The 56,207-nt window shown below is 73.7% G+C and carries 53 protein-coding genes and 3 pseudogenes (1 of these 56 only partly in view); 19 read left to right on the forward strand and 37 right to left on the reverse strand.

Annotated elements, in window-relative coordinates:
- Nucleotides 1–110: 110 nt before the first annotated feature.
- From ACFYPD_RS14525 to truB, 4 genes are all read right to left on the reverse strand, one after another.
- Complete coding sequence (locus ACFYPD_RS14525; protein ID WP_387112957.1) at nt 111–2,498, reverse strand: polyribonucleotide nucleotidyltransferase; 2,388 nt, start codon at nt 2,496–2,498, stop codon at nt 111–113.
- A 223-nt stretch (nt 2,499–2,721) separates the two neighbouring features.
- Nucleotides 2,722–2,991 carry a 30S ribosomal protein S15 gene (rpsO, locus tag ACFYPD_RS14530; RefSeq protein WP_067302624.1) on the reverse strand — a complete coding sequence of 90 codons (270 nt, stop codon included), beginning with the start codon at nt 2,989–2,991 and terminating at the stop codon, nt 2,722–2,724.
- Between the two features lie 203 nt (nt 2,992–3,194).
- Entirely contained in the window at nt 3,195–4,121 is a 927-nt protein-coding gene (locus ACFYPD_RS14535; RefSeq protein ID WP_387112959.1) for a bifunctional riboflavin kinase/FAD synthetase, read from the reverse strand.
- 30 nt (nt 4,122–4,151) lie between these two features.
- Nucleotides 4,152–5,036, reverse strand: a complete 885-nt coding sequence (truB, locus tag ACFYPD_RS14540) for a tRNA pseudouridine(55) synthase TruB (RefSeq protein ID WP_387112961.1) — start codon at nt 5,034–5,036, stop codon at nt 4,152–4,154.
- Nucleotides 5,037–5,147: 111 nt separating this feature from the next.
- On the opposite strand from truB, the gene ACFYPD_RS14545 reads away from it, so the two are divergent.
- A complete protein-coding gene (locus tag ACFYPD_RS14545) occupies nt 5,148–6,152 on the forward strand; it encodes a hypothetical protein (RefSeq protein ID WP_387112963.1) in 1,005 nt (334 codons plus the stop codon).
- A 183-nt stretch (nt 6,153–6,335) separates the two neighbouring features.
- Nucleotides 6,336–7,364: a hypothetical protein gene (locus ACFYPD_RS14550; protein WP_387112965.1), complete on the forward strand. Its 1,029-nt coding sequence runs from the start codon at nt 6,336–6,338 to the stop codon at nt 7,362–7,364.
- Between the two features lie 58 nt (nt 7,365–7,422).
- Here ACFYPD_RS14550 and ACFYPD_RS14555 read toward each other — a convergent pair whose 3' ends face one another.
- The 12 genes from ACFYPD_RS14555 to rimP form a co-directional block, all read right to left on the reverse strand.
- Complete coding sequence (locus ACFYPD_RS14555; protein WP_387112967.1) at nt 7,423–8,748, reverse strand: MATE family efflux transporter; 1,326 nt, start codon at nt 8,746–8,748, stop codon at nt 7,423–7,425.
- Between the two features lie 125 nt (nt 8,749–8,873).
- Nucleotides 8,874–9,398, reverse strand: coding sequence for an AAA family ATPase (locus tag ACFYPD_RS14560; protein WP_387112969.1), 525 nt, complete (start codon nt 9,396–9,398; stop codon nt 8,874–8,876).
- Nucleotides 9,399–9,911: 513 nt separating this feature from the next.
- Nucleotides 9,912–10,121: a DUF6186 family protein gene (locus ACFYPD_RS14565; RefSeq protein ID WP_262287322.1), complete on the reverse strand. Its 210-nt coding sequence runs from the start codon at nt 10,119–10,121 to the stop codon at nt 9,912–9,914.
- The gene (locus ACFYPD_RS14570; RefSeq protein WP_387112971.1) at nt 10,121–10,531 is read right to left on the reverse strand and encodes a hypothetical protein; all 411 of its coding nucleotides are present in this window, start codon (nt 10,529–10,531) and stop codon (nt 10,121–10,123) included. Before ACFYPD_RS14570 ends, ACFYPD_RS14565 begins: the two co-directional genes overlap by 1 nt.
- An 82-nt stretch (nt 10,532–10,613) precedes the next feature.
- Nucleotides 10,614–11,660 (reverse strand): bifunctional oligoribonuclease/PAP phosphatase NrnA, encoded by a 1,047-nt coding sequence (locus ACFYPD_RS14575; protein WP_387112973.1) that lies wholly within the window; start codon nt 11,658–11,660, stop codon nt 10,614–10,616.
- Nucleotides 11,657–12,148 carry a 30S ribosome-binding factor RbfA gene (gene rbfA / locus ACFYPD_RS14580; protein WP_387112975.1) on the reverse strand — a complete coding sequence of 164 codons (492 nt, stop codon included), beginning with the start codon at nt 12,146–12,148 and terminating at the stop codon, nt 11,657–11,659. Before rbfA ends, ACFYPD_RS14575 begins: the two co-directional genes overlap by 4 nt.
- Before the next feature lie 196 nt (nt 12,149–12,344).
- Nucleotides 12,345–12,638 (reverse strand): DUF503 domain-containing protein, encoded by a 294-nt coding sequence (locus ACFYPD_RS14585; protein WP_387112977.1) that lies wholly within the window; start codon nt 12,636–12,638, stop codon nt 12,345–12,347.
- A gap of 34 nt (nt 12,639–12,672) precedes the next feature.
- Nucleotides 12,673–13,779: a TRM11 family SAM-dependent methyltransferase gene (locus ACFYPD_RS14590; RefSeq protein ID WP_387112978.1), complete on the reverse strand. Its 1,107-nt coding sequence runs from the start codon at nt 13,777–13,779 to the stop codon at nt 12,673–12,675.
- A 78-nt stretch (nt 13,780–13,857) separates the two neighbouring features.
- Nucleotides 13,858–16,866: a translation initiation factor IF-2 gene (infB, locus tag ACFYPD_RS14595; RefSeq protein WP_387112980.1), complete on the reverse strand. Its 3,009-nt coding sequence runs from the start codon at nt 16,864–16,866 to the stop codon at nt 13,858–13,860.
- 93 nt (nt 16,867–16,959) lie between these two features.
- Nucleotides 16,960–17,295 (reverse strand): YlxR family protein, encoded by a 336-nt coding sequence (locus ACFYPD_RS14600; protein ID WP_387112982.1) that lies wholly within the window; start codon nt 17,293–17,295, stop codon nt 16,960–16,962.
- Between the two features lie 16 nt (nt 17,296–17,311).
- The gene (gene nusA / locus ACFYPD_RS14605) at nt 17,312–18,355 is read right to left on the reverse strand and encodes a transcription termination factor NusA (RefSeq protein WP_387112984.1); all 1,044 of its coding nucleotides are present in this window, start codon (nt 18,353–18,355) and stop codon (nt 17,312–17,314) included.
- The gene (gene rimP / locus ACFYPD_RS14610) at nt 18,352–19,008 is read right to left on the reverse strand and encodes a ribosome maturation factor RimP (RefSeq protein ID WP_387112986.1); all 657 of its coding nucleotides are present in this window, start codon (nt 19,006–19,008) and stop codon (nt 18,352–18,354) included. The genes nusA and rimP overlap by 4 nt, the downstream gene beginning before the upstream one ends.
- Before the next feature lie 264 nt (nt 19,009–19,272).
- On the opposite strand from rimP, the gene ACFYPD_RS14615 reads away from it, so the two are divergent.
- From ACFYPD_RS14615 to ACFYPD_RS14645, 7 genes are all read left to right on the forward strand, one after another.
- Nucleotides 19,273–19,722 (forward strand): hypothetical protein, encoded by a 450-nt coding sequence (locus ACFYPD_RS14615; RefSeq protein WP_387113399.1) that lies wholly within the window; start codon nt 19,273–19,275, stop codon nt 19,720–19,722.
- Nucleotides 19,719–20,159, forward strand: a complete 441-nt coding sequence (locus tag ACFYPD_RS14620; RefSeq protein WP_387112988.1) for a ferritin-like domain-containing protein — start codon at nt 19,719–19,721, stop codon at nt 20,157–20,159. The genes ACFYPD_RS14615 and ACFYPD_RS14620 overlap by 4 nt, the downstream gene beginning before the upstream one ends.
- A gap of 70 nt (nt 20,160–20,229) precedes the next feature.
- Nucleotides 20,230–20,811 carry a PadR family transcriptional regulator gene (locus ACFYPD_RS14625; RefSeq protein WP_189193840.1) on the forward strand — a complete coding sequence of 194 codons (582 nt, stop codon included), beginning with the start codon at nt 20,230–20,232 and terminating at the stop codon, nt 20,809–20,811.
- A gap of 17 nt (nt 20,812–20,828) precedes the next feature.
- Nucleotides 20,829–21,551: an ABC transporter ATP-binding protein gene (locus ACFYPD_RS14630; RefSeq protein ID WP_387112990.1), complete on the forward strand. Its 723-nt coding sequence runs from the start codon at nt 20,829–20,831 to the stop codon at nt 21,549–21,551.
- Nucleotides 21,548–24,235: an FtsX-like permease family protein gene (locus tag ACFYPD_RS14635; RefSeq protein WP_387112991.1), complete on the forward strand. Its 2,688-nt coding sequence runs from the start codon at nt 21,548–21,550 to the stop codon at nt 24,233–24,235. The genes ACFYPD_RS14630 and ACFYPD_RS14635 overlap by 4 nt, the downstream gene beginning before the upstream one ends.
- Before the next feature lie 67 nt (nt 24,236–24,302).
- On the forward strand, nt 24,303–24,782 hold the full coding sequence (locus tag ACFYPD_RS14640; protein ID WP_387112993.1) for a nitroreductase family deazaflavin-dependent oxidoreductase: 480 nt from the start codon (nt 24,303–24,305) through the stop codon (nt 24,780–24,782).
- A 109-nt stretch (nt 24,783–24,891) separates the two neighbouring features.
- Nucleotides 24,892–25,629, forward strand: a complete 738-nt coding sequence (locus ACFYPD_RS14645) for a nucleotidyltransferase domain-containing protein (protein WP_387112995.1) — start codon at nt 24,892–24,894, stop codon at nt 25,627–25,629.
- Nucleotides 25,630–25,645: 16 nt separating this feature from the next.
- Here the strand turns inward: ACFYPD_RS14645 and ACFYPD_RS14650 are convergent, their stop codons facing one another.
- Nucleotides 25,646–26,362, reverse strand: a complete 717-nt coding sequence (locus ACFYPD_RS14650; protein ID WP_387112997.1) for a VIT1/CCC1 transporter family protein — start codon at nt 26,360–26,362, stop codon at nt 25,646–25,648.
- Nucleotides 26,359–27,216 carry a type I methionyl aminopeptidase gene (map, locus tag ACFYPD_RS14655; protein WP_387112999.1) on the reverse strand — a complete coding sequence of 286 codons (858 nt, stop codon included), beginning with the start codon at nt 27,214–27,216 and terminating at the stop codon, nt 26,359–26,361. The genes ACFYPD_RS14650 and map overlap by 4 nt, the downstream gene beginning before the upstream one ends.
- A gap of 94 nt (nt 27,217–27,310) precedes the next feature.
- On the opposite strand from map, the gene ACFYPD_RS14660 reads away from it, so the two are divergent.
- Entirely contained in the window at nt 27,311–27,625 is a 315-nt protein-coding gene (locus ACFYPD_RS14660; RefSeq protein WP_387113001.1) for an STAS domain-containing protein, read from the forward strand.
- Nucleotides 27,626–27,644: 19 nt separating this feature from the next.
- Here ACFYPD_RS14660 and ACFYPD_RS14665 read toward each other — a convergent pair whose 3' ends face one another.
- The 6 genes from ACFYPD_RS14665 to ACFYPD_RS14690 all read right to left on the reverse strand — a co-directional run bounded on the left by ACFYPD_RS14665 (nt 27,645) and on the right by ACFYPD_RS14690 (nt 36,498).
- Complete coding sequence (locus tag ACFYPD_RS14665; RefSeq protein ID WP_387113003.1) at nt 27,645–31,304, reverse strand: SpoIIE family protein phosphatase; 3,660 nt, start codon at nt 31,302–31,304, stop codon at nt 27,645–27,647.
- Nucleotides 31,305–31,427: 123 nt separating this feature from the next.
- A complete protein-coding gene (locus tag ACFYPD_RS14670; protein ID WP_387113005.1) occupies nt 31,428–32,198 on the reverse strand; it encodes a gamma-glutamyl-gamma-aminobutyrate hydrolase family protein in 771 nt (256 codons plus the stop codon).
- Nucleotides 32,195–32,962: a 3-oxoacyl-ACP reductase gene (locus ACFYPD_RS14675; RefSeq protein WP_387113007.1), complete on the reverse strand. Its 768-nt coding sequence runs from the start codon at nt 32,960–32,962 to the stop codon at nt 32,195–32,197. Before ACFYPD_RS14675 ends, ACFYPD_RS14670 begins: the two co-directional genes overlap by 4 nt.
- Nucleotide 32,963: 1 nt before the next feature.
- The gene (locus tag ACFYPD_RS14680; RefSeq protein ID WP_387113009.1) at nt 32,964–34,319 is read right to left on the reverse strand and encodes an aldehyde dehydrogenase family protein; all 1,356 of its coding nucleotides are present in this window, start codon (nt 34,317–34,319) and stop codon (nt 32,964–32,966) included.
- 39 nt (nt 34,320–34,358) lie between these two features.
- Nucleotides 34,359–35,723 carry a glutamine synthetase family protein gene (locus ACFYPD_RS14685; RefSeq protein WP_387113011.1) on the reverse strand — a complete coding sequence of 455 codons (1,365 nt, stop codon included), beginning with the start codon at nt 35,721–35,723 and terminating at the stop codon, nt 34,359–34,361.
- A 139-nt stretch (nt 35,724–35,862) separates the two neighbouring features.
- Complete coding sequence (locus ACFYPD_RS14690; protein ID WP_387113013.1) at nt 35,863–36,498, reverse strand: GyrI-like domain-containing protein; 636 nt, start codon at nt 36,496–36,498, stop codon at nt 35,863–35,865.
- A 148-nt stretch (nt 36,499–36,646) separates the two neighbouring features.
- Between ACFYPD_RS14690 and ACFYPD_RS14695 the strand changes: the two genes are divergently transcribed.
- Entirely contained in the window at nt 36,647–37,324 is a 678-nt protein-coding gene (locus tag ACFYPD_RS14695; RefSeq protein ID WP_387113014.1) for a hypothetical protein, read from the forward strand.
- 128 nt (nt 37,325–37,452) lie between these two features.
- Here ACFYPD_RS14695 and ACFYPD_RS14700 read toward each other — a convergent pair whose 3' ends face one another.
- Nucleotides 37,453–37,728 (reverse strand): hypothetical protein, encoded by a 276-nt coding sequence (locus tag ACFYPD_RS14700; RefSeq protein WP_387113016.1) that lies wholly within the window; start codon nt 37,726–37,728, stop codon nt 37,453–37,455.
- A gap of 288 nt (nt 37,729–38,016) precedes the next feature.
- Here ACFYPD_RS14700 and ACFYPD_RS14705 point away from each other — a divergent pair.
- Nucleotides 38,017–38,202, forward strand: a pseudogene (locus tag ACFYPD_RS14705) (XRE family transcriptional regulator); the annotation flags it as partial.
- A 16-nt stretch (nt 38,203–38,218) separates the two neighbouring features.
- On the opposite strand, the gene ACFYPD_RS14710 reads toward ACFYPD_RS14705, so the two are convergent.
- A complete protein-coding gene (locus ACFYPD_RS14710) occupies nt 38,219–38,479 on the reverse strand; it encodes a transposase (RefSeq protein WP_387113401.1) in 261 nt (86 codons plus the stop codon).
- Nucleotides 38,389–39,306, reverse strand: coding sequence for a transposase (locus ACFYPD_RS14715; RefSeq protein WP_387113017.1), 918 nt, complete (start codon nt 39,304–39,306; stop codon nt 38,389–38,391). Before ACFYPD_RS14715 ends, ACFYPD_RS14710 begins: the two co-directional genes overlap by 91 nt.
- A gap of 226 nt (nt 39,307–39,532) precedes the next feature.
- Between ACFYPD_RS14715 and ACFYPD_RS14720 the strand changes: the two are divergent.
- The 3 genes and pseudogenes from ACFYPD_RS14720 to tnpB all read left to right on the forward strand — a co-directional run.
- Nucleotides 39,533–39,808 (forward strand): annotated as a pseudogene (locus tag ACFYPD_RS14720) (Scr1 family TA system antitoxin-like transcriptional regulator); the annotation flags it as partial.
- A gap of 31 nt (nt 39,809–39,839) precedes the next feature.
- The gene (locus ACFYPD_RS14725; RefSeq protein WP_387113019.1) at nt 39,840–40,418 is read left to right on the forward strand and encodes an IS607 family transposase; all 579 of its coding nucleotides are present in this window, start codon (nt 39,840–39,842) and stop codon (nt 40,416–40,418) included.
- Nucleotides 40,415–41,794, forward strand: coding sequence for an IS607 family element RNA-guided endonuclease TnpB (gene tnpB, locus ACFYPD_RS14730; protein WP_387113021.1), 1,380 nt, complete (start codon nt 40,415–40,417; stop codon nt 41,792–41,794). Before ACFYPD_RS14725 ends, tnpB begins: the two co-directional genes overlap by 4 nt.
- Before the next feature lie 225 nt (nt 41,795–42,019).
- Here tnpB and ACFYPD_RS14735 read toward each other — a convergent pair whose 3' ends face one another.
- The 3 genes from ACFYPD_RS14735 to ACFYPD_RS14745 are packed head-to-tail and all read right to left on the reverse strand — an operon-like array spanning nt 42,020 to nt 44,969.
- A complete protein-coding gene (locus tag ACFYPD_RS14735) occupies nt 42,020–42,676 on the reverse strand; it encodes a response regulator (protein ID WP_387113023.1) in 657 nt (218 codons plus the stop codon).
- Nucleotides 42,673–43,857: a sensor histidine kinase gene (locus ACFYPD_RS14740; protein WP_387113025.1), complete on the reverse strand. Its 1,185-nt coding sequence runs from the start codon at nt 43,855–43,857 to the stop codon at nt 42,673–42,675. The genes ACFYPD_RS14735 and ACFYPD_RS14740 overlap by 4 nt, the downstream gene beginning before the upstream one ends.
- A 23-nt stretch (nt 43,858–43,880) precedes the next feature.
- Nucleotides 43,881–44,969, reverse strand: a complete 1,089-nt coding sequence (locus ACFYPD_RS14745; RefSeq protein ID WP_387113027.1) for a DUF418 domain-containing protein — start codon at nt 44,967–44,969, stop codon at nt 43,881–43,883.
- A gap of 130 nt (nt 44,970–45,099) precedes the next feature.
- On the opposite strand from ACFYPD_RS14745, the gene ACFYPD_RS14750 reads away from it, so the two are divergent.
- Entirely contained in the window at nt 45,100–45,852 is a 753-nt protein-coding gene (locus tag ACFYPD_RS14750; protein WP_387113029.1) for a class I SAM-dependent methyltransferase, read from the forward strand.
- A 100-nt stretch (nt 45,853–45,952) separates the two neighbouring features.
- Complete coding sequence (locus ACFYPD_RS14755; protein WP_387113031.1) at nt 45,953–46,387, forward strand: PQQ-dependent sugar dehydrogenase; 435 nt, start codon at nt 45,953–45,955, stop codon at nt 46,385–46,387.
- A 24-nt stretch (nt 46,388–46,411) separates the two neighbouring features.
- Here ACFYPD_RS14755 and ACFYPD_RS14760 read toward each other — a convergent pair whose 3' ends face one another.
- The 5 genes and pseudogenes from ACFYPD_RS14760 to pcaF form a co-directional block, all read right to left on the reverse strand.
- Nucleotides 46,412–48,001 (reverse strand): amino acid permease, encoded by a 1,590-nt coding sequence (locus ACFYPD_RS14760; protein WP_387113033.1) that lies wholly within the window; start codon nt 47,999–48,001, stop codon nt 46,412–46,414.
- Between the two features lie 305 nt (nt 48,002–48,306).
- The gene (locus ACFYPD_RS14765) at nt 48,307–48,807 is read right to left on the reverse strand and encodes a DUF456 domain-containing protein (protein WP_387113035.1); all 501 of its coding nucleotides are present in this window, start codon (nt 48,805–48,807) and stop codon (nt 48,307–48,309) included.
- Nucleotides 48,808–48,920: 113 nt separating this feature from the next.
- A pseudogene (locus tag ACFYPD_RS14770) lies at nt 48,921–51,062 on the reverse strand (putative bifunctional diguanylate cyclase/phosphodiesterase); the annotation flags it as partial.
- A gap of 6 nt (nt 51,063–51,068) precedes the next feature.
- Complete coding sequence (locus tag ACFYPD_RS14775) at nt 51,069–51,887, reverse strand: SAM-dependent methyltransferase (protein WP_387113037.1); 819 nt, start codon at nt 51,885–51,887, stop codon at nt 51,069–51,071.
- Between the two features lie 136 nt (nt 51,888–52,023).
- Entirely contained in the window at nt 52,024–53,229 is a 1,206-nt protein-coding gene (gene pcaF / locus ACFYPD_RS14780) for a 3-oxoadipyl-CoA thiolase (protein WP_387113039.1), read from the reverse strand.
- 110 nt (nt 53,230–53,339) lie between these two features.
- On the opposite strand from pcaF, the gene ACFYPD_RS14785 reads away from it, so the two are divergent.
- Nucleotides 53,340–54,305 carry a glutathione S-transferase family protein gene (locus ACFYPD_RS14785; RefSeq protein ID WP_387113041.1) on the forward strand — a complete coding sequence of 322 codons (966 nt, stop codon included), beginning with the start codon at nt 53,340–53,342 and terminating at the stop codon, nt 54,303–54,305.
- The gene (locus tag ACFYPD_RS14790) at nt 54,298–54,957 is read left to right on the forward strand and encodes a DUF998 domain-containing protein (RefSeq protein ID WP_387113043.1); all 660 of its coding nucleotides are present in this window, start codon (nt 54,298–54,300) and stop codon (nt 54,955–54,957) included. Before ACFYPD_RS14785 ends, ACFYPD_RS14790 begins: the two co-directional genes overlap by 8 nt.
- Here ACFYPD_RS14790 and ACFYPD_RS14795 read toward each other — a convergent pair.
- Together ACFYPD_RS14795 and ACFYPD_RS14800 are read right to left on the reverse strand one after the other, a co-directional pair.
- A complete protein-coding gene (locus ACFYPD_RS14795; protein WP_387113045.1) occupies nt 54,947–55,336 on the reverse strand; it encodes a universal stress protein in 390 nt (129 codons plus the stop codon). The genes ACFYPD_RS14790 and ACFYPD_RS14795 overlap by 11 nt on opposite strands.
- Nucleotides 55,333–56,207, reverse strand: the 3' portion of a protein-coding gene (locus ACFYPD_RS14800; RefSeq protein ID WP_387113047.1) for a tripartite tricarboxylate transporter permease. The gene runs 655 nt beyond the window's last position; the window shows 875 of its 1,530 coding nt (coding positions 656–1,530); its start codon lies beyond the right edge, outside the window — the gene reads right to left on this strand; it ends in the stop codon at nt 55,333–55,335. Before ACFYPD_RS14800 ends, ACFYPD_RS14795 begins: the two co-directional genes overlap by 4 nt.

A 56,207-nucleotide genomic window follows, 5' to 3' on the forward strand; every position in this document is an offset into this window, starting at 1 on the left:
GTGGGGGGTGGGGGGGCCCAGCCGTCCGGTGGGGGGGCGGGGGGGGGGGGGGGGGGGGGCCCCGCCCGGGGGGGGGGCGGGGGGGGGGCGCCCCCCGGCCGGTGGGTGGATCAGCTGTGCCGGGTGCGGCGCCGCGGGCGGCCGTCGCCGCCGCCCTCGCCGCCCTCGCCGCCCTCGCCGCGCTCCGGACCCCGGCCGCCGCGGTCGCGGTCGCCGCGCTCACGGTCGCCACGGTCGCGCGGGCCACGGTCGCCGCCGCGGTCCCGGCCGCCCGGCCGCTCGCCGCCGCTGGCGGCCTCGCCGGCGGCCGGCGCCTCGGCGCCCTCCGGACGGATCTTGTCCAGGTAGATCTTCCCGCGGGCGTCGATGTCCGCGATCTCCACCTCGACCCGGTCGCCGACGTTGAGGAAGTCCTCGACCTTCTCGACCCGCTTGCCGTCGCCCACCTTGGAGATGTGCAGCAGGCCGTCGCGGCCCGGCAGGAGCGAGATGAAGGCACCGAACGCGGCGGTCTTCACCACCGTGCCGAGGAACCGCTCCCCCACCTTCGGCAGGGTCGGGTTGGCGATGCCGTTGATCCGGTCCACCGCCGCCTGGGCGGACGGGCCGTTGGTGGCGCCGACGTAGATGGTGCCGTCGTCCTCGATGGAGATCTCGGCGCCGGTCTCGTCCTGGATGGCGTTGATGGTCTGGCCCTTGGGGCCGATCACCATGCCGATCTTGTCGACCGGGATCTTCACCGTGGTGACCCGCGGCGCGTACTCCGACATCTCGGCCGGGGCCTCGATGGCCCGCTGCATCACGTCGAGGATGGTCTGCCGGGCCTCGTTCGCCTGCTGCAGCGCGGCGGCCAGCACGTCCGACGGGATGCCGTCGAGCTTGGTGTCGAGCTGCAGCGCGGTGACGAACTCCCGGGTGCCGGCGACCTTGAAGTCCATGTCGCCGAACGCGTCCTCGGCACCGAGGATGTCGGTCAGCGTCACGTACTGGGTCTTGCCGTCCACCTCGTCGGAGATGAGGCCCATGGCGATGCCGGCGACCGGCGCCTTCAGCGGCACACCGGCCGAGAGCAGGCCCAGCGTCGAGGCGCAGACCGAGCCCATCGAGGTGGAGCCGTTGGAGCCGAGCGCCTCGGAGACCTGCCGGATCGCGTACGGGAACTCCTCGCGCGACGGCAGCACCGGGATCAGCGCCCGCTCGGCGAGAGCACCGTGACCGATCTCGCGCCGCTTCGGCGAACCGACCCGGCCGGTCTCACCGGTCGAGTACGGCGGGAAGTTGTAGTTGTGCATGTAGCGCTTGCGGTTCTCCGGGGACAGCGTGTCCACCATCTGCTCCATGCGCAGCATGTTCAGCGTGGTGACGCCCAGGATCTGGGTCTCGCCCCGCTCGAACAGCGCCGAGCCGTGCACCCGCGGCAGCACGCCGACCTCGGCGGTCAGCGGGCGGATGTCGCGCGGGCCGCGGCCGTCGATGCGGACCTGCTCGCGCAGCACCCGGTTGCGGACCTCGGACTTGGTCAGCGACCGGAAGGCGGCGGAGAGCTCCTTCTCGCGGCCCTCGAACCGACCGCCGAGCTGCTCGGCGACCTTGGCCTTGATCCGGTCCAGAGCCTCCTCGCGATCCGCCTTGCCGGCGATCTTGAGGGCCTCGGCGACCTCGGCGCGGACCAGATCGGCCACCGCCTGGTAGACGTCGTCCTGGTAGTCCAGGAAGACCGGGAACTCGGCGACCGGCTTGGCGGCCACCTCGGCCAGCTCGCTCTGCGCGCGGCACAGCTCGCGGATCGCCGGCTTGGCGGCCTCCAGGCCGCTGGCCACGATCTCCTCGGTCGGGGCGGTCGCGCCGCCCGAGATCAGGGCCACGGCGTTCGGCGTCGCCTCGGCCTCGACCATCATGATCGCGACGTCGCCGTCGGCCAGCGCCCGGCCGGCCACGACCATGTCGAAGGTGGCCCGGGCCAGCTCCTCCAGGGTCGGGAAGGCGACCCACTGGCCGTCGACGTGCGCGACCCGGGTCGCGCCGATCGGGCCGGAGAACGGCAGGCCGGAGAGCTTGGTCGACATGGAGGCGGCGTTGATGGCCACCACGTCGTACGGGTGCTGCGGGTCGAGCGCCAGCACGGTCTCGACGACCTGGACCTCGTTGCGCAGGCCCTTGACGAACGACGGGCGCAGCGGCCGGTCGATCAGCCGGCAGGTGAGGATGGCGTCCTCGCTGGGCCGGCCCTCGCGGCGGAAGAACGAGCCGGGGATCCGGCCCGCGGCGTACATCCGCTCCTCGACGTCGACGGTCAGCGGGAAGAAGTCGAACTGCTCCCGGGGCTGCTTGCCGGCGGTGGTGGCGGAGAGGACGACCGTCTCGCCGAGCTGGGCGATGACGGAGCCGGCGGCCTGGCGAGCCAGCCGGCCGGTGGAGAAGGTGATCTCGCGGGTGCCGAAGGACCCGTTGTCGATCACGGCGGTGCGGGATTCGGTGCCGAGGTTGGTCTCGGTCATGTGCTGTGGTGCTCCTTCGCGTCGTCGGCCCACGACACGGGGAACTGCTCAGGCGGCCGGTCTTCGATCGAAGCGCCCGGGTGGCCGGCTTGATGCCGGGGTTCCCGGGGGCCACTACCGGAGACCGGTGCGCTGACCGGTTCCCTCTCGGTCGGTCGCGTGGCCGGGTTCTTCTGGTGGTACCGGAACGGGGGAGCGGCCGAGTGGCCACTCCCCCGTCACGTCATCGGCGCAGGCCGAGCCGCTCGATGAGCGACCGGTAGCGGTTGATGTCCTTCTTCTGGACGTAGTTGAGCAGCCGGCGGCGACGGCCGACCAGCAGCAGCAGCCCGCGGCGGCTGTGGTGGTCGTGCTTGTGCACCTTCAGGTGCTCGGTGAGCTCAGCGATCCGCTTGGTGAGGACCGCGACCTGGACCTCCGGCGAACCGGTGTCGCCCTCGGCGGTCGCGTACTCCGAGCGGATCTTGGCCTTGGCTTCCTGGTCGAGCGCCATGTTCTCCCTGTTTCGTGGAACGGTAGATGAGGTCCGGATCGGTCGGAGTGACCGGGAAACGGACCGGTTCCTCGCACCCGCGGCGTCGTGCAGGCACGCGAGGCCCCACGTCGGTCAGCCGACGTCCCTGCCAGACTACCAGCCCCGCCGGGAACCGCCCGGTGAAGGGCCACGAAGCGGCTCGCCGGCCGGCGCCGACACGCTCAGCCGACCGCCCGCCGGGTCCGCTCGACGTCCTCGGCGATCTGGGCCACCAGCGGCTCGATCGCGTCGTACGTCCGTTGTTCCCGCAGGTGCGCCACGAAGTCCAGGGCCAGCCGCTCGCCGTAGAGGTCGCCGGTGAAGTCCAGCGCGTACGCCTCCACCCGGCGCTCCCGGCCGGAGAAGGTCGGGTTGGTGCCGATGGAGACCGCGGCCGTGAGGGGCTCCCCGCCCCGGCGCACCAGCCGGGCCGCGTACACCCCGTCGGCGGGGACCGCCGCGTACCGGTGGGTCAGCAGGTTGGCGGTCGGGTAGCCCAGCTCGCGCCCGCGCTGGTCACCGCGGACCACCACGCCCTCGACCCGGTGCGGGCGGCCCAGCGCGGCGGCCGCCGCGACCACGTCGCCCGCGTCGACGCAGGAGCGGATGTACGTGGAGGAGAAGACCGTGCCCGCCTCGGCAACCAGCGGGGCGCCCTCCACCCCGAAGCCGAAGGTGCGGCCCAGCCGCTCCAGCAGCGCCACGTCGCCGGCCGCCTTGTGCCCGAACCGGAAGTTGTCGCCGACCACCACCAGCGCGGCGTGCAGGTGCTCGACCAGGATGTCGTGCACGAACGCCTCGGCCGGCAGCCGGGAGAACTCTTGGGTGAACGGCACGACGCAGAGCACGTCGACGCCGAGCGCCTCGATCAGTTCGGCCTTGCGGGCCGGCTCGGTGAGCACGGCCGGGTGCGAGCCGGGGCGCACCACCTCGGCCGGGTGCGGGTCGAAGGTCACCACCACCGACTTGACGCCCAGCTCGCGGGCGCGCGCCACGGCGTGGCCGATGGTGGCCTGATGGCCCTTGTGCACGCCGTCGAAGACGCCGATGGTGACCACCGACCGTCCCCAGCCGCCGGGCGCCGCCTCGTACCCCCGCCACCGCTGCATGCCGCTCCTCCCCTGTCCGCCCACGCGCCGTCAGGCGGGGGCCAGCACGATCTCCGCGCGGGCACGCCCGTCCCGCTCGCTGACGATAGCGATCAGCCCGCCGTCCGGGCCGAAGACCGCGTACGGCCCGGCGATGCCGGCCGGGTCCAGCGGCCCACCGTGGGAGAGCACCTTGGACTCCTCGGGCGTGGCGTCCCGACGCGGGAAGAACCGGTCGGCGGCCGCGTCCAGCGGCAGGTTCACCACGTCCGGCGCGCGCTGCTCCAGCACGTCGAGGGTGGCCGCCTCGGCCAGGGCGAACCCGCCGACCGCGGTGCGGCGCAGCGCGGTGAGGTGGCCGCCGACCCCGAGCGCGAGGCCCGCGTCCCGGGCGATGGCCCGGATGTACGTCCCGGACGAGCAGGTGACGTCCACGTCCACGTCCACCACGTCCGGGGTGTCCCGGCGGATCGCCAGCACGTCCAGCCGGGAGATGGTCACCCGGCGGGCCGGCAGCTCGACGCTCTCCCCCTCGCGCACCCGCTTGTACGCCCGCTGCCCGTCGATCTTGATGGCGCTGACCGCGCTGGGCACCTGGTCGACCTCGCCGGTGAGCGCGGCGAGCGCGCCGCGGACCGCCTCGTCGGTCACCGTGCCGGCCGGGGTGCTGGCGATCACGTCGCCCTCCGCGTCGTCGGTGACCGTCGCCTGGCCCAGCCGAATCGTCGCGGTGTAGCTCTTGCCGGCGCCGATCACGTAGGTGAGCAGCCGGGTGGCCCGGCCCACACCGATCACCAGCACGCCGGTGGCCATCGGGTCCAGCGTGCCGCCGTGCCCCACGCGTCGGGTCCGGGCCAGCCGCCGGATCCGGGCCACCACGTCGTGCGACGTCATGCCGCCGGGCTTGTCGACCACGATCAGACCGTCTGCGCTCACGACCGCCAAGCCTGCCAGACGACGGTGATCGGCCCTGCGGGGGATACCGCCCTGATCGACCCGGGCGTCAAGATCATGCGCCCCTCGCCCCACTCCTGCCCGGGAAGCACGATGAGCAGCGACGACTTCACCCCGGAGCCACCACGGCTCGACCGCCCCTCGGGGGGCGGCCCCGAGGAGATCCCGGACTGGGTACGCCAACTGGAGCGGGAGATCCGCGTCGGCCCGGCCGCCCGGCTGCGCATCTGGCTCGGCCGGCACGCCCACGGACTGCGCCTCGGTGTCGGCGCGGTGCTGGTGCTCGCGCTGCTGGCGTACCTCGGCGCGGCCGGATACCGGTACGTCCGGCGCCCGGCCGACCCGCCCCGGGCGTACCCGACGGTAAGCCCGCCCGCCGGCATTCAGGCGACCACCGCGGCGTCACCGCCCCCGACCGCCGGCCCGTTCGACGGCACCCCTGCGGGCGCCTTCCCGGAGGGCGCGGCCGGGATCACGCTGCCCCCGGCGAAGGCGACCGGCGGCTTCACCGCGAAACAGGTGTCCGCCACGCTCACGAAGATCCGGACCGCCCTGGTGACCGCCCGGCTCGACCGCGCCTTCATGACGGCGAAGGACCGGGAGCGTCTGGTGCGGCAGTTCGCCCCCGACGCCCGCCCCCACCTCCGCGAGGACCTCAGCGACGCGAGCGTCGTCAGCCTGGCGACCCGGCTCGCGCCCGGCGCCCGGCTGCTGCCCGACCAGCCCCGGGTGAAGGGCCGGGTCACCTACCGGGCGACCCGCGACGACCAGGGAATCCGAGTGCTCCGGGTGACCACCAACTTCGTCTGGGCGTACGCCTTCCACGGCCCCCGGGCCGTGCCCGGCGACGGGGTGGTGGTCGTGCACGACACCCTGGTCTGGGAGGTGCCCCACCCGGACGACGTCCGGTCCCGGGACAACGGTCTCTGGCTCACGGACATGCGCTCGTACGCCTCGAACGTCGATTGCGCGGCCTTCCACAAGGGGCTCCTCGACGTCGGCAAGGGGGGCGACGGGAAGCCGGTCGCCACCCCGACGCCGGACCGCGATTCCCTGTACGACCCCGACCGCTCGCTGGACATCCCCGACACCTGTTGACCCGGCACGTCCGGCTCCCGGCCGGCGGCGCCAGCGCGCCGCCGGTCCCCGCCCCCGTGACACCAGGGAACCGAGATGACCGATCACCCGCCGCACCGGTTGCGGTCCGGCTGGGGGGTACCGCGCTGAGCGACAAGGTGGGACACTCACTGACAACTCGCCCACTCCTGACCGGGGGCCGCGATGACCGACGATCGGCCGGACTCCGCACCGCCGCGCCACTCCGCCCCGACGCCCGGCCAACGGCCCGGACCGCCGACGGCGCCGGAGTGGCCGCGCCAGCCGCCGCCCGGCGCGGCCGATCCGAGCCGCGGCGACGGGCTGCGGGGCTGGCTGAGCCGGCACTCCGGCTCGCTGCTGACCGGCGCGACGGCGCTGCTGCTGCTCGCCTTCGTCGGGGTGGTCGGCGGGGCCGTCCTGGTGTCGATGCCGTCCGCGGGCGGGCGGCCGGTGGTGTACCCGACGTTCGGCCCGCCGACCGGCGCGCCGGCCGCCACGTCCGCCGCACCGGTCGCCACGTCCGCCGCACCACCCCGGGCGTCCAGCCCCTTCGACGGCACCCCGGCCGCCGGGTTCCCGCAGGGGCAGGCGGGGATCGCCCTGCCGACCGCGAAGCGGACCGGCCCGTTCACCGAGAAGCAGGTGGCGGCCGCGCTGGCGAAGGTCCGGACGGTCCTGGTGACCGCGCGGCTGGACCGCCGGTTCATGACCACGGACGACCCGGAGCCGCTGATCCGGCAGTTCGCCCGGGACGCCCGCGCCGACCTGCGCAAGAGCTTCGCATCCGACACCTTCGCCGCTTACGCCACCCGGCTGGCGCCCGGCGCCCGGCTCACCGCCGACCAGCCCAGGGTGAAGGGTCGGATCAGCTACCGGGCCACCAAGGACGCCGACGGCGTCCGAATCCTGGCGGTGACCACCAACTTCGTCTGGTCGTACGCCTTCCAGACCAGCAGCACCGCGACGGGCGACGGGCTGGTCGTCGTGCACGACACGGTGGTCTGGAGCATGCCGCATCCCGACGACGTCAAGCGCGGCTCGAACGGGCTGTGGATCGAGGACGCGAACTCGTACGCCGCCAACGTCGACTGCGCGGCCTTCGACAAGGGCCTGCTCGGCCTGGGCACGCGCGGCTTCGGCGGCCCGGACGGCCCGGACCCGGACACGGTCTTCGACCCGGCCGCGACGCTGGACCTCCCGGACACCTGCTGAACCGTCCCAAAAACGGGGCGGCGGGGCGGCGCGACGGCTCGAAGGCTGGTGGCGGCGGTCAGCGGACGGCGCCGACCACCGCCCAGCCGCCGGAGCGCAGCCGCAGCAGCAGGGCGACCAGCCGCAGCGCCACGAACAGGGTCAGCCCGGCCCAGATCCCGCCCAGCCCGAGGTTGAGCCCGTAGGCCAGCCAGATGGCCGGCAGGAAACCACCCAGCGCCGCCACGATGGTCAGGTTGCGCAGGTAACGGACGTCCCCCGCGCCGATCAGCACCCCGTCCAGGGCGAACACCACGCCGCCGATCGGCTGGAGCGCGACGAACCAGGGCCAGGCGACCATGGCCTGGTCGCGTACCTGCGGATCGGAGCTGAACCACGACGGCACCAGGCCGGCGCCGGCGGCGATGAGCACCGCGAACGCCACGCCGCAGAGGCCGCCGAGCAGGGCTATCCGCCGGGCGAGGGCGCGCGCCGCGGCGGCGTCGCCGGCGCCGAGCGCCGCGCCGATCAGGGACTGCGCGGCGATCGCGAGGGCGTCCAGCACCAGGGCGGTGAAGAACCAGAGCTGTACGGCGATCTGGTGCGCGCCGACCGCGGCGGCACCGAAGCGGGCGGCCACGGCGGTCGCGGACAGGAAGCTGGCCTGGAAGGCGACGCCCCGGATGAGCAGGTCCCGGCTGAGCGTCAACTGCTGGCCGATCAGCCGGGGCCGGGGGCGCAGCGGGACCCGCTCGCGGACCAGGGCCGCCGCGAAGAGGCCGCCGGAGATGGTCTGCGCCACCACGTTCGCCACGGCCGAGCCGGCCAGTCCGAGCCCGGCCGGGTAGACCAGCAGCGGGCAGAGCAGCGCGGACAGCAGGTTGGGGCCGAGCACGAAGAGCAGCGGCCGGCGGGTGTCCTGGATGCCGCGCAGCCAGCCGTTGCCGGCCGCCGCCAGCAGCAGGCCGGGCGCGCCGAGCGCCGCGATCCGCAGCCAGGTCGCGGCGGCGTCGGCCACGTCGCCGGTGCCGCCGGCGAGGGTACGCGCCAACCACCCGCCACCGACCTGCATGGCGAGCGCCACCAGCACGCCGACGCCGAGGGCGAGCCAGGACGCCTGGACGCCCTCGGCCACCGCCGAGCCCCGGTCCCCCGAGCCGAACCGCCGGGCCGCGCGCCCCGTGGTCCCGTACGCCACGACGGTGCCGAGCCAGGCCGTCAGTGTCAGCACGGTGCCGCCGATGGCGAGCGCGGCGAGCGGGACCCGCCCCAGGTGCCCGACGACCGCCGTGTCAACGAGGACGTAGAGCGGCTCTGCCGCGAGGACCACCAGCGCCGGCAGGGCGAGCGCGGCGATCCGCCCAGCCGTGGCGGACGGGGCGGCGGAGGCGACGGTCTGACTCATCGCCGCCGATCCTGGCACGCCCCCAGTAAGGAACGCAACCCCGACCATCACTTACCAGTCCCACCGCACTCCGGCGTTGATCATGAAGTTGCCGGCGGTTTCGGAGATCCAGACCGCCGTCAACCTCACGATCGATGAGGCGGGGCGGGGAGAGTGGCCAGCCAGTGGCGGATCTGGCGGCGGGTGCGGAGGTGGACCACCGGGAGGGTCGGGGCGGTCGCGCGGAGGGCGGCGAAGACCCGGGGGCGCGAGCGACGGGGGTAGTCCCAGATGTAGCGGAGGAACGGGAGGTCGATCTGCTCGGGGCAGCCCTCCGGCAGGTCGGGCCGGGGCGTGGCCCGGTGGGCCCAGCGACGGCGCAGCACCCGGACGAGGCAGCGCAGCCGGGGCGGGTCGCAGAGCACCAGGAGGTCGGCGCGGGGCAGGCGGAGATCGAGAGTGCCGCCGTAGTTGCCGTCCATCACCCAGGCCGGCCCGGCGGCGAACGCGGCGACCTCGGCCCGGAAGTCGGCCTCCCCGGCGGGCACCCAGCCGGGCCGCCAGTAGTGCCGGTCGAGGTGGATCAGCGGCAGGTCGAGCCGGCGGGCGACCTCCCGGGCGAGCGTGCTCTTGCCGGCGCCCGCGCTGCCGACGATCAGGATCCGGCGCACCCGGTGACGGTAGCGCCGTGCGGGGCGGAGAAGCGACCGGAGCGGCGGTGACGTCGTGGATGCGGCGTCACCGCCGGGCGGCCACCGTCACTGACGGGTGTCCATCGAGGTCTGCAGAGCGCGGCGCATCTGCTCGCGCGCCTCGTCGGTCGTGTTCTCGGTCTGCGGCTTGCGCTTGGTCGCCATGGGAGTTCCCTTCCAGGGTGCGGACCACCGACGCGGCGGCCCTACGGGGCGCCCGACGTTCCCGCTCGGCGCGACGTCCGCCGCGCCGCGGCGTGGAGCCGTCGGCCTGCTGAGCGCCGGCAGCGCGGTCCGGGATCACCGGAGCGGCTCGCTGGCAGCGTGTGCCCGGGTCGGTCTGACCCTGGAGGGAGGCGGCACCGGGTGTGGCACCACCGCCCCGTGACCAGCGCCGAAGCACCGGCCCTCACCCAAATTAACGTTCACTTTCCACATGCTGCCCACTGTTCCCGCGATGCGGACAGAAGGAAACGGGGCCGGCGGCGGGCCTCAGCGGGCCAGGAAGTGCCAGCCCAGCCACCACCAGAAGCCGAACAGGCCGATCCGCCCGACCGGCACGGGCCCGACCTCGTAGCGCATCACGAAGGCGCAGACGTCGGCCAGGGACGGGATGCGCGAGCCCTCCCGCCGGGCGGCCCACTCGACGGCCGCGAAGAGCAGCAGCGCGGCCAGGAAGCCGCCGATCGCCACGGTGCGCATCATCGGCGGACCAGCCCCCAGAACGCGGTCAGCCAGGCGAACCAGGCCGCCGAGCGGGCCACCTGGTCCTCCAGCATCGGGTCGGCCAGCCGGGAGAACGTGGGGAACTCGTCCCCCACCGACAGCACGAAGGTCGCGCCCTCCAGGACGCCGAAAACGGTGACCGGCAGCAGCCACCAGAGCGCGCCGGCCGGCAGCCGTCGCGGCGCCGGCCGCCGGGGCGGCACCCGGTTGCTCAGGCCGACCCAGATCAACGCCCCGCCGGTGCCCAGGGTGTAGAGGTTGGCCGCGGCGGAGAAGGACGGCAACTGCCCGCCGACCAGGGAGAGGCAGATCAGCACCGGCACGGAGACGACCGGACGGTCCCAGGCCCGGGGCGCCTCGACGGTGAGCTCACGGGGGTGATCCATCACCCGATTGTCCCCAGCGTCACGGAACGCCGGAAGACCGGCGCGCCCCGGAGTCACCCCCGGTTCCCGTCGTCGGGGTGGGTCAGCCCCGCAGCAGGGCGCCGGGCAATTCGGTGCGGATGCGCTCGACCACCTCGTCGACCGTGCCCCGCCCCGTGAACCCGGCGGCGAACCGGTGCCCGCCGCCCCCGAGCGCCATCGCCACCCGGCTCACGTCCACCGCGCCCTTGCTGCGCAGCGAGACGGCCCACTCGGCGTCGCCGGCCTGCTTGACCACGCAGCTCACGTCCGCCTCGGCGGTGCAGCGCACCGAGTCGATCAGGGCCTCCAGCACGTACGCCGGCTGGTCGTGGCGGGCCAGGTCCTCGCGGGTGGCGTAGGTCCAGACCAGCCCGTGCCCGGCGGCGGCCGCCGGCTCCAGCCGGGCCCGGCCCACCACCTCGCCGAAGAGGCGGACCGCGCCGAACGGCCGGGTGTCGAAGATCTTGCGGGAGATCTCCCCCGGCCGGATCCCGGTGGCCAGCAGCCGGGCCGCCATCTCGTGCACGGCCGGTGTGGTGGCCTCGAAGCGGAACGAGCCGGTGTCGGTGCTCAGCGCCACGTATAGGCCGGCCGCGATCTCCGCGTCCAGCGTCACCCCGAGCCGGTCCAGCAGCCCCAGCGCGACCACGGAAGTGGCCGCCGCGTGCGGGTCCACCAGGTGGATGCCGCCGAACCCGGTGTTCGAGGCGTGGTGGTCCAGCACCAGCGCCGTGCCCGCCTTGTCCAGGCGGTCGACCAGGTCGCCCAGGCGCGACTCGCTCGCCACGTCGAAGCAGATGACCAGGTCCGGATCCGGGTACGCGTCGTCCTGCGCCACCAGCAGGTCGGACCCGGGCAGCCAGCGGAACGGCTCGGGCACCTCCGGCGGCCCGGGGAAGGTCGCCTGGAGCTGCCGTACGCCGAGCCGGCGCAGGCCCAGCCCGAAGCCGAGCATGCTGCCCAGCGCGTCCCCGTCCGGGTTGACGTGGCAGATGAGCAGCACCCGCGCCGTGGCGGGGAGCCCGCGTACCGCCGCGACCGCGGCCGCCCAGTCGGTGTCGGTCGGGCCGGCGCCGGCCGGCGGGCCACCCTCGGCGGAACCGGTCACCGGAGGTCGCCGCCGCGCGGCTCCTCGTCCTGGGTCTCCTCGACCTCGGCGTTCTCGTCGTCCTCGTCCTCGTCCTCGACCCGGTACGGCTGGGCCTCGCCCGCGTACTCGGCCCTGGCGGCCAGGCGCTGCACCTCGGCGTCCGCGTTGCGGGCCGCCGCGAGCAGGTCGTCGATGTGCTTGACCTGGTCCTGCACGTCGTCGAGGACGAAGGTCAGGGTCGGCGAGTGACGCAGCCCGAGCGCCTTGCCCACGGTGCTGCGCAGCAAGCCCTTGGCGCTCTCCAGGGCGGCGGCCGTGCTGGCCTGGGCCGCCGCGTCGCCGAGCACCGTGTAGAAGACGGTGGCGTCGCGCAGGTCGGCGGTGATCCGGGCGTCGGTGATGGTGATCATGCCGAGCCGGGGGTCCTTGATCTGGCTCCGCACCACCGACGCGACCAGTTCACGGATGCGCTCCGCGTGCCGGCGAACCTTGGCCGGATCCGTCATGTCCCCCACCTCCAGGGCTTCCTGCTTCCTACGACGACTCCAGCTCGGCGCGTCTGACGCCGCGCCACGACCTGAAGCCGTCGGCCGGAGACGACGGCGCGGGCGCCGCCGGGTCCGACCGCTGAACATCCCGAACACTACCCGCGCGATCGCCGCCCCCGCGCAGGGCCGCCGGTGCGGGCGACGAGCAGCGCGGTCAGTCCTCCTCGCCGTGCAGGCTGCGGTGGACCGACAGCAGCTCGACCTCCGGCCGGGCGGCCACCAGCCGCTCGCAGGAGTCGAGCACCTCGCGGACGTGCGCCGGCTCGGCGGCCACCACGGCCACCCCGATCTGCGTACGCCCGTGCAGGTCGAGCGCCCCCACCTCGGCGGCGGACACCTCGAACCGGCGCAGCGCCGCGACGATCGGCCGGACGTACGACCGCTTGGCCTTCAGGGACCGGGAATCCCCGGGGAGCAACAGGTCGAATTGCGCGGTTCCGGTGTACACGGCGAGCAACGGTACGGCAGGAGCACCGCTGCGGTCACCCGTTTTCGGCCGACGGCTCCAGGTCGCCGCACGGCGTCAGACGCGCCGAGCCGGAGTCGTCGTTCGCCACCGCCACCAGCACGTCCCGCTCGATCGCCTGGTCGACCCGGTGCGCCAGGTCCCGCCAGCCGGGCCCGTCCACCACCCGCAGGCCGGCGTCGGCCAGCGCCGCCTCGGCGGCGGCCCGCGGGGCCACGCGGGTGTTCCAGGACAGCCCCAGCGCCCCGCCCGGGCGCAGCAGCTCCCGCCAGACCGGCACGGCGGCGGTGAGCAGGTCCAGCGGGCTGCGGGACAGGCCCGTGTCGGTACGGCTGCCGTGCGCCACCCCGTACGGGGCGTCGGTGACGATCACGTCGGCACACCGGGGCCGGAGCACCTCGCGGGCCCGGGTGGTGTCGGTGTGCAGCACGGTGACCCGCTGGGTCGCCCCGGTCCGGTGCTCGTCCCGGGACGGCGCGACGACCGCCTCGAAGCGCCGGGCCACGAGCCGGCGGTCCCGCCGCACCGGCACCGTCTCGGCGGTGTGCTTGAGCCGCTTGCGGCGCAGCCAGGTACGCAGGAACGCCGCGTACGCGTCCACGTCCTTGCCGTCGTGTTCCACGCCGATGCCGTCGTAGCCGTACATGAGGGCCTGGTTGAGGGTGGTCCCCCGGCCGCACAGCGGGTCGAGCACCACGACCGGCCCGTCCAGCATCCGGGGCGCCGAGGCCGACGCCAGCAGGGTGACGTTGAGCAGCAGCCGGGTGAACTGCTCGTTGGTCTTGCCGGCGTACTTGGGGATGGTGACGAGGTCGGAGTCGTACCGGGCCAGGGGGTGCAGCGGCACCGGCCGGAGCAGGTCGTCGCCCACCCGCTCGAAGAGCGCGTACGCCGCCGACAGGTTGGCCAGGTGAGCCAGGTCCCGGACGCCGGGGCCGGGCGCCGGGATTGAGAAGGTCAGGTACTCCACCCCGCCGATCCGCTCCACCGCGGCGTCGAACGGCGCCACGTCGAGCACCCCGGACCCGGCGAACACGGTCAGCTCGGCGCGGGCCAGCCGGCCGGCGGCGTCGGCGTAGACGCGGTTGGCGGAGGGGGCGAGGAGCAGTGCGTACCTGAGCACGCCGGAGATTGTCGCAGCCTGCGGATACGGCGACGGCCGGGACCCGCAGGCCCCGGCCGTCTCCGTCGTTCACACCGCTCAGGCGCGCGGCTTCTCCCGCATCTCGAAGGTCTCGATGATGTCGCCGACCTGGACGTTGTTGAAACCGCCCAGCGTCAGACCACACTCGAAGCCTTCGCGGACCTCGGTCGCGTCGTCCTTGAACCGCTTGAGGGAGCTGATCGTGAGGTTGTCCGCCACGACCGCCCCGTCCCGCAGCAGCCGCGCCTTGGCATTGCGGCGGATGAGGCCGGACCGGACGATACAGCCGGAGATGTTGCCGATCTTGGACGAGCGGAAGACGTCGCGGATCTCCGCGGTGCCCAGCTCGACCTCCTCGTACTCCGGCTTGAGCAGACCCTTGAGCGCGGCGTCGATCTCCTCGATGGCCTGGTAGATGACCGTGTAGTAACGGATCTCCACGCCCTCGCGGTCGGCGATCTCGCGGACCTTGTTGGCGGCCCGCACGTTGAAGCCGATGATCGTGACCGCCTCGGACGAGGCGCTCGCGAGCATGACGTCGCTCTCGGTGATCGCACCCACGCCCCGGTGGATGATCCGAAGCTGGACCTCCTCCGGGATGTCGAGGTTGAACAGCGCATCCTCGAGGGCCTCCACGGAACCGGAGACGTCGCCCTTGAGCACCAGGTTGAGCGAGGTCTTCTCGCCCTCCTTGAGCTGCTCCATGAGCGTCTCGAGAGTGGCCCGGCCACGGGAGTTGGCGAAGGACGCCGCCCGCCGCCGTGCCTGCCGCTGCTCGGCGATCTGCCGCACGGTCCGGTCGTCCTCGGCGGCCAGGAAGGTGTCACCCGCACCCGGCACCGTGGTCAGACCCAGCACCATGACCGGACGCGCCGGCCCGGCCTCGTCGACCGGCTTGCCGTTCTCGTCCAGCATGGCCCGGACCCGGCCGTGCGCCCCACCGGCGACGATCGAGTCGCCGGCCCGCAGGGTGCCCTTCTGCACCAGCACGGTGGCCACCGCACCACGGCCCTTGTCCAGGTGCGCCTCGATGGCGACACCCTGCGCCGGCCCGTCGATCGGAGCGGTCAGCTCCAGCGACGCGTCGGCGGTCAGCAGCACGGCCTCGAGAAGCTCCTCGATGCCGATGCCGGGCTTGGCCGCCACGTTGACGAACATGGTGTCGCCGCCGTACTCCTCGGCGACCAGGCCGTACTCGGTCAGCTGCTGGCGGACCTTGTCCGGGTTCGCCTCCGGCTTGTCGACCTTGTTGACCGCGACCACGATCGGCACGTCCGCCGCCTTGGCGTGGTTGAGCGCCTCGATGGTCTGCGGCATGACGCCGTCGTCAGCCGCCACCACCAGGATCACGATGTCCGTCACCTGGGCACCACGGGCACGCATGGCGGTGAACGCCTCGTGACCCGGGGTGTCGATGAAGGTCACCGCGCGGTCCTCGCCCTCGTGCGGGACGTGGACCTGGTAGGCACCGATGTGCTGGGTGATGCCACCCGCCTCGCCGGCCACGACGTTCGCCTTGCGGATCGCGTCGAGCAGCTTGGTCTTACCGTGGTCGACGTGACCCATGACGGTCACCACCGGTGCACGGCTGACCAGGCGCTCCGCCGCGACCTCGGCGTCGAGGTCGATGTTGAACTGCGCGAGCAGCTCGCGGTCCTCGTCCTCCGGGCTGACGATCTGCACGTCGAAGCCGAGGTGCTCACCCAGCAGCAGCAGGGTTTCGTCGGAGCAGGACTGGGTCGCGGTCACCATCTCGCCCAGGTTGAACATCTCCTGGACCAGCGAACCCGGGTTGGCGTTGATCTTGTCGGCGAAGTCCGACAGCGAGGCGCCACGGGACAACCGGACGACCTGACCCTGACCCCGGGGGGCACCCGAGGACATGGTCGGGGCCGACAGGTTGTCGAACTCCTGTCTGCGCTGCTTCTTCGACTTGCGACCACGGGTCGGCCGGCCACCCGGACGCCCGAAGGCACCCGCGGCGCCACCGCCACGGCCACGACCGCCACCACCCGGACGACCACCGCCGCCGGCCGGGGCACCCGGGCGGAAACCGCCACCGGGAGCGCCACCGCCGCCACCGGGACCGCCGCGGTAACCACCGCCGCCGGCACCGCCGCCACCGGGACCGCCGCGGTAACCACCGCCGCCGGCACCGCCGCCACCGGGACCGCCGCGGAAGCCACCGCCGCCGCCACCGGGACGACCCGCGCCGCCACCGCCGGGTCCGCCACGACCGCCACCGGGACCGCCGGGGCGACCCGTGGTCGGCCGCTGGCTCGGCATGGAGGCCGGGCTGGGCCGGGGCGGCATGGAGGCCGGGCTGGGCCGCGGCGGCATGCCCGCCGGGCTCGGCCGGGGACCGCCACCGGCGGCCGGGGGCCGCTGCTGGCCACCCTGGATACCGAACGGGTTGTTGCCGGCGCCGCGCGCCGGCGGACGACCGCCCGGCCGGGCACCCGGGCCCGGGGTCGGACCACCGGGACGACCGGCGGCCGGGGCACCCGGACGCGGCGGCGCCGCGTTCGGACCCGGACGCGGACCCGGACGGGGACCACCCTCGGTCGGGGGCTCGCGGCGGACGTTCTCCCGCTGCTGCTGGCGGGCGGCCTGCGCGGCCTTGACCGCAGCCTCCTGCTCAGCCTTGAGGGCGGCGGCGCGCGCCTCGGCGGCCGCCACCTCGATGTCGTGCGCGCTCGCCGGCTTGGCGACCGGAGTCGCCGGCTGCGGCGGGCCGGGGACCGGGCCCTTGGGCTTCGGTCCAGGGGTCGGCGCGGCCGGCCGCCGCGGCGGCATCGGCCTGGCCGAGACCCGGGGGGCGCCCGGGGTCGGGGACGGCGTCGGGGTCGTTGCCGGGCTCGGGGCGGCCGCCGACGGGGCGGCCGGCGCCGAGGAACCACCGGCGGACGCGACGAATGCGCCACGCAGCCGTCGGGCGACGGGCGCCTCGACGGTGCTGGACGCGGACTTGACGAACTCGCCCATCTCCTTGAGCTTGGCGAGAACGGTCTTACTCTCGACCCCGAGCTCCTTGGCAAGCTCGTGTACGCGGGCCTTTCCTGCCACTGCACTCCTCACTCCGAGGTCGTGCGGGCAGCACCCGCAGCGACCTCACTCCTGCACTTGAAGCCTGGTCATTTCAGGGACTTCATCGTGTGCTCATGTCGGTCGTCCTACCTTGCTAGCGACCCTCGGCCGGTCGGGCTGACCGGTCGTCGGGGTTTGCGCGTCAACGTGCTCCGCGAGCGCACCGTGGTCGAGGACCCCGGTGATGCGCAGTGCCCGCCCGAAGGCGCGGCGCCGCACCGCCTGCGCGAAGCAGGCCGGATCCGGGTGCATGTTCGCTCCCCGACCCGGCAGTCTGCGAGCCGGATCAGGCCGGAGGCTGTAATGACCAGCCTCGTCACCGATCGCGACGATTCGCAGCAACTCGCTGGCCGGCGCTCGCTTCCGGCAGCCCACACAGGTGCGCTCCGGCAGCGCGCGTCGTGCCACTGGAGGAAGTCTACCCCTAGCTGCTCGAGATCGCGCCGCCCGCCTCGGGAACGTGATCAGCTCCGCCCCGGCCGGCCGTGCCGCTCTGCTCCGCGTCGGAGCGGATGTCGATCCGCCAACCGGTCAACCGGGCAGCGAGCCGGGCATTCTGCCCTTCCCGCCCGATCGCCAGCGAGAGCTGGAAGTCCGGGACGGTCACCCGGGCGGTCCGGCTGGCCAGATCGACCACCTCCACCCGCAGCGCCTTGGCCGGCGAGAGCGCGTTGCCGACGAAGGTGGCCGGGTCGTCCGACCAGTCGATGATGTCGATCTTCTCGCCGTGCAGCTCGCTCATCACCGCGCGGACCCGCTGGCCCATCGGGCCGATGCAGGCCCCCTTGGCGTTGACCCCCTGGGCCGTCGAGCGCACCGCGATCTTCGTGCGGTGACCTGCCTCACGCGCGATGGCGCCGATCTCCACGGTGCCGTCGGCGATCTCCGGCACCTCCAGGGCGAAGAGCTTCTTCACCAGGGCCGGGTGCGACCGGGACAGGGTGATCTGCGGGCCGCGCATGCCCTTGGCGACGTGCACCACGACGCAGCGGATCCGCTCGCCGTGCGCGTACCGCTCGCCGGGGACCTGCTCAGACTGGGGCAGGACGCCCTCCAGCTTGCCCAGGTCGACGCTGACGATGCCCTTCTCGGCCCGCGCCTCGTGCGCCTGCACCACGCCGGTGACCAGGTCGCCGTCGCGGCCGACGTACTCGCCGAAGTGCACCTCGTCGGTGGCCTCCCGCAGCCGCTGGAGGATCACCTGCTTGGCGGTCATGGCCGCGATCCGGCCGAAGTCGTGCGGGGTGTCGTCCCACTCCCGGACCACGCTGCCGTCGGCGTCCACCTCCTGGGCGTACACCGAGGCGGCCCCGGTCTTGCGGTCGATCTCCACCCGGGCGTGCGGCTCGGCGCCGTCGGTGTGCCGGTAGGCGGTCAGCAGCGCGGTCTCGATCGCCGCGAGGATCGTGTCGAACGGGATTTCCCGCTCGCGCTCGAGTGCGCGCAGCGCCGCGAGGTCGATGTTCACCTCTCCTCGTCCTCCAGATCTTCGTCGTCGTCGATGTCGGTGTCGTCACCGAAGTCCTCGTCGGTCACCTCGTCCAGGCGGGTGAACTCCACCTGGACCCGGCCGGGTCCGAGCTCGGCGTACGGGTGCTCCGCACGGCCGGCGTCGGTCTCCAGCGCCACGCGCTCGTCGTCGGCCGCGGCGATCCGGCCGGTGACCTGCCGGTCCCCCTCCGGGCCGTGGACGGTCACCTTGACCAGCCGGCCGGCGTTGCGCCGCCAGTGCCGGGGCAGGGTGAGCGGGCGGTCCACGCCGGGCGAGCTGACCTCAAGCTGGTATTCGCCGGCCACGATGTCCCCGCCGGCCTCCTCGGCGGCGTCCAGCGCCGCCGAGACCGCCCGCGAGACGTCCGCGACGGCGTCCAGGTTGATCCCGCCGTCGGCGTCCACGATCACCCGGACCACGTGCCGGCGGCCGGCGCGGGACACGGAGAGGTCCTCCAGGTCGTAGCCGGCGGCGGTGATCACCGGCTCGATCACCTCGCGGAGCCGGGCCCGGCGCGCGTTCAGGTCGCCGCGGGGTGCGCCGCCCCGGTCCCCGCCACGGGGGCCGTCGGACCGGCGGGGGCGCCCGGAGGGCCCCGTCGGCCGGGTGGCACGGCCACGCTGCGTCATTCGGCGCACCTCTCTGCTGTTGCCACGGGCCCGGGGGCCCGTCGTGTCACTGCTCGGGCGGACCGGTCGGCCCGCCATGCCGGCACGCCACCGGGGCGTCCGCGCCCGGTGGCTGCGCAGAGCGTAACGCGCGGGCCGGGCGACGGCCCCGGCGGCGCACCGACGCCACTGGCCCACAGGACCACGGAGATGGTGTTGACTTGTCCGGTGGCGACGGGCAGAACGACACCAGATCAGGGCGCACCGGGGCATTCCCGGCGGGCGCTGCTGCGCGCCGGGGCGCTGGTGGCGCTCGGCGGCGCGGCCGTACCGCTGACCGGCTGTGATCTTTTCGACCGCGACGACGAATCCCGGCCCCCCGATCCGCTGGAGCCGCTCGCGGCCGAGGCCAGCGCGCTGGAGGCCCGCTACCGGGCCGCCGCCACCGCCGTCCCGGCGCTGGCCGAGCGGCTCACCCCCATCGCCGACGCCCACCGGGCGCACGCCGAGGAGTTACGCAAGGTCATCGGGCGGCCGGCGCCGTCCGGCAGCCCCGCCGCCAGCCCGTCCGGGGACGCGGCCGACCCGGACACCGTCCGGACCGAGCTGCGGCAGGCCGAGCAGGAGGGGCGGGACAACGCCGCGAAGGCGTGCGCCGCCGCGCCCGCCGAGCGGGCCGCGCTGCTCGGGTCGATCGCGGCGGCCCGGGCGACCCACCTGGAGGCGTTGAAGTGAACCCGACCAGCGGCCCGGCCCAGGCCCTCGGCGACGCGCTCGCCGCCGAGTACGCGGCGATCTGGGCGTACGGGGTGATCGGCGTGCACCTGACCGAGGCGGCCCGCTCCGCCGCCCGCGCCGCCGAGGCGGCCCACCGGTCCCGCCGGGACGCCCTCATCCTCCAGCTCAGCTCCGGCGGCGGTCAGGTCCCCGCCGACCGGGCCGGTTACGCGCTGCCCTACCCGGTGACCGACCGGGCGAGCGCGCTCAAGCTGGCCGTCGAGATCGAGGAGCGGACCGCCGGCCACTGGCGGGCGGCGCTGCCCCACACGACCGGGGCGGACCGGAACAAGGCCCTCGCGGCGCTCACCGACTGCGCGCTGCGGGCCACCCGCTGGCGGCGCACCGCCGGGGTGACCCCGGTCACCGTTCCGTTCCCCGGCCGCCAGACCTGAGCGGAGGCCCTGGTCACCCGGCGGAACCCTGCGGTTGCGGACCGCATACCAGGTATGCATACTCCACGCCATGTCCATCCGCCACGGCCTGCTCGCCCTCCTCGAGCGCGGCCAGATGTACGGCTACCAGCTCCGCTCCGCGTTCGAGGAGTCGACCGGGTCGACCTGGCCGCTGAACATCGGGCAGGTGTACACCACCCTGGCCCGGCTGGAGCGCGACGGCCTGGTCCGCTCGTTGCCGGAGAGCGAGGCCGGGCAGCGGCCGTACGAGATCACCGACGCCGGGCGGGCGGACCTGGCGCTCTGGTTCGCCACCCCGATCAGCCGGGCCGACCGGCCCCGGGACGAGCTGTCGATCAAGCTGGCCCTGGCCCTCACCACCCCCGGCGTGGACGTCCGCGCGGTGGTGCAGACCCAGCGCAGCGCCACCATGCGAGCCTTGCAGGAGTTCACCCGGTTGAAGTACGCCAGTGACAAGCCGGAGGATCTGCCCTGGCGCCTGGTGCTGGACGCGATGATCTTCCAGGCCGAGGCCGAGGTCCGCTGGCTCGACCACTGCGAGACCAGCCTGGTCCGCCACCGCCCGGCGCCGAGCCGGCCGGTCACCCACCCGGAGGCGGTGGACCGGGCCGACGAGGAGGCCCGGCGGTGACGCCAGGAGGTGAACGCATGAGCGGTGTGCTGGAACTGCGGGCGGTGCACCGGACCCACGGCGCCGGCGAGGCGGCCGTGCACGCGCTGCGCGGGGTGAGCCTCAGCGTGGCGGCCGGCGAGCTGGTGGCGGTGATGGGCCCCTCCGGCTCCGGCAAGTCCACCCTGCTCGCACTGGCCGGCGGGCTGGACCGCCCGACCGGCGGGGAGGTGGTGGTCGAGGGCGAGTCCCTCGGCGGCCTGCGGGCCCGCGACCTGGCCCGGCTGCGCCGCCGCCGGATCGGCTACGTCTTCCAGGATCTGAACCTGCTCGGCAGCCTCACCGCCGCGGAGAACGTGGCGCTCCCCCTCGAACTGGACGGCGCCGGCGTCCGGGCGGCCCGCCGGCAGGCCCTGGCCGCGCTCGCCGAGGTGGACGTGGCCGGGCTGGCCGACCGGTTCCCCGACCAGATGTCCGGCGGCCAGCAGCAGCGGGTGGCGATCGCCCGCGCCCTCGTCGGCGAGCGCCGCCTGGTCCTCGCCGACGAGCCCACGGGCGCGCTCGACTCGCAGGCCGGCGAGGCGGTGCTGCACCTGCTGCGCCGCCGGGTGGACGCCGGCGCGGCCGGGGTGCTGGTCACCCACGAGGCGCGGCACGCCGGCTGGGCGGACCGGGTGGTGTTCCTCCGCGACGGGGTGCTGGTGGACTCGACGGCCCCGCTGGTCGGCGTGGAGCACCTGCTCAGCGGCAGCGGTCGGTGAACCGGGGCCGGCTCGCCGCCACGCTCGGGTCGTGGCGTACCGCGCTGCGGATCGCCCGGCGGGAGGCGCGCCGGGCGCGCCGGCGTACCGCGCTGGTGCTGGTGATGATCGCGCTGCCGGTGCTCGGGCTGAGCTTCGCCGCGGTGAGCTACGACATGGCCGAGCTGACCCGGGCGGAGCGGATGGACCGGGAACTCGGCGCCGCCGACGCGGAGCTGCGCTGGATCGACGTGAACCCGATCACCCAGGACGCCTGGGGGGAGGGTTCCTGGCCGGTCGAGGGGGACCCGGTGGCCCGGGCCCACCCGGTGACGGCCGACGAACTGCGGGCGCTGCTGCCCGCCGGCACCCGGCTCACCCGGCTGCGCCGCTGGGTGCCGTTCGACGTACGGGTCGACGGGAAGACCGTGTCGTTCGACGCCCGCGCCGTCGACCTGACCGACCCGCTCGCCCGCCCGCTGGCCACCCTGCGCGAGGGCCGGCGGCCGACCCGGCCCGACGAGATCGCGATGAGCCCGAAGGCGCTGCGCCGGCTGGGCGCCCGGCTCGACGAGCCGGTGCGGACCGTCGACGGCACGACCTACCGGGTGGTCGGGGTGGTGGAGTTCCCGGACAGCCTGCGGGAGGTGGTCGCGCTCCGGCCGGAGATCCCGCCCGGTCCGCCCGGCGTGATGGACGAGAACTGGCTGGTGGACCTGCCCGGGCCGGTGGACGGGACGCTGGCCGACCGGCTGAACGCCCGGGGGATCCTGGTGACCGCCCGAACCCCGCTGCCCGGACGGGACGAGATGGCCACCGGTCCGAACCTGCCCGACGCCGAGGAGGCCGGCAACACGGTGCTGGTCGGCGGGCTCGGCCTGCTGGAGGTGGTGCTGCTGGTCGGCCCGGCCTTCGCGGTCGGCGTACGCCGCCGGCGGCGGGACCTCGCCCTGGTCGCGGTGGCCGGCGGGGACGCCACGCACCTGCGCCGGATCGTGCTCGCCGACGGGGTGGTGCTCGGCGCCGGCGGGGCGGCCGTCGGGCTGCTGCTCGGCGTCGGCGCCGCGTTCGCCGGCCGCCCGCTGGTCGAGCAGTACGTGCTGCAGGCGCGCTTCGGGGCGTACCGGGTCTTCCCCGCGGCGCTGGTGGCGATCGTGGCGGTGGCGGTGCTGGCGGGCGTGCTGGCCGCGCTCGCCCCGGCCTGGGCGGCGGCCCGGCAGGACGTGGTGGCCGGGCTGGCCGGCCGGCGGGAGCCGCCGCCGCCGGGTCGCCGCTGGCTGGTGCTCGGGGTGCTGCTCACCGTGGCCGGCACCGCCCTGGCCGCGTACGGCGCCACCCGGACCACCCCGACCGGGGTGCTGGCCGGGGTGGTCCTGGGCGAGCTGGGGCTGGTCTTCTGCACCCCGACGCTGATCGGGCTGCTGGCCCGGACCGGCCGGCTGCTGCCGCTGACGCCCCGGCTGGCGCTGCGCGACGCGAGCCGCAACCGCTCGTCGGCGGCGCCGGCCATCTCCGCGGTGATGGCGGCGGTGGCCGGCAGCGTGGCGCTCGGCGTCTACGTGGCCAGCGACGACGCCCGGCAGCGGGCCGCCTGGCAGCCCGGCCTGCCCCCGGGGCACGTGCTGCTGCAGCGCACCGACGGGCCGGCCACCGGCGCGCTGCCATCGGCCGGCGAGGTGGCGGAGCCGGTCCGGGCGGTGCTGCCGGGTGCCACGGTCGTTCCGCTCGCCGCCCCGCAGTGCGCCCGGCCGGCGGATCCGGAGGACTACTGCGTCGCCAGCGCGGTGCGCCCGCCCGAGCAGCGCTGCCCCTACGACCCCATCGACCTCGGGCCCGCCTCGGCGCGGACCGACCCGCGCTGCGTCCGGCCGTTCCGCGAACCGAGCGACCTCTACCTGCCGGCCCTCGTGGACGACGGGACCGCGCTGCCCGCGCTCACCGGTGCCCCGGCCCAGGAGGTGGCGGCGGCCCGCCGGACCCTGCGCGCGGGTGGGGTGGTGGTCACCGATCCCGGGCAGGTGGTGGACGGCCGCGTGCGGGTGGAGGTCAGCCACGGCTCCGGCGCCCCGACGGCCGCGGGCACGCTGCCCGGGTACGCGCTGCGCGGTGGCCTCCCGGTGGACCGGCTGGTGGTCTCCCCGGCGGCGGCCGCCACGCTCGGCCTGGTGGCCGCTCCGCTGGGCTATCTGGTCGACACCGCCGACGCGCCCACGACCCGCCAGCGGGACCGGTTGGCCGCCGAGCTGACCGGGGTCGCCCCGCTGGCGGTCCAGGTGGCTACGGCCGGGCCGCCGTCCGACCAGCGCCCGCTGCTGCTCCTGCTGGCCGGCGCCTCCGGCGTGATCACCCTGGGCGCGGCCGCGGTGGCCACCGGCCTCGCCGCCGCCGAGGGCCGCCGGGACCTGTCCACCCTCGCCGCGGTCGGCGCCGATCCCCGGGTACGCCGGGTGCTGTCGCTCTGCCAGGCCGGGGTGATCGCGGTGCTGGGGTCGGTGCTCGGCATCGTCGCCGGCCTCGGCTCGGCGGCCATCGTCCTGGTCTCGCTCAACCGCCGGTACGCGCAGTCCTGGCCGGTGGAGCCGCCGTACCCGCTGGTGGTGCCCTTCTCGACGCTGACCGTGCTGGTGGTGGTGCCGCTGGTGGCCATGGTCGGGGCGGCCCTGCTCACCCGGTCCCGCCTGCCGGTCGAGCGCCGGCTGGACTGACGGCGCTCGATCCGGTCCGGCCGGTCGGGGGGTGTCGCGGGCGGAACGCGGGCGGCACACTGAGCGGGTGTCCGCCGTGCAGTCCCTCACCCGCCGTCTCGGTCACCAGAAGTGGTTCGCCGCCACCATGCGCCTGTTCGTCCCCGCCGACCGGCTGGTCGGCCGGCTCACGAAGGGGCGGGTGGTCGCCTTCGGGCTGGTGCCCTCGCTGGTCCTCACCACCACCGGCCGCCGCTCTGGCAAGCCGCGCAGCAACCCCCTGCTCTACGTGCCGGACGGCGACGCCTTCGTGGTGATCGGTTCGAACTGGGGGCAGCAGCACCAGCCCGCCTGGTCGCTGAACCTGCTCGCCCAGCCGGCCGCCGAGGTCGACGTCAAGGGCCGCCGGATCCCGGTGCGCGCCGAGCCGGTCAGCGGCGCGGAGCGGGAGCGGCTGTTCACCCGGCTGGTCGACGAGTGGCCCGCCTACCGCACGTACGTGGAGCGCGCCGGCGGCCGGGAGATCCGGGTGTTCCGGCTGGTCCCGGCGGGCGAGCCGGCCGCCTGACCGTCGGGCGCGGCGAGCCGGCGGGGCCGGTCCGGCTGGCTAGGGTGGTGGTCGGTCGACGCGCGCCGGACCGCCGCCGGGCGGGCCGCGCGCGGAACGGAGGTGGACCGTGGACGCCGGCGGCGCCGATCTGGACACCGACCGCTACCTGGACGATCCCCGGTGGCGGGTCGCCGAGCGGGTGAGTGACGCGGTGCTGCGCCGGTTCCCGGCGGACGTCCTCGCCGTGGCGGTGCACGGCCCGCTCGCGCACGGGGACGACGACGGCGGCGGCAACGGCGAGGTGGGGCTGCTGGTGGCCACCTACCGGCCGGGCGGCGGGCCGTCGCCGGCCACCCGCCGGGTGGACGGCGTGCTGGTCGACCTCACGGTGGCCGGGGCCGACGACTACCTGCGGCAGGCCACGGCGATCACCGCGCTCTGGCCGCTCACCGCCGACCGGTACGTCACCACCCGCGCCCTGCACGACCCGACCGGCTGGCTGCGTACCCTCCGCGACGAGCACCTGGCCCGGCTGGCCCGGGCCCGGCCGGCCGAGTTCACCGCCGCGGCCCGCCAGGCCTGGTACCGGGGCAGCGCGGCGCACACCCGGGCGCTGCGGCTGGCCGAGTGGTACGAGACGGACCCGGCGCTGCTCATGCTCGGGGAGGCCCGGCTGGCCGCGGCCACCGTGCAGGGGCTGCTGAGCCGCACCTACTTCCGGGACCCGGGCGACGCGGTGCGGCGCACCGGCCTGGCCGGGGCGGACATGACCGAGGTGGGCACGGTGCTGGCCCGCCAGGCCGAGGAACTGGCCGCCCGGGGCCGCCCGGTCGACGGCACGGTCAGCGACCTGCTCGGCGGCTAGGCCGGAGCCGGGCCGGTCAGCCGATCCCGCCCTGGATGCCGATCAGGGCGCCGACCAGGTAGGTGGCGCCGGCCGCGAGGCCGCCGAGCAGCAGCTGCCGCAGCCCGCTGGACCACCAGTTGCGGTTGGTGAACCGGGCCACGACGGCCCCGGCCACGAAGAGCCCCACCCCGCCGACGGCGAGCGCCAGCGCGAGGCTCGTGAAGCCGAGCAGGTAGGTGACCAGCGGCACCAGCGCGCCGACCGAAAAGCAGAGGAACGAGGAAACCGCGGCCGCCCACGGGCTGGGCTGCTCGTCGGGGTCGACGCCCAGCTCCTCCCGGACGTGCACCCGCAGCGCCTCCTCCGGGTTGCGCCGCACCGCCTCGGCGACCTGGGTGGCCAGGTCCCGCGGCAGCCCCCGGGCCACCCACGCGTCGGCCAGCTCGCGGGCCTCCGCCTCGGGATGCCGTTCCAGCTCGCGCCGCTCCTTGGCCACCTCGGCGGCCACCTGCTCGTTGGCCGAGCGGACGCTCGTGTACTCGCCCAGCCCCATCGAGATGGCGCCGGCCACCAGCCCGGCCGCGCCGGTGAGGACGACGCTGCGCGGGGAGACCCCGCCGCCGCCGACCCCGGCGATCAGCGCGATGTTGGTGACCAGCCCGTCCATCGCCCCGAACACGGCCGGCCGGAGCCAGCCGCCGGACACGTCCGCGTGGTGCGCCTCGCGCAGCGCCGCCGGGGTGTCGGTCACGGCAGGGTGAGGATCTCGTGGCCGTCGTCGGTCACGACGATGGTGTGCTCGAACTGCGCCGTCCACCGGCGGTCCTTGGTGACCACGGTCCAGCCGTCGTCCCACATGTCGTACTGGTAGGTGCCGAGGGTGATCATCGGCTCGATCGTGAAGGTCATCCCGGGCTCCATCACGTCGGTGGGGCGCGGGCTGTCGTAGTGCGGCACGTAGAGGCCGCTGTGGAAGGACTCGCCGATCCCGTGGCCGGTGAAGTCGCGCACCACGCCGTAGCCGAACCGCTTGGCGTACGACTCGATGACCCGGCCGATCACGTTGATCTGCCGGCCCGGTGCGACCGCCTTGATGCCGCGCATCATCGCCTGGTGGGTCCGCTCGACCAGCAGGCGGGCCTCCTCGCTCACCTCGCCCACGCAGAAGGTGGCGTCGGTGTCGCCGTGCACCCCGCCGACGTACGCGGTCACGTCGACGTTGATGATGTCGCCGTCCTCGAGCACCGTCGAGTCCGGGATGCCGTGGCAGATGACCTCGTTGAGGCTGGTGCAGCAGGACTTCGGGAAGCCCTTGTAGCCCAACGTCGACGGGTAGGCGCCGTGGTCGCAGAGGAACTCGTGGACCACCTTGTCGATCTCGTCGGTGGTCACCCCCGGCTTGCAGTGCTCCCCGGCGAGCTGGGTGGCCTGGGCGGCGAGCCGGCAGGCGAGACGCATCTTCTCGATGGTCTCCGGCGTCTGCACGTGCGAGCCGCGCCACTCCTGCGGACGCTTCTTGCCGACGTACTCGGGACGCGGGATGTGAGTGGGAACCGCTCGCCACGGGGAGAGCGTGCCGGGGATCAGCGGCGCACGGACGGTCATGATTACAGCCTATCGCCGCACCCCTGGTGACCCCCGCCACGGCCCGCTCGCCCGGGTTGTTGCCGCACCGCAGGCGCTGTGCCATTGTTGCTCCGTGGATCAAGGGGGCGCGCCGCCCGTCTTCTCCGCGACAGCGGAGATCGACGGTGATCAACTGCATGTCCAGGTGGTAGGCGAGGTCGACATGGCGACCGCCGACACCATGTACCAGACGGTCCTCCGGGACTCCGCCCGCCACGTCACGCTCGACCTGCGGGCGGTGACCTTCTTCGACTCCGCGGCGATCCACGCCGTGGTCCGGCTGGCCCAGCAGCTCCCCGGCGCGCTCACCGTGCTGCCGTCCCGTCAGGTGCGGCGGGTGCTGGAGATCTCCGGCCTGGGCGAGCAGGACTGGCTGGCGCAGGCCTGAGCCCCCGCCCGCCGCGGCCTCAGCCCGCCAGCCGGCGGCGCAGGACCAGCTCGGTGCCGTCGTCCGTGCGGGTCACGGTCATCTCGCCAAGCGCCTGGATCAGCGCCAGCCCCCGGCCCCGGAAACTCGACCCGGTGGACTCCCGCCACCGGCCGCTGTCCCGGACCGTGGCGGTCACCGTCCGGTCCTCGATGGTCACCTCGACGCCGATCATCGGCTCGGCCGGGGCGACCGGGTGCTCGATGGCGTTGGCGGCGGCCTCGGAGATGGCCACCGTGAGGTCGAACAGGTCGGTCTCGCCGACGTGGTGGGCGACCAGGAAGTCCTCCAGCCGCTTGCGCAGCACGCTGAGCCGGGTCGGGTCGGCCGGCAGCCGCAGCGCGAAGCGGTTCAGCTCGGTCGCCTCCAGCGCGAGCACCGCCACGTCGTCGTGCCGGGTCCGCTCGGCGACCCGCTCGACCACCGCGTCGACCAGGTCGGCCACGTGCTCACCCGGCGTGGTCGCGTCGGCCCGGAGCTGGCCGAGCCCGGCGTCGATGCCGGCCTGCCGGTCCTCGATGAGCCCGTCGGTGTAGAGCAGCAGCCGGCCGCCGGGGGCCAGCTCGGCGTCGACGGTCCGGTACGCCGTGCCGGGAATCGCCCCGACCGGCGGCCCGAGCGCCCGATCGTGCAGGAACACCGCCTCATCTCCTCGGATCAGCAGCGGCGGCGGGTGGCCGGCGCTGGCGTATCGGAGCCGGCCGGTGCGCGGGGAGAAGTGGAGGCAGACCACGGTGGCGAACGAGCCGCCCTCGGTGGAGCCGACCAGCCGGTTGAGCCGGGTCAGCGCCTCCCCGGGGTCGTAGCCCTCCAGCACGTACGCCCGCAACGCGTTGCGGAGCTGGCCCATCGCCGCGGCGGCCCGCACCCCCTTGCCGACCACGTCGCCGATCACCAGCACCAGCTCGTCGTCGGGAGTGCCGATCACGTCGTACCAGTCGCCGCCGACCTCGATGTCGGCGCCGCCCGGCAGGTAGCGGCTGGCCACCACGGCGCCGGGAAGCTGCGGCAGCGTACGCGGCAGCAGGCTGTGTTGGAGGGTGGTGGCGATCCGGTGCTCGGCCTCGTAGAGCCGGGCGTTCTCCAGCCGTACGCCGACCAGCCGCGCCAGCTCGGTGAGCGCCGCCTGCTCGGCGCCGCCACCCTCCCGGCGCCAGACCCGCAGCTCGCCGAGCTGCTCGTCGGTGGTGCCGGTCAGCGGGAGCACCACCGACGGCTCGGCGGACACGTCCCCGCCGCTGTCCGCCTCGTAGCGCGCCCCGTTGGCCGTGACCAGCACGCGGGCGGCCTCGGCCAGGCTGAGCGCGTGCCGCGCGGCGACCTGCACCACCTCGGCGGTGGACCGGGCGGTGTTGATCGCCACGGCGGCGTCGGCGAGCGCCCGCAGCCGGCGGATGATCTGGCCGCGGAGCTGGCCCAGCTCGACGTTGGCCCGGACCCGGGCGATCAGTTCCTGGCTGGAGAAGGGCTTGGTGAGGTAGTCGTCCGCGCCGACCGAGAGCCCGGCGACCTCCTCCGCCGCGCCGGCCCGGGCGGAGAGGAGCACGATCGGCACGTGCCGGGTGACCGGGTTGGCGCGCAGTGCGGTGACCAGCCCGAAGCCGTCCAGCCGGGGCATCATCACGTCGGTCAGCACCAGGTCGAACGGGGAGTCGACGGCCAGCCGCAGCGCCTCCACGCCGTCCGGCACGGCGACCACCTCGTACGCCGGGGAGAGCAGCCGGCTGACGTGCTCGCGCAGGTCGGCGTTGTCGTCGGCGACCAGGATCCGGCCCGCTCCACCCGGCACCCCGACCGGCTCCGGCAGCCCCCCGGGCCGGGCCACCTCATCGGTCCAGAGCGCCGTCTCGGCGACGTAGAGCCGGGCCTGCTCCGGCTCGGCCAGCGCCGCCGGGGCGAGGGCCGAGACCCGGTCGGCGGGCAGGTGCGCGTAGCCGAACGGCACGGTGACCCTGAAGGTGGTGCCGTGGTCGACGACGCTGTGCGCCTCGACCGCGCCGCCGTGCATCTCGACCAGCTCGCGGACCAGGGCGAGGCCGATGCCGGTGCCCTCGTGGGTGCGGGCCCGGGCCCCGGGCACCCGGTGGAACCGCTCGAACACCTGCGGCAGTTCCTCCGGCGCGATACCGACCCCGGTGTCGGCGACCTCCAGCACGGCGACGTCGGCGCCGGCGCTGACCCGGACCCGGATCTCGCCGTCGAAGGTGAACTTGACCGCGTTCGACACCAGGTTGAGGACGATCTTCTCCCACATGTCCCGGTCGACGTAGACCGGTGAGGGCAGCGGCGGGCAGTCCACCACCAGGCGCAGGCCGGCCCGTTCGGTGACCGAGCGGAAGGTGCTGGCCAGCCGGGAGGTGTAGTCGGACAGGTCGGTGGGCTGGTAGCGGGCGGTCAGCCGGCCGGACTCCAGCCGGGAGAAGTCGAGCACGGTGTTGACCAGCTTGAGCAGCCGCAGCGCGTTGCGGTGCATCATGGCCAGCCGGTCGAGGTACGCCTCGGGCACGTCGCGGTCGGCGAGCAGGTCCTCCAGCGGCCCGAGCACCAGCGTGAGCGGGGTGCGGAACTCGTGGCTCACGTTGGCGAAGAAGTTGGTCTTGGCGCGGTCCAGCGCGGCGAGGGCGGCGGCCCGGGCCCGCTCCTGCTCGTACGCCCGCTGCTTGCCGACCTCCCGGGAGATCTGGGCGGCCACCAGGTCGGCGAAGTGGCGGTAGTCGTCGGTGAAGGGCAGCCGGCGAGCCACCCCGAGCAGCAGGACGCCGGCCGGCTCGTGGACGGCGGTGAGCGGCAGCAGCAACGCCCGGTCGGCGGCGTCCGGCGGCACCGCGCCGAGCAGGTCGGCGGTGGAGACCCAGCGGGCCTCGTCCGGGGTCTCGCCGGGGCCGGGGGCCGGCGGCCCGCCGGTGACCGTGGCCGGGTCCAGCCCGGCGCAGCCGGCCAGCACCGGTGCGCCGTCCTCGTCGTGCAGCCAGACGGCGCTGAACGGCACGTCCTCCCGGTGCGCGTCGAGCACCCGCGCGGCCGTCCGGCCCAGCTCCACGGTGCTGCGCACGTCGGCCAGCTCGGTGCCCAGCTCGGCCAGGGTCCGCAGCCGACGCTCACCGACCACCCGCCCGGTGGTCTCGTTGACGAAGCAGAACACCCCGCTGACGCTGCCGTCGGCGTCCCGGATCGGGTCGTACGAGATATCGAAGTAGACGTCCTCCAGGAAGCCGTGCCGGTTGAGCACGAAGGGGTGGTTCTCGCCGCGGTAGGGCGTGCCGGTGCGGTGCACCCCGTCGAGCAGGGGCCCGAGCACGTCCCAGGTCTCCGCCCAGTGCCGGCGGGCGGACTGGCCGAGGACCGCCGGGTGCTTGTCGCCGATGGTGGGCCGGTAGGCGTCGTTGTAGAAGGCCAGGTGGTCCGGGCCCCAGAACAGCACGATCTGGGCCCGCGAGGAGAGCATCGTGCTGACCGCGTGGTGGAGCGCGGGGGGCCAGCCGTGCGGGGCGCCGAGCGGGGTGCGGGACCAGTCGAAGCCGCGTAGCCGCTCGCCCATCTCGCCCCCCGCGTCGAACGCCGCGCTCAGCAGTGGTGGAAGCGCCTCCCCGGTTTCCGAGGACGAACGACCAACGCCCCCGCCCCCCTGGGCCGAGCCCATGCAGCCTCCCGCTCCGGCCGAATCCACGACGACCGGCGCAGCCACGCCGGTCGTCCCCGCCTACTACCCAGGCGGAGGAGCAACGTAACGCATCCCCGCCCTGAGACGCTGGTTACGTACGCCTCATCCTGACGTAACCGGCGGCCGGCGGCGAGTCGAGCGCTCCCGCGGGTCGGCCCGGCCGGTGTCGTGGGGCGTGGCGGCACCGGCCGCCGCGCGGACCAGAGCGGCGACGGGCCGGGGATCGGCGTCGTTCTCCGGGTGCCACTGCACGCCGAGCAGGAAGCGCCGCGCCGGATCCTCCACCGCCTCCACCACCCCGTCGTCGGCCCAGCCGGTCACGGCCAGGCCGCCCGGGTCGGCCACCCCCTGATGGTGGTACGAGTTGACCCGGTCCACCCCGGCCATCACCGCCCCGGCCAGGCTGCCGGCGGCGAACCGGACCGGATGCGACCCGTACACCCCCGGGGCCGGGCGGTGGCCGTCGTGCCCCACCACGTCCGGCAGGTGCTGGTGCAGCGCGCCGCCGTAGGCCACCGCGAGCAGCTGCATGCCCCGGCACACACCCAGCACCGGCAGGTCGGCGGCGAGCGCGGCGGTCAGCAACGTCAACTCCCCCGCGTCCCGGTCCGGCCGGCTCTCGGTACGCGGGTCGGGCGGCTCGCCGTACCGCTCCGGGCCGACGTCGGCGCCCCCGGCCAGCAGCAGCCCGTCCAGCACCCGCAGCACGTCCGCGTCGGCGTCGTCCGGGGGCAGCACCACGGCCCGGCCGCCCGCCGCCGTCACGGCCCGGACGTACGCCTGCGGCACCAGCGTCGCCGGCACGTCCCGCCACACCGCCCAGCCGGCCGGCTCGACGTAGGCGGTCACGCCGATGAGCGGCCGCCGACTCATAGGGGCGTCACGTACGCGCCGGTGATCCCGCCGTCCACCACGAACTGCGCGGCGGTCATGAACGAGGCGTCGTCGCTGGCCAGGAAGGCCACCGCGGCGGCGATCTCCTCGGGGTTGCCGAACCGGCCCATCGGCACGTGGACGAGGCGCCGGGCGGCCCGCTCCGGGTCCTTGGCGAACAGCTCCAGCAGCAGCGGCGTGGCGACCGGGCCGGGGCAGAGCGCGTTGACCCGGATGCCCTCCCGGGCGAACTGCACGCCCAGCTCCCGGGTCATCGCCAGCACCCCGCCCTTGCTCGCCGTGTACGCGATCTGCGACGTCGCCGCCCCCATCAGCGCCACGAACGAGGCGGTGTTGATGATCGAGCCCTTGCCCTGCCGACGCATGTGGGGGATGGCGTACTTGCAGCAGAGGTAGACGCTGGTGGTGTTGACCCGCAGCACCCGCTCCCAGGCGTCCAGCCCGGTCTCCAGGATCGAGTCGTCGTCGGGCGGCGAGATTCCGGCGTTGTTGAAGGCGACATCCACCCGGCCGTGTCGCTGCGCCACCCCGTCAAAGAGTTCCCGGACGGCCGTCTCGTCGGCCACGTCGGCGGCGACGAACTCGCCGGCCACCTCGTCGGCGGCCCGCTTGCCCGCCTCGGCGTCGATGTCCACGCAGACCACCCGCGCCCCCTCGGCGGCGAACCGCCGCACGGTGGCCAGGCCGATGCCGCTGCCCGCCCCGGTCACCACGGCGACCCGGTCCTGAAGCCGTCCCTGCATCTCACTCCTCCGTGCTGATGAACACGTTCTTGACGTCGGTGAAGGCGTGCAGCGCGTCCGGACCCAGCTCCCGGCCGAGGCCGGAGCGCTTCATCCCGCCGAACGGGGTCCAGTAGCGCACCGAGGAGTGCGAGTTGACGCTGAGGTTGCCGGACTCGACCGCCCGGGCCACCCGGACCGCGCGGCCCACGTCCCGGGTCCAGATCGAGCCGGAGAGCCCGTACTCGGTGTCGTTGGCCAGGCGGATCGCGTCCGCCTCGTCGTCGAACGGGAGCACCGAGACCACCGGGCCGAAGATCTCCTCCCGCCAGTGCCGGTCGGTCGGGGAGTCGGCGAGCAGCACGGTCGGGGCGTGCCAGAAGCCGGCGCCGTCGGGGCGGGCGCCGGTGAAGGCGACCTTCGCCCCGTCGACGTACCCGGAGACCCGGTCCCGGTGCCCGGCGGAGATCAGCGGGCCCATCTCGGCGCTCTCGGCGGCCGGGTCCTCGACCCGGAACGCCCGCACGGCCGGTTCGAGCAGTTCCAGGAAGCGGTCGTACACGGAGCGCTGGACCAGGATCCGGGAGCGGGCGCAGCAGTCCTGGCCCGCGTTGTCGAAGACCGCGGCCGGCGCGGTGGCCGCCGCCCTCGCCAGGTCGGCGTCGGCGAAGACCAGGTTGGCGGACTTCCCGCCCAGCTCCAGCGTCACCCGCTTCACCTGGGCGGCGCAGCCCGCCATGATCCGGGTGCCGACCTCGGTGGAGCCGGTGAAGCAGACCTTGCGGACGGCCGGGTGGGTGACGAACCGCTCGCCCACCACGCCGCCCTGACCGGGCAGCACGGTGAACACGCCCTCCGGCAGGCCGGCGTCGAGGGCCAGCTCGGCCAGGCGCAACGCGGTCAGCGGGGTCAGCTCGGCCGGTTTGAGCACCACCGTGTTGCCGGCGGCGAGCGCCGGGGCGAAGCCCCAGCCGGCGATGGGCATCGGGAAGTTCCACGGCACGATCACCCCGACCACGCCGAGCGGTTCGTGGAAGGTGACGTCGAGCCCGCCGGGCACCGGGATCTGGTGCCCGGTCAGCCGCTCCGGCGCGCCCGCGTAGTAGTCGAGCACATCCCGGACGTTGCCGGCCTCCCAGCGCGCGTTGCCGATGGTGTGGCCGGCGTTACGCACCTCCAGCAGCGCCAACTCCTCCCGGTGCGCGTCGACCACGGCGGCGAACCGCCGCAGCAGCCGCGCCCGGTCCCCCGGCGCCACCGCGCGCCACGTCTCGAAGGCCGCCGCCGCCCGCTCGATGGCCGCGTCCGTCTCCGCGAGCGAGGTGGCCGGCACCTCACGCAGCGGCTCACCGGTCGCCGGGTTGATCACCTGGGTCACGCGCCCCACCCTTCTCCTGGCGGCATCCCGAGCGCAAGGTCAGAGGCGTTCGAAGCCACGCGTCAGCTCCCAGTCGGTGACGGCGGCGTCGAAGGCGGCCAGTTCCACCCGCGCGTTGTTGGCGTAGTGGTCGACCACCTCGGCGCCGAACGCCTCCCCGGCGGTCTCCGAGGACTCCCAGAGGGCCAGGGCGTCCCGGAGCGTGCCGGGCACCCGCTCGGCCTCGGCGTCGTCGTACGCGTTGCCGGCACACTCCTCACCCAGCTCCAGCTCCCGCTCGATGCCGTGCACCGCCCCGGCCACCAGCGCGGCGATCGCCAGGTACGGGTTGACGTCGGCGCCCGGCACCCGGTTCTCCACCCGCATCCCCTGGCCGTGCCCGACCAGCCGCAGCGCGCACGTGCGGTTGTCGGTGCCCCAGCGCAGGGCGGTCGGGGCGAACGAGCCGGGCTGGTAGCGCTTGTAGGAGTTGATGTTGGGGGCGAACAGGAGGCTGAACTCGCGCATGGTGGCGAGCAGCCCGGCCAGCACCCGCTGCCCGGTGGTCGACAGGTGCGCCGGCCCGTCGCCGAGCATCGCCGAACGGCCGTCGGCGTCGCGCAGCGAGAAGTGGATGTGGCAGGAGTTGCCCTCCCGCGCGTTCGGCTTGGCCATGAAAGTGATCGACATGCCCTCCTGGGCGGCGATCTCCTTCGCCCCGTTCTTGTAGATGACGTGATGGTCGGCGCAGGCCACCGCCTCGTCGTAGCGGAAGGCGATCTCGTGCTGGCCGAGGTTGCACTCCCCCTTGGCGCTCTCCGGGGTCAGCCCGGCGCCGGCCATCTGGTTGCGGATCCGGCGCAGCAGCGGCTCCACCCGGGCCGTGCCGAGCAGCGAGTAGTCCACGTTGTACTGGTTGGCCGGGGTCAGCTCCCGGTAGCCGCGCCGCCACGCCTCCTCGTACGAGTCGCGGAACAGCACGAACTCCAACTCGGTGCCCGCGTACGCGGTCAGCCCGTGGGCGGCCAGCCGGTCGAGCTGCCGGCGCAGGATCTGCCGGGGCGAGGCGACCACCGGGCCTGAGCCGTCCAGCCACTCCAGGTCGGCCAGCAGCATCACGGTGCCGGGCTGCCAGGGCACCCGGCGCAGCGTGTCCAGGTCGGGCCGCATGGCGAAGTCGCCGTAGCCGCGTTCCCAGCTCGACATGGCGTACCCGTCGACGGTGTTCATGTCGACGTCCACCGCGAGCAGGTAGTTGCAGCCCTCGCTGCCGTGCGCGACCACCTGGTCCAGGAAGTAGGGGGCGTGGAACCGTTTGCCCTGGAGGCGGCCCTGCATGTCGGTCAGTGCGAGCACCACCGTGTCGATCTCGCCCTCGGCGACCGCGACGCGCAGCTGTTCCAGCGTGAGCGGAGCTTTCCTCATTGGCGCGCCTCCATCACCAAGGTCTACTGGCAGAACGGATCACCGTCAATGCCCCCTGCGGCCACCAACGCAAACGCGATCGGCCGGTGGCGGAAGCCGGGGCGGTCGCGGGCGCGCGAGCGCGCCGGTCGGGGTGCTCCTACGCGCCGGGTGCGGCCTCGGCGGTGACCGGCTGCCGCAGGATCGTGCGCTGCTTCTCGGGTGCGACCCTGCGGAAGTCACTGAGGTAGATCTCGTGGTGCGTGCCCGCCATGCGGAACCCCTGGGCGGGGATAACCTCGTGATGCAGGTGCGAGAGCACGACCGCCTCGTCGTCGAAGGAACCGACGTGCAGCGTCTGCACGCACCGCCCCTCGGACAGCGGCTCCAGACGGACGTCGTCCAGACGCGCCGGCCGGTTCTTCGCCCGGGCCTGCTCGACAGCGGCGCCGACCATGGCCTGGTCGATCCAGTCCGGGACCATGAGCATCAGCGTCCAGTCCCACCGCGACTTGTCCCGCGCCGAGGTGAAGGAGGACATGTCCTCGGCCCACCACAGGCCCTCCAGCGGCGGGACGACGTAGTCCCGCTCGAGGTCACGCTTGCTGGCGAACTTCAGCTTGTACGCCACGGGATAGAGCGCTTCGACCGCCTCGACGAAGGCGGGCGAGGTGTTGGGGTCGCCGTGGCCGTCGATCATGAGATAGCTCATGTCGGGCACGTCCACCACCCGGAACCGGCCCTGTCGGGCCTGGTAGGCGTCGAGGGTCTTCCTGAAGTCCGTCTTGTTCGTCATCGCGCACCTGGACTCGGGGCGGCGAGCCACTGCCTTCCCGCCCGTAGGGCAGAGGGAGCACGGGAACCTCACGCGCCGTCCGCGGGAGGGGAGTTTGGTTGTACCCAACCCCTACGACACCCTGGGGTCCCTGGCCGTCAATAGCGCGATGGACGAGACGCTGTGGAGCCGGCTGACCGGGGCGGATCAGGACCGCGTCGACCGGCTCATCGCCCACGGCCGGATGATCCCCGCGATCCGCGCCGTCTCCGACGCGTTCACCCCCCGGCCGCCGCTGCGGGACTGCCACGAACTGGTCCTGCACCGGCTGGCCGCGCTCCAGGAGGAACTGCGTCGGGACCCGACACCGGCGAACGACCTGCCGGCGCTGCTCGCCCGGGTCGCGGCGCTGCCGGCACCACCCGCCGCGATCGAGGCGCGGTGGCGCGGCGAACGACCCGCCCCGGACGTGCTGCTGGTCGCCGCCCTGCACGGCCCGCTGGGCGAGGCCCCGCTCACCCTGGTCCGGCACCGGGACAACCTGGCCGGGTCCACCGGCCGGGTCCCACCGTGGCCGGCCGCCGACGCGGCGGATCGCCTCGGCACGGGACTCGCCGACCACCTGGGCGTGCCGTTCCGATTTCCCGGTCCCGACCATCCCGACCGGGTGCAGCGGCCCGCGTCGCGCCCGGGAACGGGTCCGGGAAGCGGGCTGGCGGAAGCGGAGTCAGTCGCGGGCGCGCGCCCAGGCGAGGAAGCGGTGGTACAGGTCCGGGACGCGGTCCGGGTTGAGCCGGGCCAGTTGCTCCGTGGCCTCGGCCATCAGCCCAGCGAGATGGAGCAGTAACCCGGTCCGGTTCCCCCGGTACTCGACGAGCAGCGACAGCCGTGCCGGCTGGCAGGGCCACTCCGCGCCGCAGCTCCGGCACCGCCAGAGCGGGCGCATCGGGACGTGCGGGATGGTCCGTCGCCCCATTACCGCAGCCGGCGGGCCACGGCGCGGGCTTCCTCGCCGGTCAGCGGCAGGAACCAGAGGAACCGCCGCACGATCTCCGGAGGCTCCGGCCCATCGGGCCGTCCACGCAGATCCCGGATGGCACCGCGGAGCAGCGACGACATGACCGGAATGAGCGCCGCGGAGTCGACCCGGAGAGCGCGGTAGGCGAGGCACGGCCAGGGCTCGCCGCAGCGCCCGCAGTCCCAGGTCGGGCGGTGGCCGACGTGCGCGGTCGCCGCGAGCACACCGGACACCGGTGGTCCCCGTTCGCCCGCCGCTCCGCCGCCGGTGCCGACCGGCCCGCGCTCCAACAGCCTCCTGGCCGGGCACCGGAACCATCGGGTACGCACATCAGCCTCCTCGTCGTTGGAGGGGGCCGCCCTGGTTCAGGGAAACAGGGCGGCCCCGGGCAGGAGTCCGCCCCGCTGCTCGACTGCGCCAAGCGGACCCGCGTGAGGGACACATTGCCGAGGGTGATGGGACGAGTACACGACGTTCATCTATTCGCTGAGGACGTTCAGGACATCCTTCTTGGGACCGGGATGACCCACACACTTCACAGCGCCATGGCCGAAGCCGGCGAGACAGCCGAGAGCTTGGCAGCTCAGACCGGCGTGGATCCGAAGACGGCAGCTCGTTGGATCTCGCCGGGACGGATACCTCAGCCTCGCCGACGTGCGCAGGTGGCCGCGCTCCTAGGCCGGGACGTTGGGGACCTATGGCCCGATGACGCCCCTATGTTTGTCAAGTCGTCGGGATAGGCGTTGTCGCTGGTGACAGGGCTGCGGTGATGAGGGGGAAGATCTGCCGGGCGACGTAGCGCTTGAGGCAGCGGATGGTCTCCTTCGTGGACTTGTCCTCGGCTGTCCGTTTGATGGCGTAGTCGCGGGTGCGTTGGTCGCGGCCGAGTCGGGTCAGGACGATGGTGTAGAGGGCGCTGTTGGCGCGCCGGTCGCCGCCGCGGTTGAGGCGGTGGCGGGTGGTCTTGCCCGATGACGCCTCGATCGGGTTGACGCCGCAGAGGGCGGCGAATGCGGCGTGGTTGGCCAGTCGGTCGGGTTGTCGCCGGCGGTGATGAGCAGTGCTGCGGCGGTGTCGGGGCCGACGCCGTGCTGCTCGAGCAGCTGCGGCGCGCAGGCGGTGATGGTGGCGCTCATCTGCTGTTGCAGGGCGCGGGCCTCGTCGGTGAGGGCCAGGACGCGGCGGGCCAGGCTGCGCAGGACCGTGATGGTTGCCGCGCGGGTGCTGTGGTCGGTGGTGGGGGGTAGGGCTGCGCAGCGGCGGATCAACGCGACGCGGCCGAGACCACTCAGCGATTCGCGCAGTGTCGGGTCGGCGCGCACCAGCACGGCCTTGAGCTGGTTGATGGCCTGGGTGCGGGCCTTGACCGCCGAGTCCTTGGCGATCTTGAACATGCGGATCGTCTCCACGGCGCCGTCGCCGCTCTTGGCCAGGCCGGTGGCCTGCCCGGACAGCACCGCGCGGGCGGCGTTCTCCGCGTCGATGGCGTCGCTCTTGCCGCGCCGTCGGCGCACGGCACGGTCCGGCCGGTTGACCTCGATGACCTGCACCCCTTCGCGGTGCAGGTGCCGGGTCAGGGCGGTGCCGTGGGAGCTGGTGCCTTCCACGCCGGCGCGGCGCAGCCGGCCGTGTCGGCGAGCCCAGTCCACCAGATCGGCGTAGCCGGCGGCGGTGGTCGGGAACGCACGCGTGTCCAGCCGGGCGCCCAACGTGGTGATCACCGCGGCGACGTGGGCATCGTTGTGCGTGTCCACCCCCAGGATGATCTCCTCATCCATGAAGGTGGCATCGGTCGGGGCGTCGGTGGTCAAGCCAGATCCTTCGACAAGGGGTCAGGGGACCGACGTCGACCAGACGCGGTGGTCAGGACTGTGACGGTGCGTGGCAAGGCCCCTATCGGGACACATCCGCGTCTGGCCGAGGTCGGTGCCGCCCGTGGCGAGGTCGACGGGTCATCACGAACGCACCCGCAGGGCCAGTCTCAAGCTGAGTCAGACCCCGCCCGCCGGGCGGCACCTGCCCATCCTCACAGTCCTCAAGCGACGGGAGCCGCAGTGGCTGCGCGAATGGGTTGACTGGGAGCGGGAGGCAGTCGCACTGCGCTGGTTCGAGCACATGTGGATACCCGGCCTCCTGCAGACCGAGAAGTACGCCCGCGCCACCCTCGCTGGGGAGGCCCTGACAGCGACCGAGGTTGAAGACCTCGTCGCGTCGCGGTTGGGTCGACAGACCATCCTGCACCGGGACCGTCCACCACTGCTCATCGCCGTGGTCTTCGAGGGGGTTAACAACTATTGGTGTGTCGGTGGTCGTTAGCGGCATCTAGCGCCCTATAGTTGCTGCCGTGAATTTGAAGGAGTGGGCGGCGGCGACTGGTATCTCGTACGTGACCGCGCGGCGGCAGTACGCGGCCGGGTTGCTGCCCGTTCCGACGTATCGGCTCGGCCGGCTGATCATGGTCGGTGAGCCGGTGACGGGCGCGGCTCCGGATGCCGGGCAGGTGGTGGTGTACGCCCGGGTTTCGTCGGCCGAGCAGGAGGCGGACCTGGACCGGCAGGTCGCCCGGGTCACGATGTGGGCGACCGGGCGGCGCCTCGCCGTGGATCGGGTGGTGACCGAGGTCGGCTCGGCGCTCAACGGGCATCGCAAGAAGTTCCTGGCGTTGCTGCGGGACCCGGCCGTTTCGACGATCGTGGTCGAGCATCGGGACAGGTTCGCCCGGTTCGGTGCCGAGTACGTCGAGGCCGCGCTGGCCGCGCAGGGCCGCCGCCTGCTCGTGGTCGACCCCGCCGAGGTAGACGACGACCTGGTGGGTGACGTCACCGAGATCCTGACGTCGCTGTGCGCCCGCCTGTACGGCCGCCGCGCGGCGGCGAACCGCGTCCGCCGTGCTGTCGAGGCAGTCACCGAGGCCACGTCGTGAAGGCGGTCCAGGCGTACCGGTTCGCCCTCGATCTCACGCCCACGCAGGAACGCGCGGTGCTCGCGCATGCCGGGGCTGCGCGGGTCGCGCACAACTGGGCGCTGGCTCGGGTGAAGGCGGTGATGGGCCAGCGGGCGGCAGAACGCACCTATGGGGTGCCAGAGGAGTTGCTGACCCCGGCGGTGTCGTGGTCGCTGCCAGCCCTGCGGAAGGCGTGGAACGCCGCGAAGGAAGATGTCGCGCCGTGGTGGCGGGAGTGCTCGAAGGAGGCATTCAACACCGGCCTCGACGCGCTCGCCCGCGCGTTGAAGAACTGGTCGGACTCCCGCAGCGGCAAGCGGGCCGGACGCCCGGCCGGTTTCCCGCGGTTCAAGTCTCGCCGCCGCGCCACACCGACCGTGCGGTTCACCACCGGCACGATCCGCCTCGAGGCGGACCATAAGCATGTGGTGCTGCCCCGGTTGGGACGGTTGAAGCTGCACGAGTCCGCCCGGAAGCTGGCCCGGCGTATCGACAACGGCACCGCCCGGATCATGTCGGCCACCGTTCGGCGTGACGGCGGCCGGTGGCATGTGTCTTTCTGCGTCGAGGTTGAGCGGGATGTTCGCGTACCGGCCCGTCCCCACTCGACGGTCGGTGTCGACGTCGGCGTCAAGCACCTCGCCGTGCTGTCAACCGGCGAACTGGTGCCGAACCCACGCCCCCTGGGTGACGCGCAGTGCCGCCTTCGCAGACTCGGCAGGTCAATGTCGCGTAAGGCCGGCCCGGACCGGCGCACCGGCCAGCGCCCGTCGAACCGGTGGCAGCGCGCCAACGCGCGGCTCGGTCGGGCCCACGCCCGGGTCGCTCACTTGCGCCGCGACAGCCTGCACAAGCTCACCACCCGCATCTGCCAAGAGCACGGCGCGATCGTGGTGGAAGACCTCAACGTCGCCGGGATGCTGCGTAACCGGCGCCTGGCCCGGCACATCGCCGACGCCAGCTTCGGCGAGCTGCGCCGGCAACTCACCTACAAGACGCAGTGGAACGGCGGCCGGTTGATCGTCGCCGACCGCTGGTATCCATCGAGCAAGACGTGTTCGGGTTGCGGCGCGGTGAAAACCAAGCTGGCCCTGTCCGAACGCACCTACACCTGCCAGACGTGCGGCCTGACCATAGACCGTGACCGCAACGCCGCACTCAACCTGGCCGCGCTCGCGGCCCAGTTCGACACCGCCGGGAGTGGCCCGGTGGCAGCACGTGGAGCCGACCAGAAGACCCGCGTACGCGGGCAGGTGGCAGTGAAGCGTGAACCCGGCACCGCCACGGCGGGTCAGACCGGGACCGTCTCACCGCAAGGCGAGACTACCGATCGTGTGCTCACTAGAGCGCACTGAGAGGTAACGGTTCGACTCCCCGGCACACAACGTACGCCCAGCACAGCACACAGCTGACGGCGCACAGGGCACGGCACACTACCGGGTGCAGATCCACGGCGGTGAGGGTGGGACAGGGGCCTTCCGCAACCCGTACCAGCAGGGCTCATCGGCAGACGTCCGCCGCCATGACATCGGCTGCTCGACAGCCGGTCGGGCGGCGGACGTCTTACGTCACCTCCCCGGTCAGGTCTCCGTCACCAATCGGTTTTCCCAGGCCCAGGCGGCGATCTCGGTGCGGTTCCGCAGCTGCAGCTTGTCCTGGATGTTGGCCACGTGGGCCTTCACCGTGCTCAGCGAGATGAACAGCTCCTGCGCGATCTCCTGGTTGGTGCGTCCCCGGGCGAGGCGCGTGATCAGCTCGATCTCCCGATCGGTCAGCGGTGTGGCAGGCGGGCGCGGCGTTCGGACCGCGATCGGCCCGAACTGCTTCAGCAGCCGCATCGTGATCGACGGCGAGATCATGGCGTCACCGGCGTGCGCCGCCCGCACCGCCTCGGCCAGCAGGGCCGGCCCCGAATCCTTGAGGATGAACCCGACCGCTCCCGACCGGAGCGCGCTGTACAGGTACTCGTCCAGGTCGAAGGTCGTGATGATCACGACCCGCAGTGGGTCGCGTACAGCGGCACCGGCGAGCGCGCGGGTCACGTCGAGGCCATCCAATCGCGGCATCTGGAGGTCCACCAGGCAGACGTCCGGGCGGAGTTCCCGGGCGAGGCTGATCGCCTCCGGGCCGTCGACGGCCTCGGCGACCACCGTGATGTCGGGCTGGCTCTCCAGCAGCAGCCGAAGACCTCGGCGGACGATCGCCTGGTCCTCGGCGACGAGCACGCGAATGGTCATGACCCTCCCGGTGCGGGGATGGTGGCCTCGACTGTCCATCCGCTCGGTGTGCCCGGACCGGCGCTCAGCTCACCGCCGAGAGCGGCGGCTCGCTCGCGCATTCCGATCAGACCGTGGCCGTCGGGGCGGGTAGCGCGGCCGGGCTGCCCGTCGTCGGCGATGCAGAGCCGGATGGTCCGCCCGTCGTGGGCGAGCGTCACGGTGACGGTACGTACGTCGCGCGCGTGCTGGGCCACATTGGTCAGCGCTTCCTGCACGATCCGGTAGATGCCGACGGTGGTCTCCGACGGCCAGTCGGCCGGCATGGGGCCGTCAGGCAGGTCGAGGCCCGCGCGGATGCCGGTGCCGTCGAATCGATCCATCAGTTCGGCCAGCGAATCCGGCACGGGCGCAACCTCCGGCTCGTCGTCCCGCAGCAGCCGCACCACCTGCCGCAGGGAGGCGAGCGCCTGAGCACCAGCCGTCTCGATCTCGGTCAGGGTCGCCCGGACCGTGGGCGGGTCGGCATCGGTGGCGATCTGCGCGACCTGAGCCTGGATGATCAAGCCGGTCAGGTGATGGGCCGCGACGTCGTGCAGGTCACGGGCGAGGGCCAGTCGTTCGGTACGCCGTACCCCGTCGACCATGGCCCTCCGCCGCGCGTCGCCGAGCCGCCGCCACAGGCCCACCGTGACCGCGACCCCCCAACCGGCCACCATGATCTTCGTGGCCGTTCGCGCGTTCGGGATGTCCTGAGCCAGGTAGGTCGCATACCGCTCGATGGTGCCGGCGGCGACCACCCCGGAGCTGGCGGCGACCGCGACGGCGCGCGCCGAACCGGGCAGGTACCGCACTGCGGAGGCGACCACCACCAGTAGCGCCAGGCAGGCGATCGGAGCGGGTTGACTCTGCTGGCCGGTCTGCCAGTCGATCAACTCGGCGACGGCGCACAGAACGATCGCCACAGCCGCCGCCCGACCGGGGAACCGTCGTCGCAGCAGCGCAGCCCCGCACACCGCTGCGGTGATCAGCACCAGCGCCGCACCCACCGGCCAGGCCGGGCGGCGACTCAGCACCGCCGCCACCTCGATGGCGACACCGGCGGCGAGCAGCAGGCCGAACGCGGCCTCGACCAGCACGCCCGGCAGGCCGGCCCGGCGCAGGGCGATGCGCCTGCCAGCGAGAATCATGATGCCCCTCATGCCCGATCCGCAGCAGCGCCTCGTCATCGCGGGCGCCGCAGCGGCGGCCGCTGCCACCACGTCACCCAACGCCACAGCCACTCGACCGGCCCCTGGTGGCACCGGCGCAGCCAGACTACCGACCAGCCCCACTGCACAAAGAGGACCGCCCCGGCGACCACGACCACCCCGCCGACCGACCAGCGGTCCGTGTCGCCGACCACCCCGGAGATCGCCAGCACGAGCGCCGTGGCGGTCAGATAGTTCGTCAGCGCCATCCGTCCCAGCGGCCGGAACACGACGGTCAACGGCCCGGCCAGCCGGGTCCTGAGCAGCAGCAACAGCCCGCACACGTAGGCGCCGGCGGTCAGCAGCCCGGCCGCCGGATAGGCGATCCTCACCGCCGCGCTGTCCGCGCCCGCGCGCAACTGGATCACCGTGGCGGGCACGGCGGCAAGGGCAAGGATCAACCCCACCATCGCCGTGGTACGGGGGCCCGAGCCGATCCTTCTGACCACTCCGTACCTGGTCAGTGCCGAACCAAGCAGGAACAGACCGGGGACCACCGTGTACCCGCCGCCAAGCAGAGCCACCGACAGCACGATGAGCACCCCGGCGGCGATCGCCACCACGCGACGCGGCAGCCACGTGGAGGGCAGCAGGACCAGCAGGCCGAGCACCGCGTACACGGTGAGAATGTCGCCCTTCCACAACAGCAGCAGGTGGAGAAGACCCACGGCCAGCAGCGCCAGCATCCGGCGCAGCAGCACCACTCGCGGTTGCCGGGCCCGCGCCTGCGCCGACTCCAGCAACAGGGAGAAGCCGATGCCGAACAGCAACGAGAAGATCGGAAAGAATCGCTGGTCGACCAGCAGATGCAGCACCGTCGCAGCGGTTGTCTCCGGTAGGTGCGCGGTGCCGAGTTCGCCGCCGCGGTGGGCGATCGGCTTCACGTTCGCCAGCAGGATCCCGCACAGGGCGAAGCCCCGAAGCACATCGAGCGCCACGATGCGCTTCCGCGCCCGGGGCGCGGCGGCTCGCGGCCGACCGTCGTCGATCGTGCCGACGTCTCTCAAATCGTTCCATGACATGCCCAGAGCCTGGCCGAGCGACCGTCCCGGCCCCTCGGCCACAAGTTCAGACCGGGTCCCGAGCCGTCGTACTTTCGGCCATTCCCACCGGTCGAGCGGTGCACGAGCCAGCGAATACGTTGAGCCTTGATGGCGCAAACGGTGCCAGGATCTCGGCATGTCTGGTCGGGCAATGAGCTTCGGAGCGGTGGCGGAAGCATACGAACGGTTCCGGCCGGGCTATCCCGTAGAGCTGTTCGACCTGGTGATGGCGTACGCGGGTCAACCGGTCCGGACCGCCCTGGAGATCGGCGCCGGGACCGGCAAGGCAACACGCCTGTTCGCGCAGCGGGGGCTCACGGTCACCGCGACCGAGCCGGACGGGGCCATGCTCGCCGAGCTGCGCAAGCACGTACCGGCAGACGTGAGGACCGTGCAGGCCGCGTTCGAGGACCTGCGACCGGGCGAGCGCTACGGACTGGTCTACGCGGCGGCGGCGCTGCACTGGACGAACCCGGAGGGTCGGTGGTCGCGCATGGCCGCGCTGCTGGAACCGGGCGGCGTCTTCGCGTCCTTCGGAGGACCGATCCAGCTGGCGGACCCGGGTGTGGAGGAAGCTGTCCGCGCGGCCCGGGCGCCGTTCCTGGACAGCGACCATGTGCCGTCTCCGGACGGGACGCCGCCGGGACATGCCATGCAGTGGCCGGGCACCGAGCTCCAACGGTCCGAGTGGTTCGCCGATGTTCGGCAGTCCGTGGTCGGGCGGCGTGTGACGATGACGCGGCACGACTACGTCGGCCATCTGTCGACCGTCTCCGCCTACCTCCTGCTGCCCGGCTCCCAGCGGGAGCAGGTGTTCGGCCGGATCCTGCAGGTCCTGCCCGAGACGGTCGAGGTCGCCGCCGACATCACCGTCCATCTCGCGCGTCGGCGCTCCGGGCGGTAGTGCCTCGACGGTTGCGCCATTCGGGTGCCAGGAGGCCGCAGACCACGAGGTCCCGTCGTCCGTCGGGAAGGCCGCCGCCTCCCGCAGGAGGGCCTCCTGCGTGAAACCCAGTCGCTCGGCGACGCTCGAGGTGAACCGGATCGTGCCGGGCGGCAACTACGGCTGGCCGGTCGTCGAGGGCCGGAGCGGTGATCCCCGGTTCCGCGACCCGGTCGTCGTCTGGTCGCCGGCGGAGGCGTCACCGAGCGGGGCCGCCTTCGCCGCCGGCACGCTGTTCGTCGCGGCGCTGCGAGGAGCGCGGCTCTGGGCCGTACCCGTCGACGCCTTCGGTCGGGTCGGCACCCCCACCGCCGTGTTGCAGGGGGTCTACGGCCGTCTGCGTACCGTCGAAGTGGCCCCCGACGGCGCCCTGTGGGTGACCAGCAGCAACCGCGACGGCCGGGGCAGCCCGGCGGCGGACGACGACCGGGTCCTCCGCTTCCCGGCCGGGGCGCGGCGGCCGCAGCCCCCGGCGCTCCTCGTCGGCGCCGGGTGACCCGGCGCCGACGAGGGGGGCGGGTCAGGCCGGGTCGTCGGCCGGCGCGGCGTCCGTGGCGGGGCGCTGCGCGGGCACGTCGACGGTACGGCGGGGGCCGGTGAACCACGTCCGGGCCGAGGCGTACCACCAGACCGCCACGCCGAGCAGCACCCCGCCGATGGCGAGCGGGGCGTAGTTCACGGCCGTCCAGGTGAACTCCGCGTTGCCGGGGACGCCGGCCGGCACGATCGGCAGCACGAAGTAGACGGAGATGATCGCGATCTCGATCACCGCGATCCAGCCGAGCAGCTTGTACCTCCGGCCCAGCGTCCACGGGCCCGGAACGAACCGGTCCCCCATCCGCAGCCGCAGGAAGATCGGGATGAGGAAGGACAGGTACAGCCCGATCACCGCGACCGAGACCACCGCGTAGAAGGCGACCGGCACGCCGGCCTTCTGGTAGAGCGCCGGCAGGGTGAGCACCAGACCGGCCAGGGTGGCCGCGATGATCGCGTTGACCGGGGTGCCGTTGCGGTTCACCCGGGACCAGAGCCGCCAGCCCGGCACCGCGCGGTCCCGGCTGAACGCGTACGCCATCCGGGACATCGAGGTCACGCAGCTCATCCCGCAGAAGAACTGGCCGATGGTGGAGATGATGATGACGGCCTTGAAGAAGAACGGGGTCAGCGCGGACTCGAAGATGGCCCCGGAGAAGCCGCCCGCGGAGTTGATGGCGTCCACGTCGGTGGCGGCGAAGAGGAAGGCGAGCAGCAGGATCCAGCCGCCCACCGCGGAATAGAAGATCGACCGCCAGAGGCCCTGCGCGGCGGCCTTGGAGGCGCCGCGGGTCTCCTCGGAGACGTGCGCGCAGGCGTCGAAGCCGGTGATCGTGTACTGGGTGAGCAGGAAGCCCAGCGGCAGCACGTAGAACCAGAAGGTGAGCCCGCCGGTGTCGCCGTCGCCGAAGCCGGAGTTGTTGAACCGCTCGGTGAAGACGAACTTGAAGCTCTGGTGGTCGTCGGGGACCAGGAGCAGGATGAGCACCACCGCGGCCGCGCCGGCCACGTGCCACCAGACCGAGACGTTCTGGAGTACGTCGATGATGCGGTGCCCGTAGATGTTGATCAGCCCGTGCAGGGCGAGGATCACCACGAACAGCCCGAAGGTCTGGTGTGCCGTGCCGGCCCAGCCGTCGAAGAGCGCGGAGAAGGTGAGGTTCAGGAAGGTGGCGCAGCCGTAGTCGACCGAGGCGGTCACGGCCACCAGGCCGATCAGGTTGAGCCAGCCGGTGAACCAGCCGTGCACCGGCCGCCCCATGGTGGCGGCCCACCAGTAGATGCCGCCCGCGGTCGGGTAGGCGGATACCAGCTCGGCCATGCAGAAGCCGATGATCAGGATGAACAGTGAGATCAGCGGCCAGCCCCAGGAGATGGCGACCGGACCGCCGTTGTTCCACGCCTGGCCGAAGGTGGTGAAGCAGCCGGCCAGGATCGAGATGATCGAGAACGAGATGGCGAAGTTGGAGAAGCCGCTCCACTTGCGGTGCAGCTCCTGTTTGTAGCCGAGTTCGGCGAGACGTCGGGCGTCGTCGTCCATCGGTTGCTCGGCGGTCGGCGCGGGTGTCGTGGCCACTGCACACCTCCTCGAGGTGGGTTCCCCGGTGCGAGTGGGCAAAGTGTGATCCCGTCGATCAAGGCGGTCAATACGGCAGCCGTGGGAATCTCACGGCCGGCACGGCTAATTGCGTTGCCGCGCGAACCCGTTCCGGGGCATCCTTGAGCCCGTGACCAGGCCCGATCGCGACGGGCCGACCGCCGGGCGCTCGGCAACGCCCGGTCCGCGACGGCGCGCGGCGTCCACCTCTCTCTCACTGAAGTACGGCGGTTCGCCGTACCCCCGGACGCCCGCGCCGTCGCTCCACCCACGGCCGCCCCGGCTCAGGCGAACAGCAGCCCGGCCACCCACAGCACGGCGATGACCAGCCCGGCCAGGAATTCGACCAGCATGGACAGCCCGGCCGCCTTGAGCGCCTGCACGGTGGCCGGCCAGGCGAGCTGGTTGCTGCCCAGCCGGAGCCGTTCGGCGCCCCAGATCCCGCCGATGAAGCCGATCGGCAGGCCGATCACCGGGATGACGAAGAAGCCGACCAGGCCGAGCAGCCCGCCGGCCAGCAGCGACGAGATGGGCACCCCGGTCCGCTTCAGGTTGCGCCCCGGCCAGAGGTACTTGACCACGCCGCCGCCGACGGCGACCACGGTGGCGGCGGCCAGCACCGCCCAGCGGCCCGGCCCGGCGTCGCCGAAGATAGCCCACACCAGCACCCCGCCCCAGCACAGCGGCAGCGCCGGCAGCCCGGGCACCACCACCCCGGCCAGCCCGGCCAGGATGGCCAGCGCGGCCACCACCGACACCACCGCCTGCGAATCGCTCAAGCTCACCGCGTCTCCTCCCCCGCCGCGCGGAGCTGCGCCCGCCCAGTTCGCTGTTCCGGTGGGTGAGAAGGGAACCGTTCTCCCCCGGAGGCGTGGAGAAGGGGCCCGTCCTTGTCGGCCAGGCGGGTGCGGATGTCGGCTGCGGGCATGGGCGGGCCGAACCAGCGGCCCTGCCCGGTGTCGCAGCGCAGCGACCGCAGCCGCTCGGCCTGCTCCGCGGTCTCCACCGCCTCGGCGGTCACCCACAGCTCCAGTGCGTGGGCCAGCCGGACCAGCGCGTCCACGATCCGCTCGTCGCGGTGGTCGGCGACCACGTCCGCGCCATCGCCCCGGATCCCCTCGACGAAGGGGCCGGCCAGCTTCAGGCAGTGGATCGGCAGCCGGCGCAGGTACGCGAGGTTCGAGTAGCCGGTGCCGAAGTCGTCGATGGCCAGCCGGATCCCGAGGTCGGCGAGCTGGTGCAGGGCGCGCAGCGGCTCCCCTGCGCTGCCCATCACGGCGCTCTCGGTCAGCTCCAGTTGCAGCAGTTCGGCGGGCAGCCCGGTGCGCTGCAACGCCTCGGCGACGGTCTCCACGATGGCCGGGTCGTCGGCCTGCCGGGCGGCCAGGTTGACGTTGACCATGAGCCGCGCCTCCGGGTACGCCCGCCGCCAGCTCTCGGCGTCGCGGCACGCCTGCCGGAGCACCCAGGCGCCGAGCCGGACGATCAGACCGGTCTCCTCGGCCAGCCCGATGAACCGGTCCGGCCCGATCAGCCCCAGCTCCGGGTGCTGCCAGCGGACCAGCGCCTCCACCGCCACCATCGCGCCGTCGACCAGCGAGACGATCGGCTGGTAGTGCAGCACGAACTCGCCCCGGTCCAGCGCGGCGGGCAGGTTGGCGGCCAGCGCCGACCGGGCGATGTCGGCGGCGCTGCGCTCCGGGTCGTAGACCGCCCAGCGGCCCCGCCCCTCGGCCTTGGCCCAGTAGAGCGTGGTGTCGGCGGCCTTCATCAGGTCGGAGACGCTGGTCTCGGCGGCCGGGCACTCCACGATGCCGATGCTCGCCGAGACGGCCAACTGCTGGTCGCCGACGTGCACCGGGGCGGAGACGGCGGCCAGGGCCAGCTCGGCCACCTCCACCGCGTCGTCGAGGCCGCCGTCGGAGTCGACCAGGATGACGAACTCGTCGCCGCCCATCCGGGCCACCAGGTGGCCGCGGCCGGACACGCAGTCGGCCAGCCGGCGGCCGATCACCTTGAGCAGCCGGTCGCCCAGGTCGTGGCCGAGGCTGTCGTTGATCGCCTTGAAGCCGTCCAGGTCGATGAAGCAGAGGCCGACCCGCTGCTCCTCCGCCGCGGTGTCGAAGACCTGGCCGAGCGTCTCGAAGAAGAGCGTCCGGTTGGGCAGGCCGGTGAGCGGGTCGTGCAGGGCCTGGAAGCGCAGCCGCTGCTGGAGCTGGTAGCGCTCGGTGATGTCCTCGATCATCGCCACGGTGAACCGGGGGCGGCCGTCGTCGTGGCGGATCAGCGACACGGCGAGGTCCGTCCAGACCACGCTGCCGTCCTTGCGGTGGTAGCGCTTCTCCACCCGGGCGCTGTCCCGCTTGCCCTCGGTCAGCTCCTGGTACAGCTCCCACATGCCGGCGGCGTCGTCGGGGTGGAACAGCCCGTCGACGGTCAGCTGCCGCAGCTCGGCCACGGTGTAGCCGAGCATGTCCGCGAAGGACTGGTTGACCTCGATGATCCGCCCGTCCACACCGGCGATGCCGATGCCGATCGCCGCCCCGGTGAAGACCGCCCGGAACCGCGCCTCGCTGTCCCGCAGCGCCTGCTCCACCGCGTCCCGGGCCTGCCAGGCCGAGCGGGCGATCCGCTCCTGCTGGCTGAACACCCGGTCGCGGAGCGCCCGGCCGAAGCCGGCGGCGAACGCGCCCTGCATGGCGGCGATCCGCTCCCGCACCTCCGGCAGCTCCACCCGGGCGGGCAGCACCCAGGACAGGAAGCGGTCGCCGAGCGCCCGCACCGACCAGTCGAGCACCCCGGGCTCGGTGAGGTGCGCCTCGACCAGGGCCCGCCCGACGTCCTCCGCCGGCTGGGCGGAGAACGTCGGGGCGAGCAGCGCCCGGCCGAGCCGGACGGTGTGCGCGAGCAGCAGCCGCTCGGTCTCGGCCGCGCTCAGCGGCACGAACCCGATGCGCCGCACCGCCCGGGCCCACTCGGCGGCGTACGCCGCGGCGCCCGGCCGGCTGAAGTCGCCCCCGTCGGGGTCCGGGGCGCGCATGTCGGCTCAGCCGGCCGTCCGGTCGTACCGGGCGACGCCGCCGAACGCCCCGAACCGCTCGGGGTGCTCGTCCACGTCGGACGGCGAGTCGGGCCGCCACAGCGGCATGTGCACGACGCCCGGTTCGAGCAGCGTCCAGTCGCCGAAGAAGCCGGTGATGTCGGCCCGGGAGCGCAGCGTGATCTCGGTGGCGGTGCGCGCCGACAGCCGCTGCGCGTCGAGCATCTCCTGCGGCTGGTCCTCGAAGGTCGAGTGCGAGATGACCAGGAAGCTGCCGGGCGCCGCGGCGGCCCGCAGGGTGGCCAGGATGTCGCCCGGCCGGTCGTCGTCGGGGATGAAGTGCACCACCCCGGCGAGCAGGATGCCGAGCGGGCGGTCGAAGTCGATCAGGCCGCCGGCCCGGGCCTGGTCCAGGATCAGCTTCGGCTCCCGCAGGTCGGCCAGGATCGCCGTGGCCCGGTCGTTGCCGGCGAGCAGTTCCCGGCTGTGGGCCACGGCGACCGGGTCGATGTCGACGTAGACGATCCGGGCCTCCGGGTTGGCCGCCTGGGCCACCTCGTGCACGTTGCCGACCGTGGGGATCCCCGAGCCGATGTCGAGGAACTGGTCGATGCCGGCGTCGAGCAGCACCCGGACGGCCCGGCACAGGAACTCCCGCCCGGAGCGCATGGTGGCCGCCAGGTTCGGCGTCATGGCCGCGATCTGCTCGGCGAGCTGCCGGTCGATCTCGAAGTTGTGCGCGCCGCCGAGGAAGTAGTCGTAGACCCTGGCGGCGCTCGGCCGGGTCAGGTCGATCTCGGCGGGAAGGCCGTCCGGCGTCTGCATCGCTCGGTCCCCCAGGTCGTCGCCGCGCGGGCAGCCCGGCGACCGGGTCGATCCGCGGCATGGTGTGGTCCACACCACTCTAGGCGGGCACACCCAGGAACGGGAGATCCACTCTCGACCGTGCGCCCGCCCGCCGTCAGCCCGCGGACTCCAGCAGCAGCGAGATGCCCTGCCCGACGCCGATGCACATGGTCGCCAGGGCCCGCCGGCCGCCCCGGCGGCGCAGCTCCAGCGCCGCGGTGAGGGCCAGCCGGGCGCCGCTGGCGCCGAGCGGGTGGCCCAGCGCGATCGCCCCGCCGTTCGGGTTGACGTGCTCGGCGTCCTCGGGCAGCCCCAGCTCGCGCAGCACCGCCACCGACTGGGCGGCGAACGCCTCGTTCAGCTCGATCACGTCGAGGTCGGCCAGGCCGATGCCCTGCCGGTCGAGCAGCTTCCGCGTGGCCGGGACCGGTCCGATGCCCATGATCCGCGGCGGCACGCCGGCCGCCGCCGCTCCGCTCACCCGGGCCAGCGGGGTGAGGCCGTAGCGCTCGACGGCCGCCGCGGAGGCGACCAGCAGGGCAACCGCGCCGTCGTTGACGCCGGAGGAGTTGCCGGCCGTGACCGTGCCGCCCTCGCGGAACGGGGTGGGCAGCGCGGCGAGCTTCGCAAGCGTGGTCTCCCGGGGGTGCTCGTCGACCTCGACCAGCTTCGTCTCCCGCTTGCCGGCCGGCACGGTCACCGGCACGATCTCCTCGGCCAGCCGGCCGTCGGCCTGCGCCTTGGCGGCACGCTGCTGGGAGCGGAACGCGAACTCGTCCTGCGCGGCCCGGTCGACGCCGAAGTCCGCGGCGACGTTCTCCGCCGTCTCCGGCATCGAGTCGATGCCCCACCCCTTCTTCATCAGCGGGTTCACCAGCCGCCAGCCGATGGTGGTGTCGTAGACCTCGGCGGTGCGGGCGAACGGAGTGGTCGCCTTGGGCATCACGAAGGGCGCCCGGCTCATGCTCTCCACCCCGCCGGCGACCAGGAGGTCGGCCTCCCCCGCCACGACGGCGCGGGCGGCGGTGGCGAGGGCGTCCAGCCCGGAGCCGCAGAGCCGGTTGACCGTGCTGCCCGGCACCTCCTCGGGCAACCCGCCGAGCAGCGCGGCCATGCGGGCCACGTTGCGGTTGTCCTCGCCGGCCTGGTTGGCGCAGCCCAGGATCACGTCGTCGGTGCGGGCCCAGTCCACCGAGGGGTGGCGAGCGACCAGCTCGCGGATCACGTGCGCGGCCAGGTCGTCGGGGCGGACCCCGGCGAGGGCGCCGGCGTACCGGCCGATCGGGGTGCGGACACCGGCCACGAGGTATGCGACGGTCATCGGCGCTCAGTCCTTCGGGGGGGTGGACGGGGGTGGTGGCGGGTCGCCCGCCGGATCACGGGGACGCCCGGCGCCAGGATATCCGCGCCCGGAACGGATAGGTTGGCCGCATGGCCCGGGCCCAGTTCAGCGCAGAAGCCGCCGGCGGCGGCGCGTTCGTCCGCCAGCCCAACCGGTTCACCGGTCGGGTCACCCCGCACTCCACCTCCCCGGAGGGCGGCGGGCCCGACGACCAGGGCCGCTGGCCGCTGGAGGCGGGCCGCTACCGGCTGGTCTGGTGCCGGGCCTGCCCGTGGGCGCACCGGGCCCGGATCGTGCGCGGCCTGCTCGGGCTGGACGAGGTGATCTCGCTGGGCACGGTCGACCCGATCCGGGACGAGCGGGGCTGGCGGTTCAGCCTCGACCAGGACGGCTTCGACCCGGTGCTCGGCATCGGGTTCCTCAGCGACGCGTACCTGGCCACCGACCCCGACTACACCGGCCGGGTGACCGTGCCGGCGCTGGTCGACACGCTGACCGGCCGGGTGGTCACGAACGACTACCCGCAGCTCACCCTCGACTTCTCCACCGAGTGGCGGCGGTTCCACAAGCCGGGCGCGCCGGACCTCTACCCGGTCGAGCTGCGGCCGGAGCTGGACGCGCTGATGGCGGAGATCCACCGGGACGTCAACAACGGCGTCTACCGGTGCGGCTTCGCCACCTCTCAGGAGGCCTACGACGAGGCGTACACAGCGCTGTTCGCCCGGCTGGACGCGCTGTCGGAGCGGCTGGCCGGGCGTCGCTACCTCATGGGCGAGCAGATCACCGAGGCCGACGTGCGGCTGTTCACCACGCTGGTCCGCTTCGACGTGGCGTACCACGGGCACTTCAAGTGCAACCGGCAGAAGCTCACCGAGATGCCGGTGCTCTGGGCGTACGCCCGGGACCTGTTCCAGACCCCGGGCTTCGGCGAGACGGTCGACTTCGACCACATCAAGCGGCACTACTACGCCACCCACGAGATGATCAATCCGACCCGGATCGTGCCGCTCGGTCCGGACCTGTCCGGCTGGACCACGCCGCACGGGCGTGGCTGACCCGAACGTCCTGCGGGCCGCCGCCGCGTCCGCCGCGGCCGGCTGCGTCGTGGCCGGGGTGGTGGCCGTGACGGTCGCCGTGGTCGCCGGTCCCGGCCCGGGCCTGACCGGGTACGTCAGCGAGGCCGGCGTCACCGACAGCGGGTACGCCGGGGCGTACCGGATCGGGGTCTTCGCCCTGGCGGCGGCGCTGCTGCTGCTCGCCGCGGCGCTGCCCCCGGCGCTGCGGACGGCGGCGGCGCTGCTCGTGGCCGGCGCGGCCGGCACGGCGCTCTCCGGGGTGGTGACCTGTTCCACCGGCTGCCCGCTGCCGCCATTCGAGGCCGCCACCGTGGCCGACCTGGTGCACGGCGGCGCGAGCATCGCGGCCACCGCCGCGGTGGTCTTCGCCATGGTGGCGGTGCTGCTCTCCCCGGCGGCGGGGCGGGCGCTGCGCCGGGTGGCCGGGATCGGCGCGGCCCTGGCACTGCCGCTGTCCGCGGCGATCGGGCTGGCCATGCTGACCGTCGGGCGCGGCGGCCTGGTCGGCGTGCTGGAACGGCTCCTGCTGACGGTGGCCGCCGCCTGGGGCCTGGCCACCGCCGCCGTGCTCGGGCTGGGCCGGCGGCAGCCGCCGTCCGCCGCCCGGCCGGCCCCGACGGTCAGGGCTTGACGGCGAGCACGGGCCGGTCGGCGTCGAGCAGGATGCGCTGCGCGGCACTGCCCATGATCAGCTTGCCGACCGGCGAGCGGCGGCGCAGGCCGATCACGATCACCGAGGCCTCGACCGCCTCGGCGACGCGCACGACCTCGTCGGCGACGTCCCCGGCGTGCGCGTCCTGGCGGACCTCGACGGCGACGCCGGCCGCCGCGCCCTGCTCGACCATGGCGCGGACCGCGTCCGCGGCGGCCATCTCCGCGCTGACCGGCGCACCCTCCCGCGGCGTGTTGAGGACCACCAGCCGCTCCCCGCGACGTGCGGCCTCCGCGAGGCCCGCGGTGAGGGCGGCGTCCCCTTCGGGCGTGGGGACGTACGCGACGAGAACGGTCACACGAGCTCCTTGGTGTCGTGGGGTACGGGGTCGGGGCGGGACGTGGACCGTCGGCGGGCGAGGGCGGCCCGGACCGGCGGGAGCAGGGCGACGAGCAGGAACAGGGCGAGCAGGGTGCCCGAGATCGGCCGGGTGAAGAAGCCGGTCGCGTCCCCGTCGAAGATCAGCAGTGAGCGGCGCAGCGAGTCCTCCAGCAGCGAGCCCAACACGAAGGCCAGCACCAGCGGGCCCGGGTCGAAGCCGAACTTCTTCATCAGGTACCCGAGGGCGCCGAAGACGATCACCAGCCCGATGTCGAAGACGTCGTTGTTGACCGTGTAGACGCCGACCAGTGTGATCAGGACCGTGATGGGCGCGAGGATCGTGGCCCGGACCCGCAGGATCTTCACGAACAGGCCGACCAGCGGGATGCTCATGATCAGCAACAGGATGTTGCCGATGTACATCGAGTTGACCACGCCCCAGAACAGCTCGGGCTCCTGGCTGACCAGCTGGGGGCCGGGGCTGACCCCCTGGATCAGCAGCGCCCCGAAGATGACCGCCATGGTCGCGTTGGCGGGGATGCCGAGGGTGAGCAGCGGGATGAAGGAGGACGTCGCGGCCGCGTTGTTCGCCGTCTCCGGGGCGGCGACGCCCTCGACGGCGCCCCTGCCGAACCGCTCCGGGTTCCTGGACCGGCGCTTCTCGAGCGCGTAGGCGGCCAGCGAGGCCAGGGTCGCACCGCCGCCGGGCAGGATGCCCAGGACGAAGCCCAGGACGGAACCGCGTCCGATGGCCCCCGACGACTCGCGGAGGTCCGCGCGCGACGGCCACACGTTGGCGACCTTCGTCGGCGCCTGCACCGCCCGGTGGCGCTCCTCCAGGTTGTAGA

Origin of the sequence: Micromonospora sp. NPDC005299 (assembly GCF_042872345.1) — a bacterium.
Taxonomy (GTDB): domain Bacteria; phylum Actinomycetota; class Actinomycetes; order Mycobacteriales; family Micromonosporaceae; genus Micromonospora.

Coding starts and splice junctions, on each gene's coding strand:
- ACFYPD_RS14625 (WP_189193840.1), top strand. CDS start 20,230: ATGTCCATCCGCCACGGCCTGCTCGCCCTCCTCGAGCGCGGCCAGATG.
- ACFYPD_RS14665 (WP_387113003.1), bottom strand. CDS start 31,304: ATGGGCTCGGCCCAGGGGGGCGGGGGCGTTGGTCGTTCGTCCTCGGAA.
- ACFYPD_RS14565 (WP_262287322.1), bottom strand. CDS start 10,121: ATGCGCACCGTGGCGATCGGCGGCTTCCTGGCCGCGCTGCTGCTCTTC.
- ACFYPD_RS14545 (WP_387112963.1), top strand. CDS start 5,148: ATGAGCAGCGACGACTTCACCCCGGAGCCACCACGGCTCGACCGCCCC.
- rpsO (WP_067302624.1), bottom strand. CDS start 2,991: ATGGCGCTCGACCAGGAAGCCAAGGCCAAGATCCGCTCGGAGTACGCG.
- pcaF (WP_387113039.1), bottom strand. CDS start 53,229: ATGACCGTCGCATACCTCGTGGCCGGTGTCCGCACCCCGATCGGCCGG.
- ACFYPD_RS14685 (WP_387113011.1), bottom strand. CDS start 35,723: ATGAGGAAAGCTCCGCTCACGCTGGAACAGCTGCGCGTCGCGGTCGCC.
- ACFYPD_RS14775 (WP_387113037.1), bottom strand. CDS start 51,887: ATGCAGACGCCGGACGGCCTTCCCGCCGAGATCGACCTGACCCGGCCG.
- ACFYPD_RS14525 (WP_387112957.1), bottom strand. CDS start 2,498: ATGACCGAGACCAACCTCGGCACCGAATCCCGCACCGCCGTGATCGAC.
- ACFYPD_RS14670 (WP_387113005.1), bottom strand. CDS start 32,198: ATGAGTCGGCGGCCGCTCATCGGCGTGACCGCCTACGTCGAGCCGGCC.
- rimP (WP_387112986.1), bottom strand. CDS start 19,008: ATGACGCAGCGTGGCCGTGCCACCCGGCCGACGGGGCCCTCCGGGCGC.
- rbfA (WP_387112975.1), bottom strand. CDS start 12,148: ATGACGGATCCGGCCAAGGTTCGCCGGCACGCGGAGCGCATCCGTGAA.
- ACFYPD_RS14570 (WP_387112971.1), bottom strand. CDS start 10,531: ATGGATCACCCCCGTGAGCTCACCGTCGAGGCGCCCCGGGCCTGGGAC.
- ACFYPD_RS14550 (WP_387112965.1), top strand. CDS start 6,336: ATGACCGACGATCGGCCGGACTCCGCACCGCCGCGCCACTCCGCCCCG.
- ACFYPD_RS14675 (WP_387113007.1), bottom strand. CDS start 32,962: ATGCAGGGACGGCTTCAGGACCGGGTCGCCGTGGTGACCGGGGCGGGC.
- ACFYPD_RS14690 (WP_387113013.1), bottom strand. CDS start 36,498: ATGACGAACAAGACGGACTTCAGGAAGACCCTCGACGCCTACCAGGCC.
- ACFYPD_RS14750 (WP_387113029.1), top strand. CDS start 45,100: ATGAGCTTCGGAGCGGTGGCGGAAGCATACGAACGGTTCCGGCCGGGC.
- ACFYPD_RS14785 (WP_387113041.1), top strand. CDS start 53,340: ATGGCCCGGGCCCAGTTCAGCGCAGAAGCCGCCGGCGGCGGCGCGTTC.
- ACFYPD_RS14555 (WP_387112967.1), bottom strand. CDS start 8,748: ATGAGTCAGACCGTCGCCTCCGCCGCCCCGTCCGCCACGGCTGGGCGG.
- ACFYPD_RS14630 (WP_387112990.1), top strand. CDS start 20,829: ATGAGCGGTGTGCTGGAACTGCGGGCGGTGCACCGGACCCACGGCGCC.
- ACFYPD_RS14740 (WP_387113025.1), bottom strand. CDS start 43,857: ATGAGGGGCATCATGATTCTCGCTGGCAGGCGCATCGCCCTGCGCCGG.
- map (WP_387112999.1), bottom strand. CDS start 27,216: ATGACCGTCCGTGCGCCGCTGATCCCCGGCACGCTCTCCCCGTGGCGA.
- ACFYPD_RS14735 (WP_387113023.1), bottom strand. CDS start 42,676: ATGACCATTCGCGTGCTCGTCGCCGAGGACCAGGCGATCGTCCGCCGA.
- ACFYPD_RS14695 (WP_387113014.1), top strand. CDS start 36,647: ATGGACGAGACGCTGTGGAGCCGGCTGACCGGGGCGGATCAGGACCGC.
- ACFYPD_RS14535 (WP_387112959.1), bottom strand. CDS start 4,121: ATGCAGCGGTGGCGGGGGTACGAGGCGGCGCCCGGCGGCTGGGGACGG.